At 65.2% G+C, this 55,703-nt stretch carries 55 protein-coding genes (2 of these 55 cut by a window edge); 21 read left to right on the forward strand and 34 right to left on the reverse strand.

Translation table 11 applies throughout. The features are described from left to right. Both NED97_RS12165 and NED97_RS12170 read left to right on the forward strand, forming a co-directional pair. Window positions 1-27, forward strand: the 3' end of a protein-coding gene (locus NED97_RS12165) for a mechanosensitive ion channel family protein (protein WP_252487301.1). 741 nt of this gene lie to the left of the window's left edge; only the last 27 of its 768 coding nucleotides appear in the window; its start codon lies beyond the left edge, outside the window; its stop codon occupies window positions 25-27. 322 nt (window positions 28-349) lie between these two features. Then, on the forward strand, window positions 350-1,732 hold the full coding sequence (locus NED97_RS12170; RefSeq protein WP_252487302.1) for an APC family permease: 1,383 nt from the start codon (window positions 350-352) through the stop codon (window positions 1,730-1,732). A gap of 10 nt (window positions 1,733-1,742) precedes the next feature. Here NED97_RS12170 and NED97_RS12175 read toward each other — a convergent pair whose 3' ends face one another. Beyond that, on the reverse strand, window positions 1,743-2,567 hold the full coding sequence (locus NED97_RS12175; protein ID WP_252487303.1) for a nucleoside phosphorylase: 825 nt from the start codon (window positions 2,565-2,567) through the stop codon (window positions 1,743-1,745). 59 nt (window positions 2,568-2,626) lie between these two features. On the opposite strand from NED97_RS12175, the gene NED97_RS12180 reads away from it, so the two are divergent. Continuing rightward, complete coding sequence (locus NED97_RS12180) at window positions 2,627-3,064, forward strand: DUF488 domain-containing protein (protein WP_252487304.1); 438 nt, start codon at window positions 2,627-2,629, stop codon at window positions 3,062-3,064. A gap of 12 nt (window positions 3,065-3,076) precedes the next feature. On the opposite strand, the gene cdd is transcribed toward NED97_RS12180, so the two are convergent. From cdd to NED97_RS12215, 7 genes are all read right to left on the reverse strand, one after another. Next, window positions 3,077-3,469 (reverse strand): cytidine deaminase, encoded by a 393-nt coding sequence (gene cdd / locus NED97_RS12185; protein WP_252487305.1) that lies wholly within the window; start codon window positions 3,467-3,469, stop codon window positions 3,077-3,079. 56 nt (window positions 3,470-3,525) lie between these two features. Next, on the reverse strand, window positions 3,526-4,593 hold the full coding sequence (locus NED97_RS12190) for an ABC transporter permease (RefSeq protein ID WP_252487306.1): 1,068 nt from the start codon (window positions 4,591-4,593) through the stop codon (window positions 3,526-3,528). Then, window positions 4,586-5,812: an ABC transporter permease gene (locus tag NED97_RS12195; protein ID WP_252487307.1), complete on the reverse strand. Its 1,227-nt coding sequence runs from the start codon at window positions 5,810-5,812 to the stop codon at window positions 4,586-4,588. Before NED97_RS12195 ends, NED97_RS12190 begins: the two co-directional genes overlap by 8 nt. After that, window positions 5,812-7,431, reverse strand: coding sequence for an ABC transporter ATP-binding protein (locus NED97_RS12200; protein WP_252487308.1), 1,620 nt, complete (start codon window positions 7,429-7,431; stop codon window positions 5,812-5,814). Before NED97_RS12200 ends, NED97_RS12195 begins: the two co-directional genes overlap by 1 nt. Window positions 7,432-7,436: 5 nt before the next feature. Beyond that, complete coding sequence (locus tag NED97_RS12205; RefSeq protein WP_252487309.1) at window positions 7,437-8,489, reverse strand: BMP family lipoprotein; 1,053 nt, start codon at window positions 8,487-8,489, stop codon at window positions 7,437-7,439. Between the two features lie 230 nt (window positions 8,490-8,719). Further along, window positions 8,720-10,090: a phosphohexomutase domain-containing protein gene (locus NED97_RS12210; protein WP_252487310.1), complete on the reverse strand. Its 1,371-nt coding sequence runs from the start codon at window positions 10,088-10,090 to the stop codon at window positions 8,720-8,722. An 86-nt stretch (window positions 10,091-10,176) separates the two neighbouring features. Beyond that, a complete protein-coding gene (locus tag NED97_RS12215; protein ID WP_252487311.1) occupies window positions 10,177-10,812 on the reverse strand; it encodes a MaoC family dehydratase in 636 nt (211 codons plus the stop codon). A 233-nt stretch (window positions 10,813-11,045) separates the two neighbouring features. On the opposite strand from NED97_RS12215, the gene NED97_RS12220 reads away from it, so the two are divergent. From NED97_RS12220 to NED97_RS12245, 6 genes are all read left to right on the forward strand, one after another. After that, window positions 11,046-11,354 carry an AbrB/MazE/SpoVT family DNA-binding domain-containing protein gene (locus NED97_RS12220; protein ID WP_252487312.1) on the forward strand — a complete coding sequence of 103 codons (309 nt, stop codon included), beginning with the start codon at window positions 11,046-11,048 and terminating at the stop codon, window positions 11,352-11,354. A gap of 3 nt (window positions 11,355-11,357) precedes the next feature. Further along, entirely contained in the window at window positions 11,358-11,843 is a 486-nt protein-coding gene (locus NED97_RS12225) for a hypothetical protein (RefSeq protein WP_252487313.1), read from the forward strand. Between the two features lie 42 nt (window positions 11,844-11,885). Then, window positions 11,886-12,431: a poly(R)-hydroxyalkanoic acid synthase subunit PhaE gene (locus tag NED97_RS12230; protein WP_252487314.1), complete on the forward strand. Its 546-nt coding sequence runs from the start codon at window positions 11,886-11,888 to the stop codon at window positions 12,429-12,431. Then, complete coding sequence (phaC, locus tag NED97_RS12235; protein ID WP_305884778.1) at window positions 12,428-14,062, forward strand: class III poly(R)-hydroxyalkanoic acid synthase subunit PhaC; 1,635 nt, start codon at window positions 12,428-12,430, stop codon at window positions 14,060-14,062. Before NED97_RS12230 ends, phaC begins: the two co-directional genes overlap by 4 nt. Before the next feature lie 166 nt (window positions 14,063-14,228). Next, a complete protein-coding gene (gene fabG / locus NED97_RS12240; RefSeq protein ID WP_252487315.1) occupies window positions 14,229-14,972 on the forward strand; it encodes a 3-oxoacyl-ACP reductase FabG in 744 nt (247 codons plus the stop codon). 285 nt (window positions 14,973-15,257) lie between these two features. After that, window positions 15,258-16,430 (forward strand): S8 family peptidase, encoded by a 1,173-nt coding sequence (locus NED97_RS12245; RefSeq protein ID WP_252487316.1) that lies wholly within the window; start codon window positions 15,258-15,260, stop codon window positions 16,428-16,430. 22 nt (window positions 16,431-16,452) lie between these two features. Here NED97_RS12245 and moaC read toward each other — a convergent pair whose 3' ends face one another. After that, on the reverse strand, window positions 16,453-16,977 hold the full coding sequence (gene moaC, locus NED97_RS12250) for a cyclic pyranopterin monophosphate synthase MoaC (protein ID WP_252487317.1): 525 nt from the start codon (window positions 16,975-16,977) through the stop codon (window positions 16,453-16,455). Next, window positions 16,970-18,397 (reverse strand): NAD(P)H-hydrate dehydratase, encoded by a 1,428-nt coding sequence (locus NED97_RS12255; protein WP_252487318.1) that lies wholly within the window; start codon window positions 18,395-18,397, stop codon window positions 16,970-16,972. Before NED97_RS12255 ends, moaC begins: the two co-directional genes overlap by 8 nt. 75 nt (window positions 18,398-18,472) lie before the next feature. Here NED97_RS12255 and NED97_RS12260 point away from each other — a divergent pair, with 75 nt between their 5' ends. After that, a complete protein-coding gene (locus NED97_RS12260) occupies window positions 18,473-18,988 on the forward strand; it encodes a hypothetical protein (protein WP_252487319.1) in 516 nt (171 codons plus the stop codon). Between the two features lie 6 nt (window positions 18,989-18,994). Here NED97_RS12260 and NED97_RS12265 read toward each other — a convergent pair whose 3' ends face one another. Continuing rightward, entirely contained in the window at window positions 18,995-19,273 is a 279-nt protein-coding gene (locus tag NED97_RS12265; RefSeq protein ID WP_252487320.1) for an acylphosphatase, read from the reverse strand. Between the two features lie 200 nt (window positions 19,274-19,473). On the opposite strand from NED97_RS12265, the gene NED97_RS12270 reads away from it, so the two are divergent. After that, entirely contained in the window at window positions 19,474-19,722 is a 249-nt protein-coding gene (locus NED97_RS12270; RefSeq protein WP_252487321.1) for a hypothetical protein, read from the forward strand. 30 nt (window positions 19,723-19,752) lie between these two features. On the opposite strand, the gene NED97_RS12275 is transcribed toward NED97_RS12270, so the two are convergent. Next, window positions 19,753-20,655, reverse strand: coding sequence for a DNA-3-methyladenine glycosylase family protein (locus tag NED97_RS12275; protein WP_252487322.1), 903 nt, complete (start codon window positions 20,653-20,655; stop codon window positions 19,753-19,755). A gap of 122 nt (window positions 20,656-20,777) precedes the next feature. On the opposite strand from NED97_RS12275, the gene NED97_RS12280 reads away from it, so the two are divergent. Next, window positions 20,778-21,245 (forward strand): DUF555 domain-containing protein, encoded by a 468-nt coding sequence (locus NED97_RS12280; protein ID WP_252487323.1) that lies wholly within the window; start codon window positions 20,778-20,780, stop codon window positions 21,243-21,245. Window positions 21,246-21,365: 120 nt separating this feature from the next. Here the strand turns inward: NED97_RS12280 and NED97_RS12285 are convergent, their stop codons facing one another. The 4 genes from NED97_RS12285 to NED97_RS12300 all read right to left on the reverse strand — a co-directional run bounded on the left by NED97_RS12285 (window position 21,366) and on the right by NED97_RS12300 (window position 23,614). Next, window positions 21,366-21,602, reverse strand: coding sequence for a UPF0058 family protein (locus NED97_RS12285; protein ID WP_252487324.1), 237 nt, complete (start codon window positions 21,600-21,602; stop codon window positions 21,366-21,368). A gap of 281 nt (window positions 21,603-21,883) precedes the next feature. After that, entirely contained in the window at window positions 21,884-22,063 is a 180-nt protein-coding gene (locus NED97_RS12290; RefSeq protein WP_252487325.1) for a DUF7836 family putative zinc-binding protein, read from the reverse strand. A gap of 98 nt (window positions 22,064-22,161) precedes the next feature. After that, window positions 22,162-23,136: a transcription initiation factor IIB gene (locus NED97_RS12295; protein WP_252487326.1), complete on the reverse strand. Its 975-nt coding sequence runs from the start codon at window positions 23,134-23,136 to the stop codon at window positions 22,162-22,164. Window positions 23,137-23,326: 190 nt separating this feature from the next. Further along, a complete protein-coding gene (locus tag NED97_RS12300) occupies window positions 23,327-23,614 on the reverse strand; it encodes a DUF357 domain-containing protein (RefSeq protein WP_252487327.1) in 288 nt (95 codons plus the stop codon). Between the two features lie 103 nt (window positions 23,615-23,717). Between NED97_RS12300 and NED97_RS12305 the strand changes: the two genes are divergently transcribed. Both NED97_RS12305 and NED97_RS12310 read left to right on the forward strand, forming a co-directional pair. Then, complete coding sequence (locus tag NED97_RS12305; RefSeq protein ID WP_252487328.1) at window positions 23,718-25,058, forward strand: TIGR00341 family protein; 1,341 nt, start codon at window positions 23,718-23,720, stop codon at window positions 25,056-25,058. 23 nt (window positions 25,059-25,081) lie between these two features. After that, on the forward strand, window positions 25,082-26,452 hold the full coding sequence (locus NED97_RS12310) for an FAD-dependent oxidoreductase (protein WP_252487329.1): 1,371 nt from the start codon (window positions 25,082-25,084) through the stop codon (window positions 26,450-26,452). Window positions 26,453-26,483: 31 nt separating this feature from the next. Here the strand turns inward: NED97_RS12310 and NED97_RS12315 are convergent, their stop codons facing one another. The 3 genes from NED97_RS12315 to NED97_RS12325 all read right to left on the reverse strand — a co-directional run bounded on the left by NED97_RS12315 (window position 26,484) and on the right by NED97_RS12325 (window position 31,130). Then, the gene (locus NED97_RS12315; protein WP_252487330.1) at window positions 26,484-26,663 is read right to left on the reverse strand and encodes a hypothetical protein; all 180 of its coding nucleotides are present in this window, start codon (window positions 26,661-26,663) and stop codon (window positions 26,484-26,486) included. 100 nt (window positions 26,664-26,763) lie between these two features. Beyond that, window positions 26,764-28,332 carry an HTTM domain-containing protein gene (locus NED97_RS12320; protein ID WP_252487331.1) on the reverse strand — a complete coding sequence of 523 codons (1,569 nt, stop codon included), beginning with the start codon at window positions 28,330-28,332 and terminating at the stop codon, window positions 26,764-26,766. Between the two features lie 461 nt (window positions 28,333-28,793). Continuing rightward, window positions 28,794-31,130, reverse strand: a complete 2,337-nt coding sequence (locus tag NED97_RS12325; RefSeq protein WP_252487332.1) for a DUF7827 domain-containing protein — start codon at window positions 31,128-31,130, stop codon at window positions 28,794-28,796. 434 nt (window positions 31,131-31,564) lie between these two features. On the opposite strand from NED97_RS12325, the gene NED97_RS12330 reads away from it, so the two are divergent. Next, window positions 31,565-32,635: a hypothetical protein gene (locus NED97_RS12330; RefSeq protein ID WP_252487333.1), complete on the forward strand. Its 1,071-nt coding sequence runs from the start codon at window positions 31,565-31,567 to the stop codon at window positions 32,633-32,635. Window positions 32,636-32,769: 134 nt separating this feature from the next. Here the strand turns inward: NED97_RS12330 and NED97_RS12335 are convergent, their stop codons facing one another. From NED97_RS12335 to NED97_RS12355, 5 genes are all read right to left on the reverse strand, one after another. Next, window positions 32,770-33,339, reverse strand: a complete 570-nt coding sequence (locus tag NED97_RS12335; RefSeq protein ID WP_382206777.1) for a metal-dependent hydrolase — start codon at window positions 33,337-33,339, stop codon at window positions 32,770-32,772. After that, window positions 33,278-33,913, reverse strand: coding sequence for a hypothetical protein (locus tag NED97_RS12340; RefSeq protein WP_252487335.1), 636 nt, complete (start codon window positions 33,911-33,913; stop codon window positions 33,278-33,280). The genes NED97_RS12335 and NED97_RS12340 overlap by 62 nt, the downstream gene beginning before the upstream one ends. Window positions 33,914-34,185: 272 nt before the next feature. Continuing rightward, entirely contained in the window at window positions 34,186-34,989 is an 804-nt protein-coding gene (locus tag NED97_RS12345) for a PGF-CTERM sorting domain-containing protein (RefSeq protein ID WP_252490621.1), read from the reverse strand. 624 nt (window positions 34,990-35,613) lie between these two features. Further along, window positions 35,614-36,729: a DUF1616 domain-containing protein gene (locus tag NED97_RS12350; RefSeq protein ID WP_252487336.1), complete on the reverse strand. Its 1,116-nt coding sequence runs from the start codon at window positions 36,727-36,729 to the stop codon at window positions 35,614-35,616. Between the two features lie 50 nt (window positions 36,730-36,779). Then, on the reverse strand, window positions 36,780-38,963 hold the full coding sequence (locus NED97_RS12355; protein WP_252487337.1) for a putative sodium/potassium/calcium exchanger: 2,184 nt from the start codon (window positions 38,961-38,963) through the stop codon (window positions 36,780-36,782). 104 nt (window positions 38,964-39,067) lie between these two features. Between NED97_RS12355 and NED97_RS12360 the strand changes: the two genes are divergently transcribed. The 3 genes from NED97_RS12360 to NED97_RS12370 are packed head-to-tail and all read left to right on the forward strand — an operon-like array spanning window position 39,068 to window position 41,930. Beyond that, window positions 39,068-40,501, forward strand: a complete 1,434-nt coding sequence (locus NED97_RS12360; protein WP_252487338.1) for a DUF58 domain-containing protein — start codon at window positions 39,068-39,070, stop codon at window positions 40,499-40,501. Beyond that, window positions 40,498-41,031 carry a hypothetical protein gene (locus tag NED97_RS12365; RefSeq protein ID WP_252487339.1) on the forward strand — a complete coding sequence of 178 codons (534 nt, stop codon included), beginning with the start codon at window positions 40,498-40,500 and terminating at the stop codon, window positions 41,029-41,031. The genes NED97_RS12360 and NED97_RS12365 overlap by 4 nt, the downstream gene beginning before the upstream one ends. Continuing rightward, window positions 41,028-41,930, forward strand: a complete 903-nt coding sequence (locus tag NED97_RS12370; RefSeq protein WP_252487340.1) for a hypothetical protein — start codon at window positions 41,028-41,030, stop codon at window positions 41,928-41,930. Before NED97_RS12365 ends, NED97_RS12370 begins: the two co-directional genes overlap by 4 nt. 45 nt (window positions 41,931-41,975) lie before the next feature. Here NED97_RS12370 and NED97_RS12375 read toward each other — a convergent pair whose 3' ends face one another. The 4 genes from NED97_RS12375 to NED97_RS12390 all read right to left on the reverse strand — a co-directional run bounded on the left by NED97_RS12375 (window position 41,976) and on the right by NED97_RS12390 (window position 44,819). Continuing rightward, the gene (locus tag NED97_RS12375; RefSeq protein WP_252487341.1) at window positions 41,976-42,983 is read right to left on the reverse strand and encodes an AAA family ATPase; all 1,008 of its coding nucleotides are present in this window, start codon (window positions 42,981-42,983) and stop codon (window positions 41,976-41,978) included. Next, window positions 42,983-44,095 carry a DUF4350 domain-containing protein gene (locus NED97_RS12380; RefSeq protein ID WP_252487342.1) on the reverse strand — a complete coding sequence of 371 codons (1,113 nt, stop codon included), beginning with the start codon at window positions 44,093-44,095 and terminating at the stop codon, window positions 42,983-42,985. Before NED97_RS12380 ends, NED97_RS12375 begins: the two co-directional genes overlap by 1 nt. A 34-nt stretch (window positions 44,096-44,129) precedes the next feature. Next, entirely contained in the window at window positions 44,130-44,393 is a 264-nt protein-coding gene (locus tag NED97_RS12385) for a hypothetical protein (protein WP_252487343.1), read from the reverse strand. 120 nt (window positions 44,394-44,513) lie between these two features. Continuing rightward, window positions 44,514-44,819: a HalOD1 output domain-containing protein gene (locus NED97_RS12390; RefSeq protein ID WP_252487344.1), complete on the reverse strand. Its 306-nt coding sequence runs from the start codon at window positions 44,817-44,819 to the stop codon at window positions 44,514-44,516. A gap of 154 nt (window positions 44,820-44,973) precedes the next feature. Between NED97_RS12390 and NED97_RS12395 the strand changes: the two genes are divergently transcribed. The 3 genes from NED97_RS12395 to NED97_RS12405 all read left to right on the forward strand — a co-directional run bounded on the left by NED97_RS12395 (window position 44,974) and on the right by NED97_RS12405 (window position 50,208). Further along, complete coding sequence (locus NED97_RS12395) at window positions 44,974-48,003, forward strand: FtsX-like permease family protein (protein ID WP_252487345.1); 3,030 nt, start codon at window positions 44,974-44,976, stop codon at window positions 48,001-48,003. A gap of 86 nt (window positions 48,004-48,089) precedes the next feature. Then, window positions 48,090-49,436 (forward strand): S8 family peptidase, encoded by a 1,347-nt coding sequence (locus NED97_RS12400; RefSeq protein ID WP_252487346.1) that lies wholly within the window; start codon window positions 48,090-48,092, stop codon window positions 49,434-49,436. Between the two features lie 103 nt (window positions 49,437-49,539). Beyond that, on the forward strand, window positions 49,540-50,208 hold the full coding sequence (locus NED97_RS12405; protein WP_252487347.1) for an ABC transporter ATP-binding protein: 669 nt from the start codon (window positions 49,540-49,542) through the stop codon (window positions 50,206-50,208). Between the two features lie 56 nt (window positions 50,209-50,264). Here NED97_RS12405 and NED97_RS12410 read toward each other — a convergent pair whose 3' ends face one another. The 6 genes from NED97_RS12410 to NED97_RS12435 form a co-directional block, all read right to left on the reverse strand. Beyond that, on the reverse strand, window positions 50,265-50,990 hold the full coding sequence (locus NED97_RS12410) for a hypothetical protein (RefSeq protein WP_252487348.1): 726 nt from the start codon (window positions 50,988-50,990) through the stop codon (window positions 50,265-50,267). Window positions 50,991-51,338: 348 nt separating this feature from the next. Beyond that, the gene (locus tag NED97_RS12415; RefSeq protein WP_252487349.1) at window positions 51,339-51,851 is read right to left on the reverse strand and encodes an Lrp/AsnC family transcriptional regulator; all 513 of its coding nucleotides are present in this window, start codon (window positions 51,849-51,851) and stop codon (window positions 51,339-51,341) included. A 571-nt stretch (window positions 51,852-52,422) separates the two neighbouring features. Beyond that, window positions 52,423-53,682, reverse strand: coding sequence for an MFS transporter (locus NED97_RS12420; protein WP_252487350.1), 1,260 nt, complete (start codon window positions 53,680-53,682; stop codon window positions 52,423-52,425). Then, a complete protein-coding gene (locus tag NED97_RS12425; protein ID WP_252487351.1) occupies window positions 53,679-54,002 on the reverse strand; it encodes a nitrilase-related carbon-nitrogen hydrolase in 324 nt (107 codons plus the stop codon). Before NED97_RS12425 ends, NED97_RS12420 begins: the two co-directional genes overlap by 4 nt. A 50-nt stretch (window positions 54,003-54,052) precedes the next feature. Further along, a complete protein-coding gene (locus NED97_RS12430) occupies window positions 54,053-54,892 on the reverse strand; it encodes an ABC transporter permease (RefSeq protein WP_252487352.1) in 840 nt (279 codons plus the stop codon). After that, on the reverse strand, window positions 54,889-55,703 hold the 3' portion of the coding sequence (locus NED97_RS12435; protein WP_252487353.1) for an ABC transporter permease. 106 nt of this gene lie beyond the right edge of the window; only the last 815 of its 921 coding nucleotides appear in the window; the start codon falls outside the window, past its right edge; it ends in the stop codon at window positions 54,889-54,891. Before NED97_RS12435 ends, NED97_RS12430 begins: the two co-directional genes overlap by 4 nt.

Raw genomic sequence — 55,703 nt, forward strand, 5'->3', positions numbered from 1 at the left:
GACGGTATCGTCCGGATTCGAGAGTAGAGCGGAACCGAAGGTTCCGCTAACGAACGATAACCAGCGGAAACCGTGAGTAGCGAGACTCCTTCGGCCTCTCGAAAGACGAGCGGTGATCGATAGAAACTGAAGACCGAGGGACGCCGAACTCGAGATCCAGTCACGACTGCGTGTAGCGCGTCGGACCCATCGCTGTCGACACGATTGGATATCGAAGCGACCGCGACCTCGAGCCGCTGCCACTCCACGACAATTCTAAACTGATTCTGTAAGCCCAGACAGCTATCTGAGTAAACAACGTTGCGAGAACATACATCTTTATCAAACAGTACCACAGTACAGAGGGATAATGGAAAATTATGGTATAATAAACACCAAGGTCGGACTCGTCGGGGCGACGGTGCTCATCGTGGGTAACGTCATCGGGGTGAGCGCGTTCGTCCTTCCCGGACCGCTCGCCGGCCAGGCCGGGCCGAGTATCGTACTCGCGCTGTTGCTCGCGATGGTCCCGCTGTTCTTCGGGATTCTCATGTCGCTTCAGTTGGGCAGCGCGATTCCCGCCGCCGGGGGGAGTTACGTCTACGCCTCGAGGCTCGTCGGCCCCTTCTGGGGATTTCTCTTGCCCTGGATCGCCATCCCGGGCGTCTGGGCGGGGATGCTGTTCATCGGCATCGGCTTTGCGGAGTACGTCAACTTCATCTCGACGGCCGTCTCGATCGTCCCGTCGGTTCCCGAACTCGCGCTGATCTACGCGCTGCTCGTGCCGTTTATCGTGCTGAACGTGCTCGGAATCCGAATGGTCGCGATCGTTCAGTTCCTCATGGTCGCGGCGATCGTGCTCGGAATGCTCGCGTTCATCGTTCCAGGCGCGTTCCTCGTCGACACGGGCAACTACGCGCCACTGTTCCCCGAGGGCGTCGGCCCCTTCGTCGTCGCGGTCGTCTCGATGTACTTCCCGCTGCGCGGATTCCGGCTCGTACTCGAACTCGGCGAGGAGATGGAGAACCCCGCGAAGAACATTCCCCGCGTGCTGGGCCTGTCCGCGGCGGTCTCGCTCTCGCTGCTCGTCGGACTTGTGGTCGTGCTCGTGGGGACGACGAACTGGCAAGCGCTCGGCGGGATGGACGCCGCCGTCGCGCAGGTCTCGCTGGACAACTTCCCGGCGCCACTGACGGCGCTCGTCCTGCTGGCGGCCGCGATGGGCGCGCTCACCTCGATCAACATGACCTACACCGCCTACTCGCGAATCCTCATGCGCGCCGGGCGAGACGACGTGATCCCCGCGGCCCTGGCCCGGGTCCACGATCGGTACGACTCGCCGTACGTCGCCATTATTCTCCTCGGCGTCCCGCCGCTGCTCGTCGCGCCGATCTCTCCGGGACCCGTCGTCCTCTCGGTCGCGCTGTCGATGGCCATCCTGTTCGGGCTCGCCGTCGCCGGAATCGCGCTCTGGAACCTGCCTAAGGTCTACCCGCAACGCTACGAGTACTCGATCTACAAGCTCCCGCCGTGGCTGCTCAAGGTGACCGCCGTCGGCGCGGTCGGCTCCGCGACGCTCCTGTGGGTCCTGGTCGCGACCCAGCTTCCGGCGATGGTCGCCGTCCTGCTCGGCTGGCTCGTGTTCGGCTACATCGTCTACCGGGCACGGGTCCAGTGGTTCGAGAACAGGGGTGTCGACCTCGAGACGCGAATGCAACGGCTCCACGAGAACGAGCGACTCGAGACCAACTGAGTCGTCAGTCTCAGTCCTCGAGCGAGAGGCCGGCGTGCCAGCGGTCGACGCCCGCCTCGCGCTTTTTTTGGTCCATTTTCGCGAGCAGGTGGGTCGCGAGCGTGGCGGTCTCGGCGGCGCGCGACTCGCCCTCCTTGCTGAACTCGCCGCCCTGTCGGTCGGCGTAGACGGTACAGACCGCGCCCGCGCGGAGTCCGTAGATGCTCGCCAGCGTAAGGATGGCGCTCGCCTCCATTTCGATGTTCTTGACGTTCGCCTCGGCGAGTTGCTCGACTAGGTCGGTCGAGCCGGCCGCCTCGAACCCCTCGAAACCGGGCCGTCCCTGGCCGGCGTAGAAGGAGTCGGCGCTCATCGTGACGCCGGTGTGGTAGTCGTAGCCGAGTCGCTCGGCGGCGGCGACGAGCGCGGTGACGACCTCGTGGTCGGCGACCGCGGGGTAGTCCTCCCGCACGTACTCGTCGCTGGTCCCCTCCTGGCGGAGACCGCCGGTCGTGATCACGAGATCGCCGACGTTCATCTCGGGCTGGACGGCGCCGCAGGAGCCGACTCGAATAAAGGTCTCGCAGCCGACGCGGGCGAGCTCCTCGACGGCGATCGCCGCGGACGGACTTCCGATTCCGGTCGAGGTGACCGAGATGGGCGTCCCCTCGTAGCTCCCGGTCGCGGTCCGGTACTCGCGGTGGTGAGCCCGCATCTCGTGGTCGTCCCAGTAATCGACGATGACCTCGAGTCGCTCGGGGTTCCCGGGCAGGAGCACGGTGTCGGCGACGTCGTCCGCGTCGACCTCGAGGTGGTACTGTACGTCGGCGTTCGGATCTTCGCTGTCTCCGGGCATTCGGGTCCGCCGATTCGCACCCGCGCTGTATATAAATGCCGGGCGGTCGTAGCCCAGCTATGGGAGACGCCGCGCTCACGGACACGTACGTGGCCGCGCTACAGCACGATCTGGCCGACCTACCGGCGGACGCGACGCTGGTCGGCGTCGTTCGCAGTCCGACGCCGTGGTTCCACGCGGCCGTCGACGAGAACGTTCCCGAACTCGGCCCGCCGCCCGACCTGCTCGAGTCGATCCGACAGACCGAGGAGGACCTCAAGATGCAGGGGATCTGTGAGGAGGGCGCGCACAACGCCGCGTGGGAACAGGTCGACTTCGGCGAGCAGTACCAACGCCATCTCGAGGACTCGACGGAGGCACAGGCGGCGCTCGAGTCTCTCGCGGATCGACTCGCGTCCGGCGAGTCGCTGGCGCTGGTCTGTTACGAGAACACCGAGAAGAAGCGGTGTCACCGGACGGTTCTTCGGGAGCGACTCGAGAAACGCGCCGGGAACTGAACCAACGGCGTGCTACTCGAGCGTTTCCTGGGTGATCGTATCGGGCAACAGTTCCCCGAGCGTGTACTCCGAGACCGGTTCGTCCTCACCCTCGTCACAGAGCACGACGAGGTCGTCATCACAGAACTCCGTCAGAGTCTGTCGGCACATTCCGCACGGCGTGACGCCGTCCCGGCGGCCGGAGCTAACGGCGATCCGTTCGAAGTCGCGGTGTCCCTCCTTGACCGCCTCGGCGACCGCGACCTCCTCGGCGTGGAGACTGTTGCTGAAGTTCGCGTTTTCGAGGTTACAGCCGACGAAGACCTCGCCGTCGGTCGTCTCGAGGGCGGCACCGACCGGATACTCGGAGTAGGGAACGTGGGCCTGCGACTGGATCTCGCGAGCGGCGTCGATCAGTTCGTTCATGGACGCGATACGTCGATGAGATCCAAGAAGGCACCGACCCAAGGCGACTCAGACGCTCAGTCCTCGTCGCCGTCGTAGGCTTCGCCGGCCGCCTCCGGCAGCCGGGTCTTGCCGACGAAGACGAGCACGACGATCACCGTCACGTACGGGATCGTCCGGATCAGCTCCGTCGGCACCGCGTAGCCGAGGTTCTGGAGCTGGATCTGGAGCGCCTCGAGTCCGGCGAAGAGGAACGAGCCCAGCAGCGCGCCAATCGGATGGTAGTTCGCGAAGAGGTAGGTCGCGATGGCGATGAATCCGCGGCCGCCGATGGCCGTCTCGCCGCCGCCGGCGAACGTGCCGAGCTGACCGAGCGCGAAGCCGGCCCCGCCGAGGCCTGCGAAGACGCCCGAGAGCACCACCGCGGCGTACCGGACCTTGCGAACGTCGACGCCCGCCGTGTCGAGCGCCTTCGGGTTCTCGCCGCTGGCGACGACCCAGCGGCCGAACGCCGTCCGGTTGAGCAGGTACCAGCCCGCGGCGGTGGCCCCGAGCATGAGGTACACCTGCGGCGGCGTGTCGAACAGCAGGTAGCCGAAGAACGGGATCTCCGACAGCAACGGAATCGTCACGTTCTGGAACCGTCCGACTCCGGCGGTGTTCGGGCTGTCGAAGACGATTCGGGAGGCGAACGGAGCGAGTCCGAGCGCGATCAGCCAGACCGCGAGCCCCGCGATGATCTGATCTGCCTTGAAGTCGATGCAAACGATGGCGAAGATCAGCGCGAAGAGGGTGCTCGCGAGGACGCCGACCGCGAAGCCCCACCAGTGGTGAGAGAGCAGCATCGTCGACTCGCCCGATCCCAGCCAGAACGTCACGATGATGGCCGAGAACGCCGAGACGATGAGCAGTCCCTCGAGCCCGATGTTGATCACGCCGCTCTTCTCGGCGAAGATCCCGCCGAGCGCGGCCAGCGCGATGGGGACGGCGAGACGAAGCATCGCCGTGTGCGTGCTCGGGCTGGCGGCGATCGAGAGCAGCACGCCTGCCCACGAGTCGGGGAACGCGAGACCGGCGACAATCCACAGCGCCGTGAGCGCTCCGACACTCCGGAGGATTCTCCGCCGAGAGAGGCCGTCAATCATCCGCCTCACCTCCGGCGGACCGCGCCGGCGCAGCGTCGTCGACGTCGACGAACCGACGCCCGATCATGCGGAAGAACTCGGGCATCGCGACGAAGAGGATGATCAGCCCCGACAGGATCCCGACGAGTTCCGGCGGCACGTCCGTCGCGGTGTTGATCGACCGCGAGCCGCTCGAGAGGATGCCGAAGAGGAATGCCGCGGCGCCGACCCCGAGCGGGTTGTTCCCCGCCAGGATCGAGACGGCGATGCCGTCGAACCCGAGCGGCGGAACGTTCTCGAGCCAGTAGCCGTGTTGCATCAGCACCCAGAACGCGCCGGCGATACCTCCGAGAGCGCCCGACAGGGTCATGCTCGCGACCGTCATGCGCTTCTCGTCGACGCCGCCGTAGGCTGCTGCCTCGGGCTGGACGCCGCTCGTCCGGAGTTCGTAGCCGAACGAGGTCCGGGCGAGCAGCCAGGCGACGAAGATCATGAGCACGGCCGCGAAGCCAAGCGCGAGCAGCGAGAAGTCCATCCGGCCGCTGAAGCCGACGAACGGAACGTTCGGAATCTCGGCGTACTCCGGCACCGGTCGGGTCTGCGGGTTAGCGCTATCGGGGTCTTGGAACCGCCAGGAGAGCAGCGTCGACGTGACGCCGACGGCGATGAAGTTGAGCATGATCGTCGTGATTACCTCGTTGGCGTCCGCGTACGCCTTGAGCGCACCCGGTATCGCGCCGTAGAAGCCGCCGCCGATCGCACCCGCGAGGACGCCGATCGGGACCAGGAGCACGGTGCCGACGAAACCGCCGGGGACGTACGACGCCGCGAACAGGACCGTCACCGCGGTCAGCAGGCCGCCGACGATCAGCTGTCCCTGCGTTCCGATGTTGAACAGGCCTGCCCGGAAGGCGACGGCGACGGAGAGACCGGCAAAGATCAACAGAGTCGTCTGGCGGAGCGTCGTCGCGAGGCTGTAGTTCATCGGACTCCAGTTGCCCCCGAGCGGGTGGCCTAGCGAGCCGAGGAACAGCTCGTAGTAGACCTGCATGGGGTTGTAACAGAAGGTCATCCCGGCAAGATCGAGCCCGGTTCGACAGGAGGCGAACCCGCCGGAGATGAAGACGAGAACGCCGCCGATCAGGATCGCCGCGAACAGCGCCGCGAAGCTGATGACGACGCGCTCGACAACCGACGCGTGGACGAGTCGGTCGAGCAATCGCTCGATGTCGTCCCGCATCACCGCTCACCTCCCTCGGCGGGCTTGTCGACGTCCGCCGTCGACTCGCGGTCGTGGCCGTCCGGCTGCTCGCCGGCCATGAGCAGGCCGAGTTCCTCCTCGGTAACCGCGTCCGGATCGGTGACGTCGACGAACTCTCCCTCGTAGATGACGGCGAGTCGATCCGACAGCGCCTGCACCTCGTCGAGCTTCGAGGAGACGAGCAGGACCGCCTTCCCCTCGCGACGGAGTTCAAGGAGCCGGTCGTGGATGAACTCGGTCGAGCCGATGTCGACGCCCCGCGTCGGATGGGTCGCGACGACGAGCTCCGGATTCCGCTCGAGTTCGCGTCCGACGATGAACTTCTGCTGGTTGCCGCCGGAGAACGACTCCGCGTCGGCGGCGGCGTTCGGCGGTCGGACGTCGTAGGTCTCGATGACGTCCTCCGCGTGCTCGCGAACGTCGCTCCAGTCGATGCGACCGTTGGTGGCGAACCGCGGCGACCGCTGGCTGCCGAGGACGGCGTTCTCGACGAGATCGAACGGCATGACGAGCCCCTGTTCGTGGCGGTCCTCCGGAACGTGCGCCATGCCGGCGTCGATCCGGCGGCGGCGCGACCAGGACGTTACGTTCTCCCCGTCGAAGTGGACCGTCCCCTCGTCGGGCGTTCGGAGCCCCGTGATCGCGTCGATTAGCTCGCTCTGTCCGTTGCCGTCGACGCCCGCAATGCCGAATATTTCGCCGGCACGAATCTCGAGGTCGGTATCCGAGACGAGTTCGACCCCGCGGTCGCCCTCGACGGTCAGGTCCGACGCCGAGAGGATCGGCCGACCGACGTCGACCGGTTCGCTGTCGGCCTCGAGGAGGACCTCGCGACCGACCATGAGTTCGGCGAGCTCCTCGCGGGTGGTCCCGTCCGGTTCGACCGTCCCGACCGATTTCCCGTCCCGGAGGACGGTGATCGCGTCGGCCGCGTGCATCGCCTCGCCGAGCTTGTGGGTGATGAAGATGATCGTCTTCCCCTGGTCGGTGAGCTCCTCGAGGACGCCGTAGAGGTCCTCGACCTCCTGGGGCGTCAGTACGGCCGTCGGCTCGTCGAGGATGAGCACGTCCGCGCCGCGGTACAGCGCCTTCAGGATCTCGACGCGCTGCTGGGCACCGACGCTCAGCTCTTCGACGGTCGCCGACGGGTCGACCGAGAACCCGTAACGATCACAGAGATCCTCGATCTCGCGCTCGATCCGGTCGTGGTCGACCGCCAGCCCCCACCACTTCCGCGGCTCGCTGCCGAGCGCGATGTTCTCGGCGACGGTCATCGTATCGACCAGCATGAAGTGCTGGTGGATCATGCCGACACCCGCGTCGATTGCATCCCGCGGCCTGTCGAACGACCGCCCCTCGCCGTCGACGACGACACGGCCCTCTGTGGGCTCGTAGAGCCCGTAGAGGACGTTCATCAGCGTCGTCTTGCCGGCACCGTTCTCGCCCAGTAGCGCATGGACGCTCCCGCGGTCGACGCGGAGGTCGACGTCATCGTTCGCGACGACACCGGGGAACCGTTTCGTGATCCCGTCGAGGTGGACGGCGAGCTCCGCGTTCGGTCGTTCACCCCGCTCCGTGGCTGTACCCGGATCACTCATGGCACTCACAGCTCGTCCGGTACCTCGATCTCCCCGTCGATGATCTGCTGTCGGGTCGATTCGACCTCCTCCGTGATCTCGTCCGGAATCTCGTCGCCGATCGACTGTCCGTAGACGTTCTCGATGGCGTCGTCCTCGAGTCCGAGTTCCTCGACTTCGCCGCCCTCGAAGGCGTCGTCGATGACGGACTCGATCGCGGTGAACACCGCTTCGTCCACGCGCTTGACCATACTCGAGACGATGACGTCCGCGTAATCCTCCTGGCTCATAGACTGGTCGTCGTCGACGCCGATCGCGAACCGGCCCTCGGATTCGGCGGCCTGGAAGACGCCGACCCCCGTCCGACCCGCGGCGTGGAAGACGATATCCGCACCCGACTCGTACATCAGGCGGGCCGTCTCCTGACCTCCCCCGGTGTCGTTGAAGTCGCCGACGTAGCTCGAGAGAACCTCCGCGTCCGGGTTGGCGTGTTCGACGCCGGCCTCGAAGCCGGCGTGGAACGACTCGATCAGGGGCGACTCCTCGCCGCCGACGAAGCCGACGGTCGACTCGTCGGGGTTGGTCTCGCCGTCGCCGGCCGCGAACTCGGTGTCCGTCAACAGGCCTGCGAGGGTGCCGACCAGGAACGAACCCGCGGGTTCGTCGAAGACGTAGCTCCGGACGTTGTCCGCCTCGACGACCGTGTCGACGATCATGAAGTTCTGGTCGGAGTACTCCTCGGCGTTCTCGCGGAGCGCGTCCTCCTGGGCGAAGCCGATACAGCTGACCAGATCGTAGTCGCCGGACTCGGCGAAACTCCGCTGTGCGCCGTCGAAATCGCCGACGGAGCCCGGTTCGGCCTCGTCGAACGAGACTCCGAATTCCTCTTCGGCCTGGAGGACGCCCTGTTGTGCCATGTCATTGAACGAGTCGTCGCCCAGCCCGCCGGTCGCGTAGACCATGCCGACGTTGGTATCTTCGCCCTCTCCTTCGTCGCCGAACCCGCCGACGCAACCGGCAAGCGCCGTGAGACCGGCCACACCCGTGCCGTACAAGAACCGCCGTCTATCACGCACCATGATAGTGGGGTAGTGCACGAGAGTGGGTTAAGTGATGCGGATTCGCGGCCTCTGACTGGACGCTCGTGCATTGTGAAGCGCCTCGGGATCAAGCCCCGAGGCACTCGACCTGTTCCGCCTGTAGAAGCTACCAGCGTTCGTAGTAAGTTAATAAACGTATCAGGGTGACGGATCGCAAATCCCTCGACCGATCGATGGGGTCACGGCCGAACTTGAGCGGGCTGGTCGAACTATCGTACCGATTCGATCGACCGATCGACGACGGCTCGTCCCTCGGCGACCAGCTCGTCGACCTCGTCGCTCTCGGCGTAGAGCCGAACGTAGGGTTCGGTGCCGCTCGGTCGGACGAGTATCCAGGAGGCGTCCTCGAACTCGAGGCGAACGCCGTAATCCGTGTCGACGGTCGCCTCCGGGAACGCGTCGGGGAGGTCGGTCTCGAGAGCGGCCATCGCGTCGGCCTTGAGCCGGTCGGGACAGTCGATGCTCACCTTCCGATAGGGGCGTTCGGTGACGGGTGCCCGAAGCGTCGCGGTATCGCCGGCGTCGGCGGTGAGCGCGGCGACGACGGCCGCGCTCGTGACGCCGTCGATCCAGCCGCCGAAAGCGGTGTGAATGTGCTTCCAGGGCTCGGCCGCGAAGGCGACTTCGGTGTCATCGTCGCCGCGCGCGCGTTCTCGAGCAATACCCTCGTGAAGCGAGCCGAGTCGGACGCGTTCGACGCGCCCGCCGGCCTCCCGAACCCGCTCGTCGATTCGGGCCGAGGCGTTCGGGGTGGTGACGACGACGGGGTCGGCGGCCTCGCTGGTCTCGGTGTAGTGGGCCGCGACGAGGGCGAGGACGGTGTCCTCGTGGATAACCCCGCCGTCGGGTTCGAGCACGACGAGGCGGTCGGCGTCGCCGTCGTGGGCCAGGCCGAGGTCGAACGATCCCTCGGCGAGGAACGCGCTGAACTCGGTCAGCGTCTCGGGAGTCGGTTTGCTGGCGCGCCCGGAGAAGTAGCCGTCGACGTTCGCGTTGACGGCGACGACCTCGGCGCCGAGATCGTCGAGGACCTGCGGCGTCGCGAGCGCTCCCACCCCGTTGCCGCAGTCGACCGCGACCGACAGCCCCGCCAGCGGATGTGCCCGCTTATCGAATCGAGTGCGAACGTAGTTCTCGACGGCGTCGCGGTACTGCTCGAGGACGTCGGCGGTGGCCGAGTGGCCCCACTCCTCCCACGACGCGAGTCCGGACGACTCGCCGGCGACCTGTTCGTCGATCAGGCCCTCGGCCTCGCTGTCGTACTCGACGCCGTCGACGAAGAGTTTGATTCCGTTGTCGCTCGGCGGATTGTGACTCGCGGTGAGCATGACGCCTCGACGGCCGCGCGAGGCGAACGCGAGCGCCGGCGTCGGCAGCTGGCCGGCGCGGAGGACGTCGGCGCCCGCGCTCTCGAGGCCGGCCTCCACCGCCGCCGCGAGCGCCGGCCCCGTCTCTCGGCCGTCGCGTCCGACGACGAACGTCGTCCCCGGTTCGCCGGCGGCCTGGCCGACGGCGAGGGCGAGCGACGGCGATACGTCTTCGACTGGGCCGCGAATCCCAGCGGTCCCGAACAGTGTCATGGTGGCTCGTTCCGCGAGGAACTACTTATAGTGCCTGACGTTTGATCCGCGCAGCGACGGATGTGCGGGGGTCGGCAACCGCTCCGTTACGCCTCGGGCAGGTCGTCGATCAGGACGACGGCCTCGCCGTTGACGACCGTCGCGTCGGCGTCCTCGTCGCGAACGATCGTCTCGAGCCGGTACTGGTTGTTGCCGAGATCCTCGAGGATCTCGACGCGAGCGGATACTCGATCACCGATGCCGACGGGGCCGGCGAACTCGAGGTCCTGGGAGAGGTAGATCGTGAGTCCGGGCAGGCGGGCCAGGGCGGCGCTGATGAGCCCGGAGACCAGCGTCCCATGGATGATACGCTCGCCGAATCGGGTGTCGGCGGCGAACGCGTCGTCGAGGTGAAGACGGTTCGTGTCGCCGCTGATCTCCGCGAACGCACGGACGTCTTCCTCGGAGAGCTCCTTCTCGAACGTGACGGCGTCGCCGGCGCCGAGGTTCGCCGGATCGTCGACGCTGCGGTCGAACACCCAGTCGGTATCGGAGTACTCGAGCGACGGGATCGCTGCGTCCGTCGTCTCGGCGATCGATCTGCCGTTCGTCTCGGTCGAATCCATCGCGGAGACGACGGCGCGGTTCGCTGCGGTCGCGTTCTCGAGGAGGGCTCGGGTCGTCGCCGACCAGACGTTCGCCAGGGTGGCAAAACCGTTCTCACCGGCGTTCTGGTGTGACATCTCGTGAACGCATAGGTGTGAGGAGGTTATGACTCCTTTGAATGGACTAATTCAGAATTACCGCCATTATTCTCGGTAACGGTCGGTTGCGCGGCCCGCTCGAGGGTGTGAGAGCCGTCGATCGGTCGCGGAATCGGCGGGGCCCGGGTCACAGATACAGTGAACACCATTCAATGACATTCAATGGTATTCAGCGGAAACGCTTATCAAGGATGACGACGTAGAGACTGGTGATGACGGACGACTCCGACCAATCGCCCTGGTTCCCGCCTGCGATGTTCGCCGAGCAGATGCAGGACGCCGGAGAGCAGGTCGCCGAATCCCAGCAGGAGATGTTGAAACAGTTGCTGCAGGCGAGTTCCGCGAATCCGCTTCAGAACGCGTCGAACCCTATGAACATGGGAACGGCGACGTTCAAGGCTCGCGTCCAGAGCGGCGGTCGGATCAGCATTCCCGAACCCGAACGAGACGCCCTCGACATTCAGGAGGGTGACATCGTTCAGACGATCGTCGTCCCCGTCAAACGAAACCGCGAGGAGTAACCAATGACACAGAACCCATTCACCGCAGTCTTCGACGCACAGCGCACCGCCATCGAACAGAGCCAGAACTTCACCCACGACGCCCTCGAGGCGCAGCAGACGTCGTTCCACGCCTTCGTCGACGCCGTCGAGTCCTCGAGCGACGTCGTCGAATCCAACGCCGACCTCACCAAGGGTGCCGCCCACGCCTACCTCGACGCCGTCGAGGCCTCGCTGCCGGAGGAGAGCGCCGACTTCGAAGCGCTCCGCGAGATGATTGACGAGGGCGTCGACTCCGCGACCGAGGCCCAGACCGAGTCGCTCGAGTCCATCGCCGACGCGCTCGAGGAGTCCGGGGCCGCCTACGACGAGTTCGCCGCCAGCTACACCAACGTCGTCGACAGCTCCTTCGACGCCGCACTCGAGGCCCACGAGCAGATCGAGCAGAACGCGTCGGTCGTCGCCGAGAACGTCGAGGACGCCGCCGACGAGTTCGACGTCTCCGCGTAACCGTCCACAGCCTTTTGTTCACACACCCCAAATTTTCTGCCAATGACAGACTCACCACCCCAGTCACAGAACTGGAACGCATTCGTCGAACAGTGGAACGAGCAGTTCCTCGACGCGCTCGAGGACAACATGGAAGCGCAGGCCCGATTCGTCGAAAGCTGGTCCGAGACCGTCGGCGAGATGTCCGAGGATGAGGAGATCTCAGAGGGGGTCGAGGGCTACGCTCGGGCCTACGAGACGTGGATGAACGCCTCACAGCAGATGGTCGACCGGATGAACGACACGCTCGAGGGCGAGGACGTCGAACTCGAGGAGTTCCGCGACGTCTGGCTCAACACGGCTAACGACGCCTTCAAGGAGGTCATGTCGACGACCGCCTTCGCGAAGATGACCGGCGAGACCGTCGGCGACGTGCTGGAACTCCAGCAGCAGGCCGACGAGGCCGCCGAGGAGACGCTGCACACGCTCGGATTCGCGACCGAAAGCGACGTCGTCGAGGTTGGCGATCGACTCGTCGAACTCGAGCGCCGTCAGCACGCCGTCGAGCAAAAACTCGACCGCGTTCTCGACCACCTCGAAGAGCAATGAAGAACCCGTATACGACCGTCCTGGAGATGCAACGCCAGGCCTGGGAGGGCGCCGCCGGCCTCGCCGAGAAGACGCGGGTCGCTCCGGATCGGACCGAGACCATCGAGAACACCGAGGTTGGACAGACGCCGAGCGAAGTCGTCTACGAGGAGAACAAGCTCAAACTTCTCCACTACGAGGCGAAGACCGAGGAGCAACACGACATCCCCATCCTCATCGTCTACGCGCTGATCAACAAGCCGTACATCCTCGACCTCCAGCCCGACCGCTCGGTGGTTCAGACGCTGCTCGAGGCCGGGTTCGACGTCTACATGATCGACTGGGGCGAGCCGTCGGCGCTCGACCGCTCGCTCTCGCTCGACGACTACGTCAACCGCTACATCGATAACTGCGTCGACGAGGTCCGCGAGCGCTCCGGTCAGGACGCGATCAACATCCTCGGCTACTGCATGGGCGGGACGATGTCGGCCATGTACGCCGCCCTCGAACCCGAGAAGGTCGAAAACCTCGCACTGATGGCGGCCGGTCTCTGTTTCACCGGCGAGGGTGGCGTCCTGGAGCTCTGGGGCGCCGAAGACTACTACGACCCCGAGACGGTCACCGACACCTTCGGCAACGTCCCGGCGGAGTTCTTAGACGTCGGCTTCGCGCTGATGGATCCCGTCGCGAACAACGTGACGAAGTACGTCCGGTTCTACGACAACATGGAGGACGAGGACTTCGTCGAGAACTTCGCCCGGATGGAGCGCTGGCTCGACGAGGGAATCGACGTCGCGGGCGTCGCCTACGAGGAGTTCATCGAGGACATCTACCAGGAGAACAAGCTGGTCGAGAACGAACTCGAGCTCGGCGGCGAGCGCGTCGACGTCGGCGAGATCGACATGCCCGTCCTCCAGATCGTCGCGGAGTACGACCACCTCATCCCGCCGGAAGCGTCCAAACCGTTCAACGAGGCGATCTCCTCCGACGACACCGAGATCATGGAGTTCCCGACGGGACACATCGGCATGTCCGTCTCCTCGCGGAGCCACGCCGAACTCTGGCCCGACGTTTGTGACTGGTTCGAAGCGCGGTCGGACGGGGAGGGCGAGACGCCTCCGGCGTCTCGTGAAGGCGGCGAAGCCGTCGGTGCCGAGGCGACCGAACCGGAGACGCCCGCGCCCGAGGAGCCGGACGCCGCTCTCGCCGAAGACGTCGAGGGCAACGAGACGGGTCCCGAAGACCTCTCGGAAGAGGGGGGTACGACCGCCGAAACGGCCGAAGCGAATCCCGGTGCCGACGTTGACGCCGAGACGAGCGAGCACCACGGCGCGGACCGATCGGACGAAGAGATTATCGAGCGCGGCGAGGACGACATCCAGGAGGAATCCGCCGAACCGGGCGAGATGAACGTCGACGAGGACATCGTCGAGGAGGTCGCCGACGAGACCGCTTCGTCGGCGATCGAGTCCGAAACGGACGACCTCACCGACCTGAACGGCGTCGGACAAGCCTACGCCGACGAGCTCGCCGCGGCCGGCGTCGAGACGTTCGACCAACTCGCCGCCGTCGACACTGCGGAACTCGCCGCCGAAACGGAAATCCCCCCGAGCCGGATCGAAGACTGGATCGAACAGGCCCAGCAGCGGTAACGGACTCGCGATACTCCGGTTTCTGCGACCTCACTCCGTGCGCTTCGGGCGGTTGCACGGTTCGAAACGGCCGAGAACGGCGCCGACCGAAAGTGTTCTTCTCGATAGCGTGTACTGAACCCTAGCAGGTCGTTATATACCGTCGGTCGTCGAATATTCAGTAACGATGTCCATGGACGGACGCACCTGTGTCATCACAGGATCGGCGCGCGGGATCGGACGCGGGATCGCAGAACATCTCGGCGAGAAGGGGGCAAACGTCGTCATCAACTACCGGTCATCCGAGGGGGCAGCACACGAGGCGGTCGAGGCCATCGAAAGCGCCGGTGGAAGTGCCGTCACGGCGCAGGCCGACGTCTCCATCCTCGAGGACGTCGAACACATGCGTGAGGTCTGCCACGAGGCGTTCGGCCCGGCCGACGTCCTGGTGAACAACGCCGGCATCACCGCCGACAAGCAGTTCACCGAGATGACCCGCGAGGAGTGGGACCGCGTGATGGACGTCAACTTAGGCGGGATGTTCAACTGCACCCAGACGTTCTACGACGACATCTGGAACGCCGACGAGGGACGGCTCATCAACATCTCGAGCGTGGTCGGCAAACAGGGGAACTTCGGCCAAGCGAACTACGCCACCGCGAAAAGCGGAATGTTCGGGTTCACCCGGACGATCGCGCTCGAACTCGCCCAGGGCGGTTCGACGGCGAACTGCGTCGCACCGGGTTTTACCCGAACGGACATGGTCGAGAGCGTTCCCGACCACGTGCTCGATCGCATCATCGCCGGCATCCCGCTCGAGCGCCTGGCGGAGGTCGAAGACATCGCCGCCGTCGTCTGTTTCCTCGCGGGGCGGAACTCCTCGTACGTCACGGGCGAAGTGATCGACGTCAACGGCGGGATGGACCTGTAGCCGCGAGGAACCGATTTATCGTCGAGTGCGACGGCGCCTCAGTTCTCCGTTCTCGAGCGCGTCGCTAACCGCGATCTCGTCTCCCGGTTCGACGTCCTCCGAGAGCAAAAGCGCCGTCCCCGTTCGAGAGCGTCAGCGGCGGGCGTCCGGTCAATCGTCGATACGAGCGTGACTGCTATCCGTCGAATCAGGTCGAACGAGCGGCGGATGAGAGATATTGTGTAACTATGTTACTAAAGATATATAAGAAGAGATAAATACAACCGATCGGATTCATTCGTCGGAATGGATGAAAATAACAACGGACTAGATGACTCGTACGTAAGCCGCCGATCGCTTCTTCGTGCAGGCTCGAGCGCCGTCGCCGGCGTCGGGCTTACCGGTATCGCCGCCGCGGATTCCGGAGAGAATCTCGAGGTGAACGTCGGATTCGAGAACGAACGCGGTCGGAGTGCGGCAGCAGAGGCGGCGACGGAGGTCCGCCGCGAGTTCGCTTTCGACGCGATGACGATGACCGTCCCGGAGCAGGCGATCTCGGGACTGCAGCGCAACCCCAACGTTCGCTACGTCGAAGAGGACGGCGAGATGCAGGCGTTCGACCAGGAGACCCCGTGGGGGATCGAGCGGGTCGACGCGCCGGTAGCTCACGACGCTGGTGAGGACGGAGACGGTGCGGATATCGCGATCATCGATACCGGGATCGACTCGACACACGAGGCGTTACAGGGCGTTCTCGGCGAGGGGGCGTCGTTCACCGGCTGCGGCGGGCTCACCTGTCTCCTCGGCGGAAACGGGAACGACTGCAACGAGTCGTGGGACGACGACAACGACCACGGAACGCACTGTGCGGGGACGGCCGTCGCACCGGACGACGGAACCGGCGTCGTCGGCGTCGCGACGCAGGCGACGTTGCACGCCGTCAAAGTCCTCAGTTGCCTCGGAGCCGGCTCCAACTCGGATATCGCCGCCGGTATCGAACACACGGCCGAGCAGGGCTGGGACGTCGCGAGCCTGAGCCTCGGCGGCGCCCAGTCGGACGTCGTCTCCGACGCCTGCACGTACGCCCACGATCGAGGCGTCTTCCTCGTCGCAGCCGCGGGCAACGACGGCTCGTGTTCCGACTGCGTGAGCTATCCCGCCGCAGAGCCGGAAGTGGTCGCCATCAGCGCGACTACCGAGGACGACGAACTCGCGGGCTTCTCCTCGACCGGTCCGGAAGTCGAACTCGCCGCACCGGGCGAGGACGTCTACTCGACGGTCGCTGGCGGCTACGATACCTTCTCCGGCACGTCGATGGCGTGTCCGCACGTCGCCGGCGCGGCGGGGCACCTCATGTCCAACGGGTACACCCACGAAGAGGCTCGCGATCGCCTCTGCGAGACGGCCGAGGATATCGGCCTCGACGACAACGACCAGGGACACGGTCTCCTCGACGTTGCCGCCGCTCTGGACGTATAGACGAGACGGCCGTTTCGACTTTTCAGCGCGTTCGCTTCTCCTTCTCGAGCACGCGGACGTTCTCGATGCCGGTGTCCGGATACTGGCCCTCGGCGTCCTTCTCGACGGCCTTGACCATGTCCCAGACGACGTTCAGTCCGGTCGTGACGCCCTCGAGGGCCTCCATCTCGCAGCCGGTCTTGCCGGTCGTCTCGACGGCGACCTCGAGTTCGATCCGGTCCTCGCGCAGGTCGAACTCGGTGTCGACGTTCGTGATCGGGATCTGGTGACACATCGGGATCGTCTCCCAGGTGTGTTTCACGGCCTGAATCGCGCCGACGCGGGCCGTCGCGAGCACGTCGCCCTTGCCGACCTCGTTCTCGCCGATCGCCTCGATCGTCGACGGCTGCAGGCGGATCTCACCCGCAGCGATCGCCCGGCGCTCGCTGTCCGGTTTGTCGCCGACGTCGACCATCTGGACGTCGCCCTCGTCGGTCGTGTGCGTGAGGTCGTCGGCTGCGGGATCGTCCGCGGACGGGGTCGCTCCCGTTTTGCGCTCGTCACTCATCGGCACCACCCCAGAGCACCGGGGGAATCTCCTCGAGCAGATCCGACGCGAAGTAGCCCTCGCCCATCGTCTCCGAGGTGCGTTCGCCCGCGACGCCGTTGACGTAGGCGGCTGCAGCGGCGGCGTCGAGCGGGTCGGCGTGCTCGAGCAGCGCGGCGGTGATGCCGGCCAGAAGGTCGCCGGTGCCGCCGACGGCCATCCCCGGCGTTCCCGAGCGGCTGATCCGAGTGCGCTCGCCGTCGGTCGCGACGTCGTCGACGCCCTTCGCGAGCACGACGTGACCGAGGTCGGCGGCGAACGATTCGACCGCGTCGGCGTCCTCCTGCAGCGAGTCCGTGTCGGGGCCGCCCATCTCCGCGAGTTCCCCGCGGTTAGGCGTACAGACGATCGTCGCCTCGGTTTCGATGTCGGGGACGATCGAGAGCGCGTCGGCGTCGACGACCGCAGGGCCGGTGTAGGACTCGAGGAACTGCCGGGCCGCCTCGAGCGTCTCCTCTGCGGTCCCGAGTCCCGGGCCGAGAACGACCACGTCGTCGTGGCGCTCCGCCGTCTCGACGAGGTCGTCGACCTGGTCGGGAGTGAGCGCGTCGCTCTCGTAGGGCTGGACGATGAGGTCCTCGGCGTAGCCCTGGATCTCGCCGGCGACAGAGTCGGGTGCGGAGACGAACGAAAGCTCCATCCCGGCTCGCAGCGCGGCCTGTGCGGCGAGTGCGGGTGCGCCCGTGTAGGGGCCGCCGCCGATGACGAACGCGCGGCCCGCTCTGCTCTCGGGTTTGGCGAGCGTGACGTCGCCCGGACCGGCGAACCGCTCGGCCGCGGCCGGGATACCGATGTCGGCGACGGTCACCTCGGCCTCGAGGTCGGGAAGGCCGGGTTTCTGGTCGTGGAACGTGACGACGCGGTCGGCCTCGACGGCGTCGTCTGCGCGCTCACCGTCGTCGGTGTCGAACCCGGAGGGGACGTCGACCGCGATCACCGTCGCGTCGCTCGCGTTGATGGCCTGTGCAGCGGTCGCCGCGGGCTCTCGCAACTCGCCGCTGATTCCGGTTCCGAGCATCGCGTCGACGACCACGTCGCAGTCGGGAAGCTCGAGGTTTCGGGAGTCCGTCACCTCGCGAGTATCGTAGTCGGCCGCCCGCAGCGCCTCCCAGTTCTCGCGAGCGATGTCGGTCCCGATCGTTTCCGCGCGCCCGAGCAGGAGCGTCGTGACGTCGTACTCGTCTAAAAACCGGGCGGTAACGAACGCGTCCCCGCCGTTGTTCCCGCGACCCGCGACGATGGCGACGCTCGAGCCCGGTTCAGCCACCTCGCGGACCACGCGTGCGACCGCGTGTCCGCTCGACTCCATCAACTGCTTTCGCGGTACGCCGAGTGCGTCGGCGTTCTCGTCGACGGCAGCCATTCGCTCGCTTGTGATCATGGTCGTGGGTTCGACGGGGCCGCCGTTGAAGATTGCGGACGAAACGCTCAACGGAGTCGGGCGCCTACGACTGCCGTGAACGTCTTCTGGCTCGACCAGGATCCGCGGCTGGCAGCCCGCTATCACTGCGACGAGCACGTGAACAAACTGCTGCTCGAGGCCGCGCAGGTGCTGTGCACCGCGGCCCGCGAGAACGGATACGACGCCGAGTTCCTCTACGCCTCGACCCACGTCGGCCACCCGGTCACGCAGTGGGCCGCGGAGTCGCGGGCGAACTGGCTCCGCCTGCGAGACCACGCCGAAGCGCTCAATTCCGAGTTCGTCGAGCGCTACGAGAAGGAGACCGACCACGCGAGCTGGCAGGTGATCGAGCGGATCGAGCCGGACGCGATCGAGTTCCCCGCCGACGAGCCGACGCCGCGACCGCAGGCGATGCCCGAGGAGTACAGACGGCCCGGCGATCCGGTCGCCGCCTACCGGGCCTACTACGCGGGCGAGAAAGCCGACTGGGCCACGTGGGCTCACACCGACGAGCCGGCGTGGCTCGCCGAGTACCTGTCCGCAAGCGACGACGCTCACGCCGAACGGTAAGCGAACTCAGTACCGGACCTCGAAGCCGTCCTCGCCCGCTGGCTCCTCGTACTCGACCGCGACGTCCTCGACCTCGGCCGCGGAACTACCCTCGTGGCAGAACTCGAGCATCGACTCGACGGCGTCTTCCGGCCCCTCGAACACCGCTTCGACGCGGCCGTCCTCGAGATTTTTGACCCAGCCGTCGACGCCCTCCTCGCGAGCCGCGTCGCGAGTGGTTGCACGGTAGTAGACGCCCTGTACAGTGCCCGAGACGAAGACGCGTGCGCGGGTTCGATCGGCCATGTGCGAGCCGTCACCGGCGACCGGCAAAAATCCAGCCGTCTCGTCCCGGACGGTCGTCCACTGATCGGCGGAAAACCGATAACGGGAGAAGCCTCGAGCCCGAACGTCGACGGTGTTGTGACGGAACGCTGTCGCGGCGGAGGCCGCACTGCCCTCGAGCGGACGAACGCCGACGGGATCGACGCGGAGAGGTGTCGCTGATGGGACCCATCGACCGCTTCGAGGAGGAGTTCCTCGACGTCTCGAACGGCCGCGCGACGCTCCGCGAACTGCTCGAGTTGCTCGTCGGTTCGATCGTGTTCGTCCTCGCGGCGAGCGCGCTTACGTTCCACCTGCTGGGATCGACGGCCGCGATCTACGTCGCCGGCGGACTCGCGGTCGTCTTTACGATTACGATCGTTTCACAGGCGTATTGGGGTATTACCGGACGTGCAGATTACGGCGAGTGAACCGGTTTCGAGCGAACCGCGCGGCAGAAATTAGTCCTCGGTTCGCAGGTGGTGGAAAACGTACGTCTGCGCGTAACCGGCGTACTCGCCGCCGAACCGTTCCCGAAGCGCTCGCGAAGTCGCCGCGTACGAGCCGCAGTCGCAGTCGGGATAGTGGTCCTCGATCGCCGATCTGAGCCACGTGTCGAGCGGGACGGCCTCGTCGAAGCCCAGCGAGAACAGCAGGGTGCAGTCGGCTACCTTGTCGCCGACGCCGACGAACCGCGTCAGGTAGTCGCGGGCATCCTCGTACTCCAGGTCGCGAGCCTCGGCAGGGTGGGCCTCGCCCTCGGCGACCATCTTCGCAGTTCGAACGACGTACGGTGCTCGATAGCCGAGCCCGAGGTCGCGAAGTTCGCCTTCGGTCGCCGTCGCGAGCTGGGCCGGCGTCGGGAACGCGTGGTAGGTCTCGCCGTCGAACGAAACGGCGTCACCGTACTCGCGAGCCAGCGTCGAGACCATTCCGTGAATGCGGTCGACGCGCATCTGAGCCGAACAGATGAACGAGATCAGCGTCCCGAACGGCGGATCGTCGACCAGGCGCATCCCGCGGTGGGCCTCGTAGGCCTCCCGGAGCAGCGGATCGTCGGGGGCGGCCGCGACGATAGCCTCGAGATCGTCGTCGAGGCGCAACAGCCGGCGAACGAGCGGTTCGGCGTCGATCGTCGATTCCCACTCGAGTCGTCCGTCCCGGCTGCGAACGCGGACGACGGCGCGGGACGAAGCGGTTTCCGAGCCGTCGACAACGGTGTAGTACCACTCGTCGGATGCCGGCGTACCGCCGTACATCTCGCCGTCCGTCCGCCGCCAGAGGTAGCTCTGACCGCTCTCGAGCGTGCGGTACAGATCGAATCCGCCGGACAGGTCATCGAGTGCGATTGCGCCGGTCTCCATCTGTGCGAGCCTTCGCGAGCGACGGCTTGGGCCTTTCGAACCGACCACGAACTGGCCCGCCCACGGCGGCCTCTCACGCTTCGGGGCGAACCTTCATACTGTAGGCGACGGTATGATTTCGTATGCACTGCAGGGTTGTCGTCGAAGCTGCCGTGCCGGTATTCGACGTGGAAACGGAAGACGAGTCGATCCGTATCGCCATCTCGAAGACGGGCGAGATGTTGAACCCTGATCTGAACTACGTCGAGATCAACATGGGCAAGCGTACCTCGCCGTCGGGCGAGGAGCTCCCGCCGGCGTTCATCGCAGCTGACGAGGCGCTCGTCGCACTCGAGCTGGAGATGACCGTCTTCAACGTCGAGCGCGAGGAACACGCCTCGCGTATCGCACGCAAGGAGATCGGTCAGCGCCTCGAGAACATTCCGCTCGAGGTTATCGAAGTCGAAACGATCGAAGACGAGGACGACGAGGACGAAGCCGAGAGCGAGAGTTCGGAGTCGACGGCGGACGAGGAGACGGCCGACTCCGAGGCGGAATCGGGCGACGAGGACGACGAAATCCTGCCGGAGTTCGAGGATCTGGTCGAGTAGTTCGATACGTTTCGTCCAGTTCGATTCAGTTCAGGAGCTCGGCGTCCGTCGTGAACTGGAGAATACCGAGATCTAGTCTCGCCAGTGCCCAGGTAACGATCGAAGGAGACTTCGTGACGATTAGTCTGCGGTAGCGGCGACGGCTTCCTGCTCGTCCTCGCGCATGTTCGTCGTGATTCCGCCGGCGAGCGCGAACACGGCAGCCTTGTGATCAGTCTTCGATTTGTGGATCGATGTCGGTCGAATACCACGCGACTCGTACTCTTCAAGATCAATCTGACAACCGTTCCACTCCGCACACTGATTCGATACCTCGGCGAGAAGGCCGTGAAGGTGAATGAGCTCCTGCTTCTTCATAACCATCCATTCCTATCCACTGCAGGGTTATATTATTATCTTGAGTCGCGCTAGCACGGAACCCCTGTCGAATCAAGTGCCTGTCACCATTCCGATTGAATCGAAGGGGCTGCTTACACGGCTGAAATCACTCGACTGTGCCGGTGATAACGATTCGTTTCGGTTCTAATCCGGGGTTTCTATCCAGCTTGTGACATACAAATTCAGGGTAGTTAAAACGTCGTTATTACGTGAACTATCCGGAACGAAACCGGCGACCGAAAAAGGCGGTAGCGAACCGTTTATCCGAGTTGTTTCAGCGTCTGGAGATCGCGGTCGGTCCGCGTGAACTCCGCGGTCCGACGAGAGGCGTGACAGTTCGGGCAGTGAAACATTTCGGCGGCGGCGGGAAGTTCACCAGGAGAAACCTGCCAATCTTTCGCACACTCAGGACACAACAGTTGAACGGTCGTTTCGTCCATGCTACACTGTTTCACACAGGAGTTGAAAAACTTTGTCGCAGTCGTATTCCAGGTAGCGTAAAAAGGCGGCTCGAATCCCCGAGTACCCAACCGCTTCGTTACGCCGGCGCTGCCGAGTCGGAAGCCTCGAGCAGTTCCTTGTAGCGGTTTCGGATGGTGACCTCGGAGATGCTGGCGACCTCGCTGACGTCGTTCTGAGTGACCTTCTCGTTGGTCAGCAGTGCGGCCGCGTAGACGGCGGCAGCGGCGAGGCCGACCGGGGACTTGCCGCTGTGGACACCCTCCTCGCGGGCCGAGTCGAGCAGATCGCGAGCCATACGCTCGGTCTCGTCGGAGAGGTCGAGGTCGCTGACGAACCGCGGGACGTAGTTCTCGGGATCCGCGGGCTGGACCTCGAGACCGAGTTCCCGGATGATGTACCGGTAGGTTCGGGTCAGCTCCATCTTGTCGACGCGGCTGACGGCCGAGATTTCGTCGAGGCTGCGCGGCGTGCCGGCCTGACGGGCGGCCGCGTACAGCGACGAGGTCGCGACGCCTTCGATCGAGCGACCCGGGAGCAGGTCCTCCTCGAGGGCGCGGCGGTAGATGACCGACGCGGTTTCGCGGACGTTCTCGGGGAGGCCCAGCGCGCTGGCCATCCGGTCGATCTCGCCGAGAGCCTGCTTCAGGTTGCGCTCTTTGGAGTCGCGGGTGCGGAACCGCTCGTTCCAGGTGCGAAGCCGCTGCATCTTCTGGCGCTGGCGACTCGAGAGGGACTTGCCGTAGGCGTCCTTGTCCTGCCAGCCGATGTTCGTCGAGAGCCCCTGGTCGTGCATCATGTTGGTCGTCGGGGCGCCGACGCGGGACTTCTCGTCCTTCTCGGCGGCGTCGAACGCTCGCCACTCGGGACCGCGATCGATCTCGTCCTCTTCGACGACGAGACCGCAGTCCTCACAGACCGTCTCGGCGTGCTCGGCGTCGGAGATGACCCGACCACCGCACTCCGGACACTGCTCTCGCTCTTCCGTCTGCGAGGTTGTCTCTTCCTCTTCCTCGTTCTCTCTGGTGTACGTTCGGATGTTCGAGTCTGTCATGGTGTATTGGGATGGTTACTCGGGGCTCCCGGGTGGGGTAACCAGAAGAAACCCGGTCGCCTCGGCTAACATATAGTTAGACCGTAATCCATATAAAGATTTCGCCTACTTTATAAACTAACCGGCATTCCTGTTATATATGTTCCGGTTACATAGTGATTAATCGTGATCGTGAGAAGTGTCGATCGATCTACGCGACCGTAAACAGGTGGCCCTCGGTCGGAACGTCGAAGAGACCGACGCGAGCACCCGCGTCGAGCCACGCGTGACCGTACGAAAACGACGCGAGCGCGTTGACGAGGTCGTCCCGTTCGCGAAAGTGCCGTCCGTCCTCGAGATACGACGCCGCCATCTCGTAGCAGTCGTCCGCCGCGTCGGCCATCGGCGTTCCTGCCGGTGGAGCGACCGACGCCGCCTCGAGCGCCTCCGCGAGCAACTCGCCGTACCGATCCGTCTTCTCCTCGAGATCCGCAGCCATACCCGACTCTTGTCGGTCGCAACCGTAAGTGCGTCGTCGAACGGCGAACAGTATCGGGAGAACAACAGCACACATTTCAGGATGGGTGGGAGACACTCGTAAGATGCGATTGCTCCAGGTGCTCGTTCCCGGCGAGAAACGGGACGAAGCACTGCGAGTGCTCGACGACGAGCAACTCGACTACGTCCGGACCAACGAGTGCAGCAACGAGGCCGACGCCGAACTCATCACGATCCCGGTTCCGACCCAGGCCGTCGAACACGTGCTGACGTCGCTTCGAGAGACCGGTATCGAAGACGAGTTCATCGTCGTCTCGTCGATCGAAACCGCACGTACGCCGCGGATCGCGGAACTCGAAGAGCGGTTCGTCAACGGCCGCGAGGAAGACGATAGCATCTCTCGTGCAGAGATCCGGAGCAAGGCGTTGAATATGACTCCAGGACGGGTCACCTACTACGTGATGACCCTGCTGAGCGCGATCGTGGCGACGGCGGGGCTGTTGCTCGATTCGCCCGCGATCGTCGTCGGATCGATGGTTATCGCGCCACAGATCAGCGCGGCGCTGACCGGGACCGTCGGCCTCGTTCTCGACGATCGCCGGATGTTCTTCGACGGCGTCTTCTCGATGGTCGCCGGACTCGTCGTCGCCATGCTCGGCGCGTTCGCGTTCGCCTGGTTGGTTCGGTCGGGCGGGTTCGTTCCGGGCATCATCGACATTACGGCGATCGAACAGGTGCAAAACCGGATTTCACCGGGGCTGCTCGCACTCCTTGTCGGCGTCTGTGCCGGCGCTGCGGGCGCGTTCGGTCTCGCGACGGCGATCCCGGTCTCGCTGGTCGGCGTGATGATCGCCGCCGCGCTCATTCCGGCGGCTGCGGCGGTCGGTATCGGCATCGCCTGGGGAGACGTCGGCGTCACACTCGGCGCGTTCGTCCTAGTCGCGGTCAACGCCACGTCGATCCTGCTCGCCGGCCTCGCCGTCTTCTGGTATCTCGGCTACCGACCCAAGGAGTGGAACCCCGGAAACCTCCGGGCGAATCTTACCAAGGACCGACTCGGCGCGGTCGCCGTCATGATCCTCGTCAGTGTGGTCGTCCTGGCCGGCGCCGGACTCGTCCTCGGACAGCACGTCGCCTTCGAGAACGAGGTCAACGACGAGGTCAGGTCGGTGCTCGACGACGACACCCACGAGGAGATCGAGCTGGTCGAACTCCAGACGGAGTTCTACGACGGCGGACTGGTCGCCGACGAAACGAAGGTAACGATAGTCGTTCGCCGCCCGGCAGACGCGCCGTATCCGGAGCTCGCCTCGATCCTGGAGCGGTCCATCGAGGACCGGACCGGCCACGACGTTACCGTCTCCCTCGAGTTCGTTGAGGGGGCGGCTGCGGACGAACAGACGGCGCTGTACGCCCGACCGGTGTCGAGAACGCAAGGGGTTTAGGCGCAGTTTCCTAACAAAGGGGTATGAGCGAACAGCCCCGCGTCGAGATCTATACCAAGGAGGAGTGCCCCTATTGTGAGAAAGCGAAGGACCTCTTCGACAACAAAGGGGTTGCATACGAGACGTACAACGTAACCGGCGACGACGACCTGTTCGAGGAGATGATCGAGCGGGCCGACGGCCGCAAGACCGCTCCCGAGGTGTTCATCGACGACGAACTGATCGGCGGCTGGGACGACACCAGCGCGCTCGAGGAAACGGGCGAACTCGACGAGAGGCTGGGCATCGCCACCGACGGCGGCGAGGAGGTCGAACACCGGAAGCTGATCATCGCCGGCACCGGTATCGCCGGGCTTACCGCGGCGATCTACGCCGGCCGCGGTGACAACGAGCCGCTGGTCATCGAGGGCGACGAACCCGGCGGCCAGTTGACGCTGACGACCGACGTCGCGAACTACCCCGGCTTCCCCGAGGGGATCAGCGGTCCCGAACTCGTAAACAACATGAAAGAGCAGGCCAAGCAGTTCGGGGCCGAACTCGAGAACGGTATCGTCGACTCCGTCGAGCGCGTCGACCCAGGCTCGACCGCAACCCGGAACCCGACGGGTTCGGGTGACGCCGACTCCCACCTGTTCCGCGTCGAACTGACGAACGGCGACGTCTACACCGCCGACGCCATCATCGCCGCCTCGGGCGCGAGCGCCCGCACGCTCGGCATCCCCGGCGAGGACGAGCTGATGGGCTACGGGCTCTCGACGTGTGCGACCTGTGACGGCGCGTTCTTCCGCGACGAGGACATGCTCGTCGTCGGCGGCGGCGACGCCGCCATGGAGGAGGCGACCTTCCTCACGAAGTTCGCCGACACCGTCTACATCGCCCACCGGCGCGAGGAGTTCCGCGCCGAACAGTACTGGATCGACCGCGTCCACGAGAAGGTCGAAGCGGGCGAGATCGAGATCATGAAGAACACCGAACTGACCGAGATCCACGGCTCCCAGGCGGAGGGCGTCGACCACGTCACGCTGGTCGAGAACGATCAGGGCCACCCCACCGACCGGCTCGACGACCCCGAGACCAACGAGTTCGAGTTCGACGTCGGCGCCGTCTTCTTCGCCATCGGCCACACGCCGAACACCGACTACCTCGAGGGCACCGGCGTCACGATGGACGCCGAGGGCTACCTCCGCACCCAGGGCGGCGACGGCGGCGGCCAGACCGAGACCGACGTCCCCGGCATCTTCGGCGCCGGCGACGTCGTCGACTACCACTACCAGCAAGCCGTCACGGCCGCCGGGATGGGGTCGAAGGCCGCCCTCGACGTCGACGAGTACCTCGAGGATCTGGAGCGAGCCGACTCGAGCGCCGAAACCGAGGCGGCCGCGGCGGACGACTAACCGTTCTACAGGCGGAGCAGGCCGAGGCGGTTCACTGCGCTCGTTCTTCCCAGCGATTGGCGACCAGCGCCGCGATCACGACGCCGAACGTGAGTCCCGACGACGCGCCGAGAAAGAGGTCGTCGAAAATCGCGACGAAGCCGACGGCGATCACGATCCCGCAGGCGAAGCCGATCGCGAGCGCTTTCGCGGTTCGTTCCCGGTCCGTCATCGCGGTTTCGCTCCGTTGATCGGCGCGTTCTTCATCGTCGTCACGTGATCAGCGCGACGGCTTCAACTGTTCGGCTCGCGACTCGAGTTCGCGAACCGAGTCAACAGTCTCGCTCGATGACCGTGTAGTGATTCGGATCGTCCTCGTACTCGCCATCGATCGGGCTAGACTGGATGAGCCGGTACACCGTCACCTGCTCGACCTGCCCGTCGTGCTCCGCGTTGGCTTGCACGCACGCCCAGTCGGCGTACTCCTCGGCGACGATGTCGAGGGTGTCCTCCCGTCCGGAATCACGGACCAGGCTCATGTACTTGCGGTGGCGGAAGGTGTCGTACTCCTGGGACGCGTCCGGGGGCCGGTCCATGGTCACGTTTCCGCCCCGAAACGCGTCGACCGACTCTCCGGTTTCTAACTCGGCTTCGACGACGTACCAGCCGTACGATTCGGACGGATCCGGTGCGTACAGTCCCCACTTTTGCTGGTCGACGTGGGTGTGATCGATCTCGTCGGGAACGTCCACGCCGGCCGCGTAGCTTGCGCTGAACAAAACGATCCAGACGATAGCGAGGACGCCAGCGACCGTCACGAGCGATCGACCGAACTCGACGGTAAACGAAGCGAGCGACTCGTAGCCGTTCCTCTGGAGGCGATCGAGCGCGCGACGTTCGACGGGGGGCCGGCCGAGCGGACCGAGCTGTGCCGCCGTCGGACGACGATCGAGCCACCGAGACGGGATCGGCCGCGCGAGCGCGTCCCAGAACGGCGCCGTGAGATACGGGATCACCGACGCGGTCAGCACGAACGGAAACAGGCCGACGGATAACGACACCAGCATCCCCGCGAACGAACCGATGTAGACGAGCGCGAAGAACGCGCGTGTCCGTCCGTCGGTCAGCAGAAGAAACGCGATCGATCCGGTCAGCAGGAGTATCCACGCCCAGTTGAACGCTTCCAGGAGCGACGGATAGGCGCTGAGGTGGTTCCCGAGGTAGACCGTCATCACGTCGTTGGCGAGCGCAATCCGGACCGCCTCTCCGGCGTACCAGGATTCACCCCCGTGTTTGAGATAGGCGTTCGACGCGAACACGGCGAGGGGCTGGGCGAGAAGCGCGACGGTTCCGAAGCTGACCACGCTGGTTCGAGCCGAGCCGCGACGAAGGGCATCGATCGACCACCGCTCTCCTAACGGAGTCAAAAGCGCGACCAACAGCAGGACTCGCAGCAACCGGTCGCCACCGTTGAGAAGCGCCGGGTTTCGCGCGTGTAGCGAGAACACCAGTACGAGCGAGACGAATCCCACCAGCCGGGTCCGATAGCCCAGGATCAGCGCGAGGGCGAACAGTCCGGCGAGCGCGAACATGAACTGCTGAAACCACAGTTCGCCAGACGCTGCGTGGAGCGAGAGGCCGGTGTACTGACTGTACGTCGTCTCGTACGCGGCCACCGAGTGGACGCCGTTGTCGGTGTAGAACACATCGATGTACGCTGCCCGCTGGAGCAGGTCGAACAGGATGATCGAGCCGAGCGCGATGCGGAGGGCGGCGAGGGCTCGCGTATCGATCGTGAACCGCGACCGAACGCGCTTGCGCGCCGGCTCGAGGGCGTCCCAGAGCCGGCGGCAGCTGTCGGCGAGCGGCTGTATCCGACCGTCTCGTTGTTGCGTATCCATGGTTCTCGCGTCCGCCTCGGCTAGAGCGACCGGTGCCGGATCGCGCGCATCCGCGGCCCGGTTGACTCCGCGTTACGTTGCTGGAGGGCGACGTGATAGTCTGTGTGAATTTCACCAGTATAAGTTTTCTGTACTGATACGTTGGGTAGACCTCGGGTGTGAACTAGTGAGGAACGTGTCGTACTCGTTCGACGCTCGAACCGCTTCGGGAGGGAACGTCTCCGACGGGCGATCGCCACCAGCTCGACGTGGACTCGTGTTCGGCGGCTCGTCGTGGCGGGAACGCCGTCGCTCGGTGAGGTCCATCGTTGTACAATGCGTTTCACGAACGCGCCGTCAGCTACGGTCTCGAGGCTGTGTAAGCGCTTCGAGAACAGCGACTGCTGTCGCTGGCGGCGTAGCGTCCGAAAGAAAGGCGAAATGTCGCAAGAGCCGGACGAAGTCCGGTAGTTAGTTACCGTTTAGTTCTGGCGGCGGAGCGCCAGCATGGCGGCGGCGAGCAGCGCGACGAGTGCGACAGCGACACCGAAGCCGGGCGTGGAGTCGTCGTCCTCGCCGTCGTCCTCGGTACCGTCGTCTTCAGCTTCGTCGTCTTCAGCGTCGTCGTCTTCAACGCCGTCGTCCTCGACGCCGTCGTCCTCGACGCCGTCATCTTCTTCGCCGTCGTCTTCAACGCCGTCATCCTCAGCCTCGACGGTCAGCGTGCCGGAGTCCGAGGCGTCGTCAACGGTAGCCGTCCACTCGATGTCACCTTCTTCGCTAGTGTCGAAGTCGTAGCTGAAGGTCTCGGACTCACCGCCCTCGAGTTCGAGATCTTCGCTGTATTCTTCGTCACCGACAGTGACTTCGAGCGTCGCGTTACCCGCTTCGTCACCGTCGTTCGTGACGGTCACGTCGAGCGTAGCGTCCTCGTCAACGTCGACTTCAGACGGTGCGTCACCGACGACGTCGAGGGCTGCTTCGCCGTCGTCAGCTTCACTGACGGCACCAGTGGCTTCAGCATCGTCAGCGTCGCCGCCAACGTCCGAGGCCGTCAGATCGAATTCGACGCCATCTTCGAGGTGGGAGAAGTCGAACGTAGCGGTCCAGTCACCGTTCTCGTCGACTTCAGCAGTCTTCTGGCTGAAGAAGGCGTGATCGCCACCCGTCTGGGCAGTCACATCGACTTCAGCACCGGATGCGAAGTTCGAGGTACCGGAGATTTCCTGGCCCTCGTCGTTCTCGAGTTCGTATTCATCTTCCGTGAACTCCACAGTACGCTCGTTCACGGTGAATGCGGTTTCGAGGTCCGCGTCTTCACTCAGGAAGTCGTTCTTGTCAGAGTCGACTTCGAACGTGAAAGTGAACTCTTCACCGTCATCAATGCGGTCATCATCGAGCAGGTTGCTCGTGTCGATGACATAGTAGACCTGGTCGCTGTCCTGGTCGTAGATCGTGTCGTCAGGAGTGAGCTCGACTGGGTCCTGGTTCATACCAGGTTCAGTCTGCTCGAGGGTGACGTCGATACCCTGGTTGGACAGATCGTAGCCGTAGATACCGCTTGCTGCAACTTCGATCACTGCGAGGTCGCCTTCAGCAACCTCACTGTCGTCGTTGAGGTACTCGCGAAGTTCCTCAGCGTCTTCGTAGTCAGCGCCACCGTTGGCCTTCTCGACCGTTGCGCTGTCAACCGAACCTTCCTGCAGGTTCAGCGTACCACGGTCCTTCTGATCGCCCTGCACTTCGAGGCTCGTGTCGTAGGAGCCCGTTGCGAGGACATCAGTCAGGCTTTCGTGGGTGTCAACGTCAACGACGTTGTTACCGTTGGCGGAGAGGACATCCGTATCGTCGCCAACGTCAGTTTCGTCACCGGCTGCAGCGGTGTTGAAGTAGACGGTAACCTCACCGTCGTCTTCTTCATCGTAGACAGTTGCGTTGATCATCCAACCTTCGTCCTCACCGCCGATAGTGAGGTCAGCCTCGTCCGTGTTCTCAAGGTTGATCGTGATCGCAGCAACGTCACCGAGGGTCTCGGAGACAGAGTTGTCATCGAACTGCGCGTCAACGTCACCAGCGTCGACAATTTCGATGTCATCAGATGCAGAGACACCGGTGTCTGCGCTCGTGAAGGTGAACGTGTATTCACCAGTGTCGACGTCAGTGAAGTTGCCGTTCAGGGTCTGGTCGTTTGCAACGTTCGAGATGAGGACCGTGTCATCATCGTGCTTCGTGACATCCTCTTCATCGAAGAGATCGACAAGGTCGTCACCGTTGAGGTTGTCGGCTTCAACGAGGAGGTCCTGGGTACCACGGTCGTCATCAACGTTGATGTCGACCTCCGAACTCATGTCGGTGGCGGTGTCAGCCTGGAATTCAACGCTCAGGTCCTGTTGGAGGAGCGTGAAGGATGCGTTAGTGGCGGTGTCCGTTCCGGTTTCGGCACCGGTCGCATCGAAGGTGACCCACTTGTTGTTGTTGTTCTGAATCGCGAAGCGGTCGTACTCGTCAGCGTCCAGACTGGACGTGTCGAGGGTCGCCTCGCCGTCACGGATGTTGATCTGGGTTTCGAAGCTCGTGTCCTCGTCACCCTCAACACCGTAGACGTTCCAAGTCGCGTTCAGGCTCTGGTTAGTGGTAGTGAAGTCTAGTTCTTGTCCTGCCCAGTACGTCTGTCCGCTATCGAGGTTTTCAGTTTCGTCCTCGTGATCGGCAACAGCAGTGCCCGGAAGGGCAGCTGCCATCGCGAAAACCGAGAGGACCATAAGCGCGGCCAGGAACACTGCGCGTCCCTTTTCGCGGAATGAAGTTTCGCTTGTCATTTATTGTTGTCTTGTCGTTGGTTTGGTTGGTTTGCGTGCGATTCGGGTGGAAAGCGAATCAGCCATATGCCGTGTCGCAGCCGACTCGCCCCGGGTAGGGGTAACCGCTTCTTTTTGCAAGTGTGTAATAAGCTTTCTGTCTTATACCTCTCATTCTCTATAGGTAGTCAGTACCACTATCACCGCGTTTGAGCGATTCTACGCGCTGATCTACAGGTCAGTCACTGAACTTCGGAAGGTACGAATTTACTGAGTATACCGTCTCCAAATACGTATTTTTGAGAAGGAACTCGATTCTACAATCAATGAAAGAGGTCGGACATAGTTGATTCAATCCTTCACCCTTCGAAGCACAAGACAGTATCACGTCCTGACCTGACGCACGAGCGATCGAACCAGAAGAGACTTTATTCAGTTCTTCGAACAGGTCGAAGATGACACTGCACCGACGGAACCTGCTCAAGCTCACCGGCGCGACGGCAGCGGCCGCGGTCGGCACGACCGCGGGCTGTCTCGAGACGGTCGGCCTCGAGGACGGCGGCGAGGTGCCCGCCTACGCGAACTGGCTTCACCTGGACGCGGACGGAGACGTCGTCTTCGCGTACGTCGACCGGGGGGCGCTCGAGTCGCTGGACGAACCGGACCCGGAGGAGGACGAGGACCCGGACGACTGGGGCGACGACGAGGACGCGATGATCGCCTACCCGATGCTCGGCGCGTTCGTCGGCATCATGGGCGCCGGCTTCGGCCTCTGGGGAACCGGCCTGATGGGCCTCGTACAGTCGGAGGGCGATGACGCGGACGACGAAGACGGATCCACCGCCGGCGACTTCGAGACGAACGTCGCGGAGATCCTCTGGGTGAACGACGCGATCGTCCTCGCCGGCGAAATCGACACCGAAGAGATCGACGCCGAACTGACCACCGTGCCGGACGACGACTTCTTCGCGAGCGAGTACGAGCGGACCGGCGAGATCGGCGACTTCGAGCGCTACGAGCCGAGCGACGAGGACGCGATGGGCCCCGCCGTGATCGCCGTCAGCGAGGACGCGATCGTCTTCGCGGGCGACGACGAGGACGTCGACACCGAGGAGCTGATTCGCGGACCGATCGAGGCCCGCGAGGGCGACACCGCAGCCGACGCGGAGCCCGACGTCGAGTGGCTGCTCGAGGAAGCGGGCCACGGCCAGCTCGTCTTCGGCGGCTACGTAAGCGACGGAGATGACGCCGATAACGCGAACGATCCGGCCGACGACGAGGAGGCCGCGGACGACGCGGAGTTCGACCAGTTCGAGCGGGCGACCGGCATCTGTAGCTCGCTCGACCTCGAGGACGACGGCGCCACCGGCGCGTTCGCCGCGCTCGGCGACGATCTGACGGCCGACGAGTCCGAACTCGAGGGCGCACTCGGCTCCTCGGCCGCCGAGGCGACGATCGACGTCGACGACGACCGGATCACCGCGTCCGCGACCTGGGAAGAGGACGTGACCGACGAGCAGGCCTGACGGACCGTTTTCGCCTCCACCTCGATTCATCTCGAGTTCGTGCTCGAGTCAGCAGTTTCGGTCCTCGTCGTGACTAGCCGCAGTCGACGGCTCGCTAGCGAGGAGGTACTGGAGAGGTGCGGAGGAGTTCGAAATTACTCGAGCGCCGACGAACCCTCGACCTCGTCGCGACGGTACCGATCGATTCCCCAGACGAGCACCGCGAGAGCTCCTGCGAGGAGCGCCGGCCACCGGTCGCTGCTCAGGTAGAGCCCGCCCGCGGGCGGCCGATAGTCGGTGAACGGCCAGAAGACCGCGTAGGCCCGCCCGGTCGGGCTCATGAGCGTGAGATCCAGGACGTGGTGCGAGGCGGCGCCGATCGCGACCAGCGCGAGCGCGTGCCAGCGGTACTCCGGAGCAACCAGAAGCGAGACGAGGAGCACGGCGACGATCGTCCCGCCGAGCGTGTGCAGCGGCGACCAGGAGAACGGAACGCCGAGCAGCGACCGGACGACCCAGTCCGAGACGAACAGGTCGGCCTTCGCGAAGTCCGGCGAGAGCGCGCCGAGCATGACCAGCGTGACGTGGGCCGGTCGCATCCGCTCGTACCTGAACGAGAGCACCATCCCGATCACGTAGCCCACGATAACGTGGGTGAGGACGTCAGCCACGACGCTCACCCCCGCTCGAGCGGGCGCTTCCCTGGGTCGCGGAAACGGGTTCATCGCGCGCTCGCGCGTCGGAGGCCGAATCGAACGATCGTTCACGGTCGGTCCCGTCGGTATCGTCACGCGAGCGCGCCCGGTCGCGCGGAACGAACGCGAGTCGCTGGAGGTCGAACCGCCAGTCGCGGACGAGTCGGCCGGCGACCCAGAGGCCGCCGAGCAGCGAGACGAGGACCATGTACCGCGTCTCGGAGGGCTGCTGGACCGTCGCCCGTTCGACGACGAGCGTCGACTCGTCCTCGAGCGTCCCGTAGGCCGACATGTGGTCGCCGGTCTCGAGCGGCTCGTCGGTGTTCTGGACGTGCTCGTCGGCGTCGACCAGGGTGAACCGGCCGTCGCCGCTCGCCCACGTCGCGAGCACGACGGGGTCGGTGTCGACGACGAAGCCGCCGAGGACCACCTGCTCGCCGACGTAGGCCTCGCGATCGGGCGTGACCTCGACCTCGTTCGGCACCTCGCTCTCCAGGGGGGTGACGGGTGACGCGCCCGTCCAGACCAGGAGTCCGACGAGGGCCGCGAGGAGGAGGCCGGCCGCGACGGCGCGACCGAGCTGACCGAACGGTTCCCGTGTCATCCTCTCGAGGGAAGGCCAAGCTCGTCAAAGGTTTTCTGTTTCGGAGGGATGCAACGCGTTCGGCGTGGAAAATCGGTGTCGATCGCGTGGCGTCTGGTTCGAGTACGGCCTCAAGGAACCCGGCCCGCGTTGTTCGTGGATCCGCAGTTCCCCCTCGCCATCGTCAGCGAGACGAGGCAGTCGCGTTCTCGGCAACTCGCGAACCGTGCCGACGTGATCGTTCGTGGTGAGACAGCAAACGGCGTCAGCCGTGAGCGAATAAGGGAAGGAGTTCAGCCCTGTCGACGGAGTGTCAGCATGGCGGCGGCGAGCAGCGCGACGACTGCGACGCTGACACCGAAGCCGGGCATACTATCTCCCTCGTCGTCCTCACCGGCGGCGTCTTCCTCGGCAGCATCATCTTCGTCCGCATCCTCCTCGTCGGTGACGTTATCATCGGACTCTTCTTCGTCACCCTCGTCGTCGGCGACGTCATCGTCAGCATCCTCTTCGTCGGTGGCATTATCGTCGGCCTCTTCGTCCGCGTGCTCTTCATCATCGTTTTCCTCGTCACCATGCTCTTCACCGGCGTACTCCTCGTCGGCGTCTTCCTCGTCAGCGGAGTCATCGTCACCGGCGTCATCGTCAGTGTCTTCCTCGTCAGCATCCGATTCGTCTGTGTCTTCGTCATCAGCGACGTCATCGCCCGTCTCATCGGATTCTTCCTCGTCAGTCTCTTCGTCCGCGTCCTCCTCGTCGGCATCGTCGGTAACGGTGAGGACACCGGAGGCTTCCTCGTCACCGGCGGTGATCGTCCAGTCGTATTCGCCCTCGTCGAAGGCGTATCCTTCGGCAGTGAAGGTGATGGACTCCGTGTCGTCCGAGCCGACAGTGACCTCCTCACTGACCACTTCACCGCGGATTTCGAAGACGACGTCAGTCGTGACCTCCTCGTCACCGGAGTTGGTCACGGTAGCGTCGAACACAGCCGATCCGTTGGTGTCAACCGAGTCCGTCCCGTCGACCGACAGTTCGAGTCCGTCGTTCGCAGACGCATCATTCTGTGCGGTTACCGCGCCTGCAGCCACTACCGACATAGCGACCATCGACACGATCAAAAGTGCGGCGACGACCACTGTACGACTCTTTTCGCGGTACGATGTTTGGGTTTCCATGTGTTTTAGGTAGGTATTTCGGTTGGGGAAGCGATCCACCGACGAGTTACTGCCGACTCATCAGCGTCAACCTGCGGCGACACGTCTTCAGCCTCGAGAGCGGTATCGAGCGCGTACTGCCGGCCAGCAACGGGGGAATAGCGGACGCCGGTCGCGGTTGCTCTCGTCCGCAGACCATCCGGGTGTACACGTGATTCATTCTCATTTTCGGATCGCTTGCTATCGGTTCGATGCTGGCTCTTTCCCGGTGAATTCGTGGCGGTGAGCGGGGGTGGTACCCGTTATGTCTGGTTTCGTTGACTGACGCTCCGCCCTGAAGGACACAGGTATTTATCATAGATTCTTTCCTTGCAAATGCCCCTCGAAGATCGACGCGAAGTTCGAGACCTGGACATTCGACGACCTCAAGATGGATTCGTGGACCTTCGGCGAGGTTGTCTCGTTGGGGATCGACGAGAAAGTTAAGGCCGTACTCGCTGGTGAGGAGGTGGGACGGGAAGCCTCAGCGTCCACGCTGGAGAATGTCACGTTCCGGACGGGCCGGAGTCAAGCGTCATCCTCATCGACGTCCACCCAGAGATGAACGTGGTACTCAGTATCGTCAATCGACGGCTCGTCAGGGACCTCTTCGTCGGGATACAACAGCCACACGATGCGAATGTCGTCGCCGACCATCGTCGGCTCGAGTTCGTGGGTGTGGTGCCACGATTCGTTGTGTGCGAGCGTCGTCTCGAACCGGTCGAGCTCTCGCTGGTCGGTCACGACCGTTTCGTTGACCGGCGTGTCGTTCCCGGCGGTCTCGTTCCCGTCGGCGGGTGGCCCGGTGGCGCTCTCGTTGACCACCGTCTCGGTCTCCTGCTCGAGGACGACGACGGTGTAGTCGGTCGTCTGGTGCTCGTTGTTGTCGATCCCGAGAACGATCTCCTCGCTGTCGCCCTGCGTGAACTCGGTCGGGTAGCCGTCGGCGACGAGTTCGCCGTCGTCGTCCTCGGTGAGGATGTAGATCGCGGAGAACTGTTCGCCCTGCGGCGGGGAGACGACGGCAAAGCCGACGACGCCGACCGCGAGGACGATCGAGCACACCAGCAGGACGTTCAGGGCGCCGTCGAGCCGGGTTTCGGGCTCGAGCAGCTCCGTCCGCCCGGCCGCGTACCACTCGCGGTAGGGCACCTGAAATCGCTCCTCGGCGGGAAGCTCCCACCGGCGGTGGGCCGCGACGGCCGTCGCGGCGACCGTGAATCCGGTCAGCGAAACCATGATCGGCGTCAGCCGGATCCCCCACGGCGTGAAGTTCAGCACGAGGCCGATCAGGGGGACGATGGCGATGCTCAGGCCGAAGGCGAGCGCGACGCGTTCGATGCCGTCGATCCCCGAGCGGAACGGCGCGTCCGCGAACAGCCCGTCGTCGTCCGGATCGTCGGCGAGCTGGTCGGCCGTCGGGGACTCCCCGGCCTCGGGAAAGAGTGCGGCGACGAAGACGTAGCCGGGGACGAACAGCGCGAACGCGAGCCCGAGCGGCACGCGAAGCGGCGTTTCGCGAATCAGGGGCGCGAAGACGGCGACGTTGACGAGAGCGGTCACCGCGATCATCGCCACGAGATCGGCGGGTAGCCTCCGCAATGGGCGGGGGAGCAATAACCGGAGGGACCGTCGGTCGTCCATTCACTACTGCATCAGCGGGACGGTAATAAAAGTCGGTCGATCGATGTCGCTTAGTCGTCGCTCGGATGCGTTGACTCCGAGACTGGCGATCGCGTCGCTTTCCCGTCGGTCTCGCACAGTTGTCGTGTCCGCTCGAGGACGTGCCGCGCCGCCGACTCCGAGATCGAGTCGGGCGTGAACGCGGCCCGCTCGTAGGCCTCGACGATCTCGCGGAGCGAGTCAGCCTCTGCGCCCGAAGCGGCGCCTGCATCCGCCTGCTGCCGGTAGAACTCCCAGTGGGTGAGCGCGCCGGTGCCACCGAGCGTCGCTCCGTGGACGTGCCGAACGGCCGCGTAGCAGGACCGCACCGCGGAATCCGCGCGACCGTCTGCGAGCTGTTCGGCCGCCCGCGAGACCAGCGAGTCGGCGACGGCTCGAGACGGCGCCGACGACTCCGCTGCGCGGTCGCTAGTGGACGAGCCCGCGTCATCCGAGGGTTCACGCGGTAGCTGGCCGGCTTCCGACTGTCGGCGATGCCACCAGCCGATCGCGGTGAGAGTCACAATCGCGAGCAGTGCGCCGAGGACGGCCAGCAGCGAGGACGGCACACCGTCGAGGAGCCCGCCCTCGCCACCAGGTACTGGCACCGCCGCCTCGGTCGTGGCTGCCGCCAGACTCGTTCCCGTCCCCTCGTACGTCGCAGTGACGGTCACGTCTTCACCCCCTGCTGTCGACGGAAGGGTAACGGTGTCGGCGAACTCGCCGTCCGCATCGGTTGTGACCGTCTCGGTCGTGTCGTCGATCTGCAACTGTACCGGCTGTCCCTCGAGGCCTTCACCGCCGGCGGTTTCGAGTGAGCCCTCGACGGCGAGTTCGTCCTCGCCGATCGCCGTCGCCTCGACCGCCAGTTCGGTCTCCGTTTCGGCGACCGTTACTGGCACCTCGGCCGTCGTGGCGGCGAGCGCCTGGTCCTCGAACGGAAGTGACACGCGCACCGTCTGGTCGCCGTCGGAGACGTTCGCGGGAACGGGACCCGACCCCGAAAACGTTCCGTCGGAGACGTTGAGGGTTCCAAAACTCTCACCGTCGACCGTCACGGCGAGTGGCACGTCGTCGACCGGAACCCCGTCGACGGCCAGTTCGCCGCTGACCTGCAGCGTCTCGCCGTAGGCGACCTCGTCGGTCGCCTCCAGGTCGGTGATCGTCGGCTCCTCCTGCTCGAGGTCGACGTCGAGTTCCGCCTCGCTGCCGAGATACGTCGACGCATCGTCGGGGACGTACTCGACGGTAATCGCCTCCGACTCGAGGTCGAGCGTCGTCGGCCGGTACTCGAGTTCGAACCCGCCGTCGGCGTCCTCGGACCACCACTCGCCGCTCTCGCTGTCGACGGTAACCGGCTCGCCCTCGACCAGCAACTGAATCTCCTCGTCCTCGACCGACGATCCGTCGGCCGTCCGGATCTCGCCGTGCACGACGAGCGGATCGCTGAACGATGCCGTCTCGTCGTCGGTCTCGAGATGGAGTTCGGTTTCGACGAACTGCTGTTCGCGAACGACGGTCTGTTCGTCCGCGATCTCGTCTCGCGTCTCGTTGACGGCACCGGCCGCCTCCGAGAGGTCCGCGTCGGTTTCGTTCGTGAGGACCTCGTAGCTGGTGACGGCGTTGCCGCCAGCCTCGTCGATCTCCGCGTACAGTTCCTCGAGTTCTCGGGCGAGTTCGTGAGCCCGTTCGTCGTCCCCGGCCTCGAGCGCGGCCTCGTACTCGGCTTTGGTCTCGCGGTACTCCTCGACGTTGTCGGCCAGTCGCTCCTGTTCCGCGGCGGCTTGCTCGTAGGCCTCGTCCGGCTCGGTCGGCTCGCCGTCCTCGTCACCAGCGCTCGTCGACTCCGTCTCGCCGGTCACTTCGACGTACTGACCGAGCCGGTCCTGGTACTCCTCGTCGACGTACTCGCGCGCCAGGTCGTACTCGCCCTCGCTCAGCGCGATCGTGCTGTCCTGGAGCTGCGAAGAGAGCTGGTTCGACAGCCACGACTCGAGTTGTGCATCGTCACCCTCGGCGTCGTACTCGTCGGGGTTCTGGTGGCGGACCGTGTCGTTCTCCGCATCCGCGTCGTCGGTCGTCGCGAGCGCTCCGAGGACCTGATTCGACTGGGGAGACTCGGGAGCGGCCGGCGCCCCCGCTCCCGCGAGCGCCGTTCCGGAAAGGCTGCAGACCAGCAACGTGGCCACAAACATGCTGACGACCGCGTCGTTCACGACCCGTGATTTGTCGCTCGACACAAAAAGTTGTCCGGTCGAGCTCGCTGAACCTAACCGGCAACCAGTAGGTTCAACATGGCACCGGAAAACCACTGCTGTATATGCGTCCGACGCGTCAGGTGTGGGGAGTCGCGGTTCTCGCGGCTCTTCTCGCCGGCCTCGCCGCCGTCTTCGCTCGCCCGCTGTTACTCGCAGCGACGGTGCTGCTCGGCGCGTGGTTCCTCGGCCAGCAGTACCGCTTTCTCACAGCCCTCCGCGAGACGACCGCGTCGCTGACGGTCGCTCAGGCCCCCGTCGCGAGCGCGGTCCGGACCGACGAGTCGACGCCCGTCACGCTCCAGGCGAGCCTCGAGGGGCCGAGTTCGCTCTTTCTGACCGCAGTCGCCGGCGTTCCGACGGCTGGCGTCGTCGACGAACCACCACGCGTGTCGCTCGAGCCGGGCGAGACGATCGCTCGGCACACAACGGCGGTGAACTGGCCGGTCGCGGGACGCCATCTCTTCGACCAGGCGACGCTCACTGCGACCGACGGCCGCTTCGAAACGACGCTGTCGGTCGGTCCGACGCCCGAGATGACGGTCGAACCCCGGGGTCCGCGGTCCGTTCACGTCGGGAAAGGCGGCGACCGGACGGCGATCGCGCCCGGGGAACACGAAACGGGGTGGTTCGGATCGGGCACCGAGCCCGCCGAGCTCCGCGAGTACGTCCCCGGCGATACGGCCGACCGGATCGACTGGAAAACCACCGCGCGCCACGACGGCCTCTACGTTCGCGAGTACGAGGCCGAGACCAACCGGCCGACGATGGTAATCGTCGACCACCGGCGCGCGCTCGGCGGCGACTCGCCGACAGCGTCGAAACTCAGTTACCTCCGAGAAGCCGCGCTCGCGGCGGTCGCGAGCGCCCGGAACCTCGACGATCCGGTCGGGCTGGTGACGGTCGGCGACGAGGGGCTCACGTCGCGGCTCGAGCCGGCGACGGGGCCGACTCACTACCTCTCGATTCGCCGACAGCTGCTCGACCTCGAGCCGACCGAGACGTCCAAGCGAACCCCGACGCCGTCGACCGGTTCGGCGGTCCGCACCCGCGGTTCCCCGTCCGGCCTCGAGCACGCCCCCGACACGTTCGCGCGCACGCTCGACCCGTTCTACGCGACCCGGGGGTACGATACGCGTCTCGAATCGGATCCGTTGCTCGGAGCCGTCCGATACGCGGTGAGAGAACGGTACGAACGAATCTGGACGGTGATCTGTACGGACGACTCGAACCCCGAGGCGCTCTACGAGGCGGTCCTGCTCGCCCGCCAGAACGACAACGAGGTCCTGGTCCTGCTCACGCCGACGCCCCTCTTTTCGTCGGGCGGACTGGCCGACGTCGAGCGAGCCTACGATCGGTACCGCGACTTCGACGCTTTCCGGCAGAAACTCGATCGCATGGAGAAGGTCACGGCACTCGAGGTTGCACCCGACGACCGGCTGTCGACCGTCCTCAGCGCGGGCCGCAAGCGCGCGCAAGCGCGAGGTGAGCGGCGATGATCGACGGAACGCTGTTCGCGGACGTGCGTGTCGGATCGCGGTTCGGTGCCCGCAACCAGGTTAGTTCGCGGTGGTCGGCGGTCGTCGTGATGCTCTCCCTCGTCGCCGCGTTCGGACTCGCCGGCGGCCCGCTCGGTGTTCTCGCGGGAGCGACGACCGCCCTCGTCTGGTACGTCGTCGGCACTCCGTACGCGATCGCCGTCGGACACGTCCTGCTCGTCGCGGTGTTCCCCAGTGGTATCGATCCGACCGCGTTCGCGGTCGTCGAAGCCGGTTTCCTCGTGATGGTGCTCGAGCCGACGATCCGTTCCGAGGCGCCGGGTCGCGTCGGCGCGGTGACGCTCGGCGCCGTCCTCGCGCTGGGCGGGCTCGCCTGGCTCGTCGTTCGCTCGCAGTCGCTGTGGCTCGCCGCGGCGGTCACGAGCGGCGGTCTCGCGCTCGCGAGTTACGGGTGCTATCGCTACGGACTGGTCACGCTCGGGCTCGTCGAGGATCCAGAAGTGCCACAGAACGATGGTGACGACGAATGAGTACGAACGATTTCGAATTCAACGACCGTACAGAAACGGAGACAGCCGACGATGACGGGAACGCAGATACTGCGACACCGCGCGAGCAGGCTGCAGCGCGTGCGGAACTGCTCACCGAGGAGAATCGCCGGCTCCGGGCGGAGTACGCCCGCGCCCGCCAGTCGCAGTATCGGCGGACGGCGATCGGTCTGGGCGCGATCGGCCTGGTGGCGGTCGTCGCCGGCGTGGCCTTTCCCGGGAATCGCGAGGTTCTCCTCGCGCTCGGTGCCACCGGGCTGTTCGGCGGGCTCCTAACTTACTATCTGACGCCCGGTCAGTTCGTCGCCGCCTCGGTCGGCGAGCGCGTCTACGCCGCCTGGGCCGAAAACGGCGCGGCCATCGCGTCCGAACTCGGCCTTCGCGACGAGCGCGTCTACCTGCCGGGGGCCGGTTCGGAGACCGGCCGGCTGTACGTCCCGCTCCACGCTACCTACGAGCCGCCGACGGACCACGGCGGCCCGATCGTCCTCGAAGGGGACGAACGCGGGCTCGTACTCACGCCGACCGGTGCCACGCTGTTCGAGGAGTTTCGGCGCGTGCTCCCCGGCGAACTCGCGACCGCGGCGACGCCGCTGGCCACGCAGCTCTGTGACGGACTCGTCGAGCAGTTCGAACTGGCCGACAGCGCCGATGCCGACGCGGACGCCGCAGACGGGCGCGTCACGGTCGCGATCTCGAACAGCGCGTTCGGCGCCGTCGACCGGTTCGATCACCCGATCGGCTCGTTCGTCGCCGTCGGCCTGGCAACCGGGCTCGAGCGTCCCGTCACGCTCGAGGTCGAGCCCGGTGACGAGCGTGCGGACTGGCTGGTGACGTGTCGGTTCGAGACCGCAGACGGCGGCTCCGAGAGCGGCGCCTGAGTCGCGGTCAAAACTCGTTCTCGATTCGGCTCGGGCTGGTCGTTCTCAGTTCAGTTCGGGCTGTTCGACTTCGGTGACGTCCGTATCCGGCATCGTGGTGGTGTCGACGATGTCCGCGACGACGTCGACCGGTCGGACGTCGCCAAGTTCGGCCTCGGTGTTCAACACGAGGCGGTGGGCCAGAATCGATTCGGCGAGGGTCTTGACGTCGTCCGGAATGGCGTAGCTGCGGCCGTGAATCGCCGCCCGTGCCTTCGCCCCGTTGAGAAACGCGAGCGACGCCCGCGGGGAGGCGCCGTGGTCGACGTCCGGGTGGTCCCGGGTCGCCGTGACGAGATCGAGGACGTACTCCTTGACGGGGTCGGCGACGTGAACGTCCGTCACCGTTTTCCGGGCCGAGCGAATGCTCTCGGCGCTGACGGCCTGGCCGATCTCGTCGGGATCGAGCGTCGGGTCGGCGTCGAAACGATCGAGCAGTTCGGCCTCCTCGTCGCGCGCCGGCAGGTCGACCGTGAGCTTGAACATGAAGCGATCGCGCTGGGCTTCCGGCAGCTCGAAGACGCCCTCCATCTCGATGGGGTTCTGCGTCGCGACGACCGTGAACGGCTTCGGCAGCGCGAGCGTCTCGCCCTCGATCGTGACCGTCCGCTCCTGCATCGCCTCGAGCAGGGCGCTCTGAGTCTTCGGCGTCGCCCGGTTGATCTCGTCGGCGACGACCAGGTTCGCGAAGACCGGCCCGCGCTGGAGTGTGAACTCGCCGGTGGGTTCCCGGTAGACGTGCGTGCCGGTGATGTCGGCGGGGAGGACGTCGGGCGTCATCTGGATGCGCTGGTACTCCAGCCCGGTCGCCCGCGCCACGAGGTTCGCGATCGTCGTCTTGGCGACGCCGGGAACGCCCTCGAGCAGGAGATGGCCGCGGGACAGCAGCGCGATCGTGAGGTGCTCGATCGCGTCGTCGTTTCCGATCAGGACGCGCTCGGTTTCGGCTCGGATCTCGTCGTAGACCGCCTGCGGGTCACCCGCGAAGAATTCGGTGCCATCGGTCTCGCTCATCAGTCGTCCCGTTTCTGCCGGGATCGGTTAAGCGCTGTTATCATTCGCTGGATGTGCTCCTCGTCCCAGTCGGGATGTCGCTCGCGGAGGTAGGCGGCCCGTTCCTCGTCGGAGAGCCCTGCCTGCTCGGCGGACGGCAGGGCACTCGTATCCTGCGAGCGAGACACGCGGGTTCGAACCGCCTCGAGCGTGGGACCGAGCGGCCGCCGTACACCACCGGCGACGGCCGCGACGGCCAGCAGCCCGAGCAGCGCCTGTAGCGCGGGCAGGTCGCGAACCGTCAGGACCGCGCCCGTGAGCGGCGGCACCTCGCCCGTGTGCGTGACGTCGAAGAGGACCCGCTCTTCGTCGGCGTACTGGCGCTGCAGGAAGGCGGCGTTCTCGGGTTCGTCGTACATCGCGTTGATGGCGATGCTCGGATCGCCGACGACGACCACCTCGCCGTCGCCGACGTCTTCGACGGTCGCGACGGGATACGAGTCGAGTTCCGCCTCGTCGTCGAGTTCGGCGTCGGCCGAGTCGCCGAGGTACGCGTAATCGCTCGTCTCGACGAGCACCGTCGCGCCGTTCGGCTCGACCGCCGTCGCGTGGTTGAGCGTGAGCTGGTCGACGCCGGCGGTCCGCGAGTGGTTCTGGACACCTGTAGCGACGGGCATCGCCGGCCCGCGGTCGTAGTGGCGCTCGTCGAGTATCAGGCGCCCGTCGGTACGAGCGTCGGCGCCGACGTCGGCGAGCAGGGCGTCGGCATCCGGCCCGAAGTTCTCGAGGACGATCAGCGTCCCGCCGTCCTCGACGAACCGCTGGACGCGGGCGGCCTCCTCGGGGTCGTAGGGTTCTTCGGGCGCGATGACGATCGATGCCGTTCCGTTGGCCGGCACCTCCTCGTAGCGGTCGGTCTCGCGGACCAGCTCGCCCTCGACGCCGTCGTCGGTTTCGATCACCGCGCGGAAGTCGTCGGTGCCGTCCCACGACGGGTTGTAGGGGCCGAACGCCGCCGTCGACGTGCTGGCCGCGATCAGGATCGCACCACAGACGACGACCGCGAGCGCGAGCAGCAGGGCGGCCGGCCAGTCGACGCCGTCGCCGTCGCGGAGCCACTCGCGCGGGTTCACGACCCCACCTCCTGGCAGCGAAACGTGAACGGCACTACCACGGGAGCACCTCCGGCGGCAGGATCTCGAGGATCCGCCTGACGACGATAACTGCGAAGCCGACCAGGCCGAGCGCGATTAGCCACAGCAGGCGTCGGCGCCAGGCCGGCGCGATGTTAACCGGCGCCGTCAGCTCCGTGACGATCAACAGGCCGATCAGCGAGAGGACGAAGAACAGCTCGTAGGAGAGCGCGCCGAGCAGCGTCAACGCCACGATGGTCGCGACCATCCAGGCGAGCTGTCCGTGGACGAATTGCATTCGGCGCTGCGTCGGCATCTATTCGAGTGAGCGTGAGGCGAGACCGTAAAAGTCCCGTTCGAGCGCGCGCCTCGGTAGCCGGATTCGCATCGCTCGAACGATACGCGCCGCCACGTACTGCTATTCCCGGGCGAACACGCGAACGCGGCCGGCGTCGTCGACTCGCACGCAATAGTCGAGCGCAAGGAATTCGACCGTCACGGTTCCGAACCCGTCGCCGGTGCCGACGAGTTGATCGAGCGCCTTCGGATCGACCCAGTCGTTCAGCGTGACGCCGAATTCGGTCGCGAACTCGATCGGATCCGTGTCCTCGAGCGCGGCGACCGCTCCGATGACGGCGACGCTCGCCGGCGTTTCCGCGCCGTACCGGCGCTCGAGCAGCGGTGAGTCGCGAGAACCGTTCGTCCCGCCGTCACTGATGTACATCTCGGATGATGGTTCGTTACACCGTGGCACACTATAGCCGTACTGTATTTCCTCATCCGAATTTAGTTCAACCGAAGTGAATAATTGCGTTCGCCGAGACGTCGACATTTATCTACCCCGAAGACGGTCTTCCGAAGCGTACACTCTCGAGTCCATGACCTACCTCCGCGTCCTCGTCGGTCGCTGGTCGCGCCGCGACCGGCTGGCAGTGCTCGTCATCGCGCTCACGGTGGCGCTGCTGGTCGGCGCCACGCTGCTGGTCGTCGCCGCGGGCGATCAGACGAGTAACCTCGCCGCCGAGTACGACGCCAACGCCTCCGTCGCCGCCTACGACTCCGTCGACGCCGCCCAAGAGGCGGCGGGATCCGATGCGGTCGTCCTGCCGATGGCGACGGCGGTCGGCCCCGACGGGGAGCGCCACCGCGTCGCCGCGGTTCCGGACGACTCGGCCGGCCTCGACCTGCCCGCCCAGCCGAACGCTACCGTCGGTCCCACCGCCGAATCGGCCGAGTGGCGACTCGAGGGAGCGGACGGCTCGCAGACCGAAACGATCGAGCCGGCTGGGACGGCGTCGTCAGGGCTCCTGCCGCCGACGTGGCTCCGGACGACGCCCGAGACGCTCGAGGCGGTCGGGCCGACGGACGCGCTGGTCGTCTCACCGGCGAGCAGCGACGCCGGCGCTGGGGACGGGAGTCCGCTCGTCGGCACGCTGGCGTTTTTCGTCGAGGGGACCGACGACGTCCTCGAGATCGTCTGGACCGGCGTCGCTGCGGCCGGCGTGATCATCGCGGTGACGCTCTCGAGCGTCGTCCGGATGACGATCCGGGACCGCGCGCCGACGATCCGCGTGATCAGGGCGACGGGCGCGCCGCCGCGTCGAGTTCGGGCTGCGCTCGCAGCGCGAGCCGGCTTGCTCGCGGCCGCGGGCGGCGTCCTCGGCTACGCGATCGGGGTGATCGTGACGAACGCCGCGGTTACCGTCGCAGTGGTCGTCGGCCTCCCGACGACGCTCTCGGTTCAGGTCACCCCGCGGATCGCCCTGGGCATCCTCGCAATCCTCGCGGTGCTCACGACCGTCGGCCTAGTTACCGGCTACCTTACGGCGCGCATCGCGACGGCGAAACCGCCCGCCCACGTGGGTCGCGACGGTCAGCCGTCCGACTCGAGCGAGTCCCACTCGAAGCTTCCTCACGGAGTCGTTCCGCTGCGCCGCCTCACCCCGACGGTGCTCGCCGCGCGAACGATCGTTCCGACGACGGCGACGCTGTCGACGTTCGCCGTGGTCGTCCTGCTGGTCGCCTCGCTGGGCACGATCGGCGCCTCGGTCTCGACGGACGGGGCAACCATTTCGGATCCCGAGGCTACTCACCCCGTCAACAGCCAGGTACCGTCAGGGTACGCCGAGACGCTCTCGGACCGCAACATCGCGGCCAGCCCCGAGATTCTGCTGTTCACGAGCTACGAGGAGCAGCCGTATCTCGCCCGCGGGGTCGACTACGAGTCGTTCGCCGACGTCACCGATGCGCGCATCGTCGACGGCGCTCCTCCCGAGACGAACGGCGAGGCCGTCGTCGGCGTCGAGTTGGCTCGAACGCTGGCCCTCGAGCCCGGCGACGAACTGGTCGTCGGCGGCAGCACCGAGGAGGCGCTGACGCAGGTGACCGTCGTCGGCACGTACGAGACCGGCGGGCTGGAAGACCACCAGCTGCTCGTCTCGCTGCCGACGGCCCGGCACCTCTCGACGGTCGAACCGGGACAGGTGAACCAGATTCGGACGGACGCGACCGATCAGCCGCTCGCGTCGGCGGCAAACGCGACCGTCGTGGAGATCGACGCTTCCTCTCACGCACAGCCCGGCGAGACGGTCTCGATCGAGACGACCGTCTGGAATCCGACGGACGACCGCGTCGACCAGGAGCTTTCGGCCACGCTCGGTGACTCGCAGACGACTCGAACGGTCGACCTCGAGGCCCACGAGCGCCGGACGGTCAACCTCGAACTCGAAGCACCGTCAGCGGGCGAGTACGAACTCACGGTCGGCGAGCTCAGCCGGTCGGTGACCGTCGCCGACGCACCGCCGCTCGAGCTGGTCACGCTCCCCGACGCCGCACCGACCGGCGAGTCGCTACAGGTCCACGTTCAGGATACGACCGGCGAGCCGGTCGAAGGCGCAACGGTGGCGATCGACGATCGGACGGTCGAGACCGACGCGGAGGGGACGGCGTGGCTCGAGCTTCCGACGACCGCCGACACGTACGACGTGACGGTGGACGCGGACGACCGCGAGCTGAACGAGTCGCTTCAGGTCGCCGACGACGTCGAGCCGAGCCCCGCCGCGGACGTCTCGCTGTCTCCGGACTCGCCGTCCATCCACACGGAACCGACCGCCGAGGTCCGGCTCACGAACCCGTGGAACCGCACCGTCGAAGCCCCGATCGAGATCGAGGGGCCCGCGACGAGCCACCGCGAGCAGGTGAGCCTCGAGCCCACCGAGACGACGACGGTGACGACGACGCTGGCCCAGCAGCCACCGGGCGAGTACCGCGTTCACGTGACGTCCGCCAGTCGGGCGCTCGCGACGACCGAGTACGAGGTCGCCGGCGACGATCGCCTGGTGAGCGCCCTCGCCGCGAGCGGCCACTATCGGGACGGCGGCGGGCTCGGGACCGCGATCGATTACGCGATGGGGAACCTCCACGTCCTGCTCGGCGCGCTCACCGGCCTCGCCGCCGTGACGGTCGTCGGCGCGACGAGCGCCGTCCTCGCGCGTGCCGTCCGCGCCCGCCGACGGACCCTCGCCATCTACCGGGCGACGGGCGCGTCGCCGCGTCGCATCCTCGGGCTCGTCCTCGCCGACGCGGCACGCATCGGAACCGTGGCTGCCGCAGCCGCGGTCGTCGTCGCCGTCGGCGCGCTCGAGACCCTCGCTGTCGCCGGCCGGCTGACCGCCTTCGGGATCGCACTCGAGGCCCGACCGACGGCCGCGGTCGCGCTCGGCGTCTTCGGTGGCGGGCTCGCGCTGACGCTCGTCGCGGCACTCGTCGCGACCGTCCCGCTGCTTCGCGCGTCGCCCGCGTCGCTGCTGTCGCCGTCGCGAGCGAGACCGGCCGATCGGGACGACGACCCTGCGACGACCGACCGAGCCGACGAGCCGGAGGCGCACTCGAGCGAACCGCCGCTCTGAGAGTCCCATCACAATAGCGATTGGCGCCGTATTCAATTTCTGAACAGTCTGAGAATCATTAACAACCTCTCATCGAACTAGTCAGTGTGCCACGAAATCACGAAACACGGCGAAACGTACTGCGGACGATCGGTGCATCGGGCCTTTCTCTCTCGTTCGCGGGGCTCGCGTCGGCGAGCGACGGACGGGCGCGCTACGTCGCGAAGACGACGGGGGACGCAGCCGCGTCGATCGAGGCGGCCGGCTTCGACGTCCTCGCGGAGCTGGCCGACGGGGAAGTCGTGCTCGCCAAGGGGCCTGCGGACGCGGCCGGCGATCTCGCTGCCGTCAGCGGCGTCTCGAGAGCCGTTCCGGACTTCGAGGTCGAACTCGGCGGGCCGGTGTCGGCCGGTACCGACGTACAGAACGCGGCGGCCGAGAGCGCTGCCGACGACGTCGACGCCGAGGACGTCTACGACGAGTACCTGTGGGACAAGCAACTCCAGGAGGTCGAGGCGGCCCACGAGTACGCCACCGGTGACGGACGGACGGTCGCCGTGCTCGATACCGGGGTCGACGCGAGCCATCCCGACCTGAACGTCGATGCGGACCGCAGCGTCGTCATCACCGACGGCCAGCCTGAGCCCGAAGTGGGCGACTCCGGCTTCCACGGGACCCACGTCGCGGGGACGATCGCCGGCACGGGCGACGTCGCGATGGTCGGGACCGCACCCGACGCGACGATCGTCTCGGTGCGCATTCTCGGTCCCGGCACGGGGACGTGGGGAGACATCCTCGCCGGGATGGCGTACGCCGCCGAGATCGGCGCCGACGCCGCCAACATGAGCATCGGGACGGCGCCGATCCCGCCGGAGGCCCACCGCGACGGCTACAATCGACTGCTCCAGTCGGTCGCCAACGCCGTAACCCGCGACGGCACGCTGCTGGTCGGCAGCGCCGGCAACTCCGACGCGAACCTCCAGCAGGAGGGGTACTTCACGCTCCCGAACAGTCTGTCGGGGGTCCTCTCGATCAGCGCGACGACGCCGACCGACCTGAAGACCTACTACTCCAACTACGGCACCAACGAGATCGGCGTCGGCGCCCCCGGGGGTGCCTACGAGACCGCCGAGAAGACCCTCGAGGCCGACGACGTCGAGTACCCGTGGCCATTGAACGCGGTCTTCTCGACCGTGCCGGAGACGGGACTCCTCCCCGCACCGTACCAGGATACGACGATCGACGGCACGCCCTACGCCTGGCTCATGGGGACGTCGATGGCGGCTCCGCAGGTGTCGGGGCTGGCCGCGCTCGTCCGCGAGCGCGATCCGTCGGCGGGGACGCGCCGAGTCGAGAGCGCGATCGCCCACGGCGCCGAGAGCACGAACGGCCGCGGCGACTACGAACTCGGCGCGGGTCGGATCAACGCGTTGCGGACGGTCGAAGACCTGTAAGGCGTCGGGGTTCGCCCCCGCGGCACTCGGCCCGTTTTTCGTCGAGCCCAGCCTGGAAACGAGACGTACAGGTATTTAACGGCTGGCGGACAATTACGCCGCTGTGAACGCTGCCGACCCCGTTCTCGCTGCGGACGCCGTCTCGGTTCGACGCGGCGGTCAGCCGATCCTCGAGGAGCTCTCGCTGTCGATCCCGGCTGGCTCGCGGACGCTCGTGCGCGGCCCGAGCGGCGCCGGAAAGACGACGCTGTTCTCGGTGCTGGGGCTGCTCGAGACGCCCGATGCGGGCCAGCTCCGCGTGGACGGCACCGACGCCAGTTCGCTCTCCGAGCGCCGCCGCGCCCGACTGCGCCGGGACGCCATCGGCTTCGTCTTTCAGGACTTCCAGCTGGTGCCGGACCTGACCGCCCGCGAAAACGCCCTGTTACCCCAGAGCCACGGCGGCGAGCGCGATCCGGACTGGATCGACGAACTGCTCGAGACGCTGGCGGTCGCCGACCGCGCGGATCGGTATCCGGCGACGCTCAGCGGCGGCGAGAAACAGCGGGTGGCGATCGCACGCGCGCTGGCGAACCGGCCCGACGTCGTGCTCGCCGACGAGCCGACCGGCCAGCTCGATCCCGAGACGACCGAGCGCGTGACGGGGCTGTTACTCGACGTCCACGACTCCGCCGACACCGCGCTCCTCACGATCAGCCACGATCCGTCGCTCGCGTCGCTGTTCGACCGGACCGTCACACTCCGTAACGGCCAGCTATCCGAGTTGGAGTAGTCGGTGTTCAGTATCGCACTTCGTACCGATCCGCAGAATGGGGGTCGTTTCCAGCGTCAGTTTGTCGTCGACAGCTCGTACTCCCTGCCGGCGACTGTGAACGCGTCGTAGTAGGTGTCGATGGTCGAGGGATCCATCGTCGGCGTGCCGTGGCCGAGACCGGCGGCCCGCACGCTCGTGTTCGCGTCGAAGTCGGCGAGCAGGTCCTCCTCGAGGTGTTCGACGTTGCTGCCGTCCATCGCCGTGGCGTTTTTGCGGGTCAGGTGGATCCGCTTCCAGGGCTGGTCGCTGCCGGGGCAGTCGCTGTCGCCGGTGAGTTCGGTCGTCACGTCGCGCGTATACCACTCACCCTCTCGCTCGTCGTCTTTCGTCCGGAAGACGAAGTCCAACCCGCTCTCACGGCCGGTGAGTACGAGACAGATCTCGTTGGGCGCCATGCTGGTGTTGGCTTCAGTGGCGTAGTAGTCGTATCTCAGGCCGTCGCTGACGAGGTCCGCGAGCGTCAGGTCCGCGAACGCGAGGTTCTGGAGCGAGATCGCGTAGTCTCTCGTCGCCGTCCCCTGCGAGGTCGCCTGCAGCACCGACCCCCGTTCGCCCGCGGGGTCGTCCGCCGCCGCGAACTGAACGTGGTCAGTGCCGTCATCGTCGATGTCGTACGAACGCGACAGCGCCGATGAAACCGGTTTTTCGAAAAGGTCTGTTCCGTTGCCGACTGCTGCGCTACCGAGTGCTGCGACAGCACTGCTTCGGAGAAGCGATCTTCGTGTTATCTGTGAAGACATTCATGCCATCGTTATTTTCTCTCTAATTAAGTATTTCTATAGCGAACGTAATTGTTAATAATATGACTTCTATAGGATAAGACAATATTCTGAACGATCAAGGGAAGAGAATGTGAACCGGACATCTTTGGAGCGAGCGCTAACGCTGCCGTTCAAACAATTGCTGGGGATCCACGGAGAACAGGGACAACGGCGCGTCGTTGGCGGTAAGTGAGTTAGTAAGTGAATTGCTTCTGAGTTCGGTTCAAGGGGAGTGGCCGGTCGTGGGAACGACGATCGTCACGGATCAGGTCCCGACGTCGTATAATCGTGTACTGGCTCGTGACCGTGAAGAGGCGATGGCCGCTCTTATTCTTCTGTGAGCCCATTGCCGGCAAGTAACGTTTTTTCGTCGTAGTCTCGGAGTAACCCTGCGCTGATATCTTCCTTGATCGTCGAGATTGCGAACTTTGAACTCGTGCGGCGAATTTCCTCGATTGACTCGTAATCTTCGACGAGTCGTTCAACCATATCTCGTGAAGTGAGTCGGGAGATGACAATAAAGTCGGTGTCACCCATCGTGAAGTAGACCTGGTTGACACCCTCGATCTCAGCGAGCTTTCGCCCGATTTCTTCGTGGTATCCTTCGCCGAACTCGGCCCAAACTTCCGAGATAACGGTAATCTCCAGCCCGAGTTTCTCTCGGTCGAGTTCGAACAAATCGTTCGTGATAACGTCGTTTTCTTTCAGGTTCTGGATTCGATAGTGGACTGTCGACTTTGGAATGTCTGTCGCCTCGTGGACCGTTTCGGTGCTAAATGATTCGCACTCCGCGATTGCGCATAGAATCTCGAAATCTCGTTCGTCTAGTGTTTCGCTCATCAATGTTTGCCCTCGTGACGTAATCACTTGGTTGTAGCTATTAATGATACAGTTGATTGATTGTGACTCCTACCAATTGCCGGACGCGACTCCAGTAAATCCCTTCCTTCTGCGAAATCGGACAGTTTCCCCGCGAATGCCCTGTCTATATATTCCTTACAAGTCCGTACATCTAGAACCTGATGTGTGTAAAACCATTTTTCGCTGCAGTCTCCTCGGGAGATGGAGAAAGCGGGCTCGTTGACTGTTCCCTCTGCACTTGAGTCACAAGGGGTACGGCGACTCAGTTGGCGGTGCCAAGGTAGTCGACGATGCTGTGGGCGATCGTCGCTGGTCCATTTCTCGAGGCTGTGGGTCGCGACGGTCGCGCTCTCGAACGCCTCGCTCGTGGACGTCCCCTGATACGAAAGGGCCTCGAACCCGTAAATGTCAGTGGTAATGACGCGAGCGCGCAGCAACAGCGCAGAATCGGGAGGCCGACGATGACGACCCATCGGAGGCAACTGTTCTCATACGTCGCAAATCGCTGACTCTTGAAAGTACTGTGACAGACACAGAGGGAGCGGATCCGCTACTCTCGCGGGACTCCGTACCGCAATAGGGCCAGCGAGAGCGCGGCCCCGACGATTGGGAACACGGCCAAGCCGAGGAAGGTTCTCTCCACGCCGCCAGCGGAGAGGAGGTAGCCGGCAATCACCGCCCCACCCGCGCCGATGCCGAAACTCCCCAGATAGGTGTATCCGTACGAGAGCCCCCGGTCACCGGGTGGGCTGTACTCGGCGATGGTCGCCTGGTACAACGGCTGGAGGGCGAACAGGAGGAACCCGAGCAGTGCGCTCACGACCAGCAGCGGCACGACGCCGGTTTCAGCAGCCGGAACGAACGCGATTGCGACGATGGTCAATGACCCGATCACGACCGCGAGACCGATCTCCGTCCGGACACGGTCGGTCAGCTTGCCGCCAACGTACTGGCCAGCGATCCCTACCATCAGCAGTCCGGCGTAGAGGTAGGAGGCGGGATCGAACTCCTCGGCCATCGGGCTCTCCGGGTCGAACAGTTGCAGCTGGTCGACGACGTTCGGGAGGAAGCTGCTCAGGACGTCGGGCAGAAACGTGAGCATCCCTCGATAGAAGAGGCCGTTCATCATCACCAGAAAAAAGGCGATGGTGAACCCCACGGTAAACAGCGACCGACTGTCGGCGACGAACTGCCGCCACGTCATCCCGTGGGTGTCGGACGCCGGGGTGCCACCGTCCGCCTGCGCCTGGGCGGCGGCGGTCTCGTCGAACTCGACCGACAGCGCGTAGAGCACCGCGACAGCCGCCGGCGCGATTAGGAGCGCGGTCACGAGCCGCCACTCGAAAAACAACAGCAGCACCGCCGTCAGGAGCGGCCCGAGGGCGATCCCCAGATTGCCCGCCATGCCGTGGTAGGCAAAGCCGGTCCCGCGCTCCTCAACGCCCTTGCTGATCAGCGACAGCCCGGCAGGGTGGTATACGCTCGCGGCGAGCCCCCAGATACACAGCGCTACCATAATCATGAGGACGTTTGGGGCGATGCTTAACACCAGGAAGGACGCGCCCATTCCCACAAGACACGCGGTCACGAGTTCCTGCGAGCCGAAGCGGTCGACGAGGATCCCCCCTGGCAGGGCCCCGACGCCGAACAGCCCGTAACCGACCGCGACGACGACCCCCAAGAGAGCGGTACTCACCGAGAACTCGGAGAGCCAAAGCACCATCAAGATCGGGATCGAGAGTTCGTACGTATGGACGATCGCGTGGGAGACCATCACGAACCCAATGATTGATCTATCATTGCTATTCATCCGTCCACATCCTCCAACGATTCATACATACACTGACAGATATTGCCCTCCGCCGGGAGCGGCGCACCGACGACGACTGCTAGTCCCGACGTCTCGAGTGCGAGTCGATCGAGTGCGTCACGGGCGGTGCGAGCGACGGCGCTGTTCGTCGATGCGGTCCGGTCGATCCGGTAGCCGCTCAGGAACAGTTCGGGGAAGACCAGCAGGTCAACCCTGTCCGCTCGGGTCCGCTCGATCTCGTCTCGAGCCCGCCCGGTGTTTCGCGCGACGTCTCCCAGAACCGAATCGCTCTGGACGACTCGAACGGTAATTTCGCTCACGGTCGAGTACTCCCTCCGTGGCCTCGAGAGCGAAAGAACATCGTGGCTCGCTACTCTTCGTAGGTCGCGATCCGTTCGACGTGAGTGAGCGTTACGGCGAGCAACACGATGGTAACGGCGACGATGATGAAGACGACGCTGATGACGTTCACTTCGGGCGTCGCGTGCTGTCGGAGTTCGTCCCAGAGATACGTCGGCAGCGTGTTCGTCACCGTGTCCTTCACGAAGTAGGTGTAGACGAACTCGTTGAACGAGATCGTAAAGGCGAGGAGTCCGCCGGCGACGATACCCGGGAAGATGTTTGGGAGCGTGATCCGGACGAACGTCTGTAACTCATCCGCACCGAGGTCCTTCGACGCCTCCTCGAGGCGGTAATCGAACGCGACGAACGTCGGGAGGATGATGAGCGTCGCGAACGGAAGGATCCGGATGACGTGTGCGATGACGACCGACCAGTAGCCCGACGGGAAGTTGACGATTCCCAGGAAGATCGCGAGCGCCACACCGACGACCACTAGCGGCACGACGATGGGCAGGGTAGCGAGCAACTGCAGCGTGTTGTTTCCGACGAAATCGTAGCGATCGACGGAGTAAGATATCAACAGCGCGAGGACGACCGCGATCGGCGTCGCCACGAGGCTCACTTTCAGCGAGGTCAACACCGAGGAGATCGCCTGATCGTTGTTGAGGAACACGACGTACCAGTCGGTCGTGAAACTCTGTGGTGGGAACGTCAACACTTCGTGTTTGGCGAACGACATGATCACGAGGACGAAGATCGGCGTCCACAGGAACACGATCGCGAACAGGATCGTCGCGTACCCGAACCTGCGGCCGTGCATGTGAACGACCCGCTCGAGGCGGCCGAATGCGGATCCGAGAAGGCTCATGCGTTCTCACCCCGGTCGAGCACGTTGCCGCCACTGGCCACGCTGACCACCAGCGCGGCGATGACGAGTATCGTGACGATCACGCTGATCGCGGCACCGAACGGCCAGTTGAACGCCTGGGTGAACTGCTGTTCGATCACCATCCCGATCATGACGTTTCCGGTGCCGCCCAGCAGCGTCGGGGTGATGAACGCGCCGAAAACGGGGATGGCAACCAGGATGACGCCGACCATGATGCCGCTTTTGGTCATCGGTAACGTCACGGTGACGAACGTCTTGATCGGCCCCGCCCCGAGGTCCTTGGCGGCGTCGATGAGATCGGTGTTCATCCCGCTGAGCGAGGCGTAGAACGGGAGCGTCGCGAGCGGGAGATAGACGTAGACGAAGCCGATGATAACGGCTTCGTGACTGTACAACAGCCCGATGGGTTCGTTGATGAGTCCCGTCGTCAGTAACACGGTGTCGAGCAGTCCGTTCGACTGGAGGATGTTGATCCACGCGTACATGCGGATGATGTAGTTGGTCCAGAACGGCAGGATGACGAGCAACAACAGGAGCGTCGCCCGCTTGGAGAAGCGAACGATACTGTACGCGAGCGCGTAGCCGAGCGCAACGGCGACGACCGTCGTCTGGACCGTGATGACGGTCGTTCGCCAGAGCACGGTCATATAGGTGTCCGAACTGACGAAGCGCATGTAGTTCTCGAGGGTCGTCGGCGCCGGCGGCATCCCGTCGAGAAACGACAGCCAGACCATGACTATGAGTGGTGCGACGAAGAAGACGAACAGGACGCCGAACGGAATCCCGATCA

It is taken from the genome of Natronococcus sp. CG52, from assembly GCF_023913515.1.
In the GTDB taxonomy this organism is placed as follows: domain Archaea; phylum Halobacteriota; class Halobacteria; order Halobacteriales; family Natrialbaceae; genus Natronococcus; species Natronococcus zhouii.

What these genes read in the sequence shown, in the direction of transcription:
- phaC (WP_305884778.1), top strand. Translation starts at nt 12,428, where the DNA reads ATGAAGAACCCGTATACGACCGTCCTGGAGATGCAACGCCAGGCCTGG.
- NED97_RS12345 (WP_252490621.1), bottom strand. Translation starts at nt 34,989, where the DNA reads ATGTCGGTAGTGGCTGCAGGCGCGGTAACCGCACAGAATGATGCGTCT.
- NED97_RS12325 (WP_252487332.1), bottom strand. Translation starts at nt 31,130, where the DNA reads ATGACAAGCGAAACTTCATTCCGCGAAAAGGGACGCGCAGTGTTCCTG.
- NED97_RS12310 (WP_252487329.1), top strand. Translation starts at nt 25,082, where the DNA reads ATGAGCGAACAGCCCCGCGTCGAGATCTATACCAAGGAGGAGTGCCCC.
- NED97_RS12270 (WP_252487321.1), top strand. Translation starts at nt 19,474, where the DNA reads ATGGGACCCATCGACCGCTTCGAGGAGGAGTTCCTCGACGTCTCGAAC.
- NED97_RS12290 (WP_252487325.1), bottom strand. Translation starts at nt 22,063, where the DNA reads ATGGACGAAACGACCGTTCAACTGTTGTGTCCTGAGTGTGCGAAAGAT.
- NED97_RS12225 (WP_252487313.1), top strand. Translation starts at nt 11,358, where the DNA reads ATGACACAGAACCCATTCACCGCAGTCTTCGACGCACAGCGCACCGCC.
- NED97_RS12350 (WP_252487336.1), bottom strand. Translation starts at nt 36,729, where the DNA reads ATGGACGACCGACGGTCCCTCCGGTTATTGCTCCCCCGCCCATTGCGG.
- NED97_RS12375 (WP_252487341.1), bottom strand. Translation starts at nt 42,983, where the DNA reads ATGAGCGAGACCGATGGCACCGAATTCTTCGCGGGTGACCCGCAGGCG.
- NED97_RS12200 (WP_252487308.1), bottom strand. Translation starts at nt 7,431, where the DNA reads ATGAGTGATCCGGGTACAGCCACGGAGCGGGGTGAACGACCGAACGCG.
- NED97_RS12190 (WP_252487306.1), bottom strand. Translation starts at nt 4,593, where the DNA reads ATGATTGACGGCCTCTCTCGGCGGAGAATCCTCCGGAGTGTCGGAGCG.
- NED97_RS12415 (WP_252487349.1), bottom strand. Translation starts at nt 51,851, where the DNA reads ATGAGCGAAACACTAGACGAACGAGATTTCGAGATTCTATGCGCAATC.
- NED97_RS12360 (WP_252487338.1), top strand. Translation starts at nt 39,068, where the DNA reads ATGCGTCCGACGCGTCAGGTGTGGGGAGTCGCGGTTCTCGCGGCTCTT.
- NED97_RS12205 (WP_252487309.1), bottom strand. Translation starts at nt 8,489, where the DNA reads ATGGTGCGTGATAGACGGCGGTTCTTGTACGGCACGGGTGTGGCCGGT.
- NED97_RS12285 (WP_252487324.1), bottom strand. Translation starts at nt 21,602, where the DNA reads ATGAAGAAGCAGGAGCTCATTCACCTTCACGGCCTTCTCGCCGAGGTA.
- NED97_RS12245 (WP_252487316.1), top strand. Translation starts at nt 15,258, where the DNA reads ATGGATGAAAATAACAACGGACTAGATGACTCGTACGTAAGCCGCCGA.
- moaC (WP_252487317.1), bottom strand. Translation starts at nt 16,977, where the DNA reads ATGAGTGACGAGCGCAAAACGGGAGCGACCCCGTCCGCGGACGATCCC.
- NED97_RS12335 (WP_382206777.1), bottom strand. Translation starts at nt 33,339, where the DNA reads ATGAACCCGTTTCCGCGACCCAGGGAAGCGCCCGCTCGAGCGGGGGTG.
- NED97_RS12265 (WP_252487320.1), bottom strand. Translation starts at nt 19,273, where the DNA reads ATGGCCGATCGAACCCGCGCACGCGTCTTCGTCTCGGGCACTGTACAG.
- NED97_RS12180 (WP_252487304.1), top strand. Translation starts at nt 2,627, where the DNA reads ATGGGAGACGCCGCGCTCACGGACACGTACGTGGCCGCGCTACAGCAC.
- NED97_RS12365 (WP_252487339.1), top strand. Translation starts at nt 40,498, where the DNA reads ATGATCGACGGAACGCTGTTCGCGGACGTGCGTGTCGGATCGCGGTTC.
- NED97_RS12300 (WP_252487327.1), bottom strand. Translation starts at nt 23,614, where the DNA reads ATGGCTGCGGATCTCGAGGAGAAGACGGATCGGTACGGCGAGTTGCTC.
- NED97_RS12320 (WP_252487331.1), bottom strand. Translation starts at nt 28,332, where the DNA reads ATGGATACGCAACAACGAGACGGTCGGATACAGCCGCTCGCCGACAGC.
- NED97_RS12430 (WP_252487352.1), bottom strand. Translation starts at nt 54,892, where the DNA reads ATGAGCCTTCTCGGATCCGCATTCGGCCGCCTCGAGCGGGTCGTTCAC.
- NED97_RS12385 (WP_252487343.1), bottom strand. Translation starts at nt 44,393, where the DNA reads ATGCAATTCGTCCACGGACAGCTCGCCTGGATGGTCGCGACCATCGTG.
- NED97_RS12395 (WP_252487345.1), top strand. Translation starts at nt 44,974, where the DNA reads ATGACCTACCTCCGCGTCCTCGTCGGTCGCTGGTCGCGCCGCGACCGG.
- NED97_RS12170 (WP_252487302.1), top strand. Translation starts at nt 350, where the DNA reads ATGGAAAATTATGGTATAATAAACACCAAGGTCGGACTCGTCGGGGCG.
- NED97_RS12230 (WP_252487314.1), top strand. Translation starts at nt 11,886, where the DNA reads ATGACAGACTCACCACCCCAGTCACAGAACTGGAACGCATTCGTCGAA.
- NED97_RS12295 (WP_252487326.1), bottom strand. Translation starts at nt 23,136, where the DNA reads ATGACAGACTCGAACATCCGAACGTACACCAGAGAGAACGAGGAAGAG.
- NED97_RS12215 (WP_252487311.1), bottom strand. Translation starts at nt 10,812, where the DNA reads ATGTCACACCAGAACGCCGGTGAGAACGGTTTTGCCACCCTGGCGAAC.
- NED97_RS12410 (WP_252487348.1), bottom strand. Translation starts at nt 50,990, where the DNA reads ATGTCTTCACAGATAACACGAAGATCGCTTCTCCGAAGCAGTGCTGTC.
- NED97_RS12255 (WP_252487318.1), bottom strand. Translation starts at nt 18,397, where the DNA reads ATGATCACAAGCGAGCGAATGGCTGCCGTCGACGAGAACGCCGACGCA.
- NED97_RS12220 (WP_252487312.1), top strand. Translation starts at nt 11,046, where the DNA reads ATGACGGACGACTCCGACCAATCGCCCTGGTTCCCGCCTGCGATGTTC.
- NED97_RS12195 (WP_252487307.1), bottom strand. Translation starts at nt 5,812, where the DNA reads ATGCGGGACGACATCGAGCGATTGCTCGACCGACTCGTCCACGCGTCG.
- NED97_RS12210 (WP_252487310.1), bottom strand. Translation starts at nt 10,090, where the DNA reads ATGACACTGTTCGGGACCGCTGGGATTCGCGGCCCAGTCGAAGACGTA.
- cdd (WP_252487305.1), bottom strand. Translation starts at nt 3,469, where the DNA reads ATGAACGAACTGATCGACGCCGCTCGCGAGATCCAGTCGCAGGCCCAC.
- NED97_RS12340 (WP_252487335.1), bottom strand. Translation starts at nt 33,913, where the DNA reads ATGACACGGGAACCGTTCGGTCAGCTCGGTCGCGCCGTCGCGGCCGGC.
- NED97_RS12315 (WP_252487330.1), bottom strand. Translation starts at nt 26,663, where the DNA reads ATGACGGACCGGGAACGAACCGCGAAAGCGCTCGCGATCGGCTTCGCC.
- NED97_RS12280 (WP_252487323.1), top strand. Translation starts at nt 20,778, where the DNA reads ATGCACTGCAGGGTTGTCGTCGAAGCTGCCGTGCCGGTATTCGACGTG.
- NED97_RS12420 (WP_252487350.1), bottom strand. Translation starts at nt 53,682, where the DNA reads ATGAATAGCAATGATAGATCAATCATTGGGTTCGTGATGGTCTCCCAC.
- NED97_RS12330 (WP_252487333.1), top strand. Translation starts at nt 31,565, where the DNA reads ATGACACTGCACCGACGGAACCTGCTCAAGCTCACCGGCGCGACGGCA.
- NED97_RS12305 (WP_252487328.1), top strand. Translation starts at nt 23,718, where the DNA reads ATGCGATTGCTCCAGGTGCTCGTTCCCGGCGAGAAACGGGACGAAGCA.
- NED97_RS12370 (WP_252487340.1), top strand. Translation starts at nt 41,028, where the DNA reads ATGAGTACGAACGATTTCGAATTCAACGACCGTACAGAAACGGAGACA.
- fabG (WP_252487315.1), top strand. Translation starts at nt 14,229, where the DNA reads ATGTCCATGGACGGACGCACCTGTGTCATCACAGGATCGGCGCGCGGG.
- NED97_RS12175 (WP_252487303.1), bottom strand. Translation starts at nt 2,567, where the DNA reads ATGCCCGGAGACAGCGAAGATCCGAACGCCGACGTACAGTACCACCTC.
- NED97_RS12275 (WP_252487322.1), bottom strand. Translation starts at nt 20,655, where the DNA reads ATGGAGACCGGCGCAATCGCACTCGATGACCTGTCCGGCGGATTCGAT.
- NED97_RS12390 (WP_252487344.1), bottom strand. Translation starts at nt 44,819, where the DNA reads ATGTACATCAGTGACGGCGGGACGAACGGTTCTCGCGACTCACCGCTG.